Origin of the sequence: Floricoccus tropicus, from assembly GCF_001832905.1 — a bacterium.
Taxonomy (GTDB): Bacteria; Bacillota; Bacilli; order Lactobacillales; family Streptococcaceae; genus Floricoccus; species Floricoccus tropicus.
Genome location: NZ_MKIR01000001.1, coordinates 230,686 through 288,356 on the forward strand (window position 1 = coordinate 230,686; position 57,671 = coordinate 288,356).

General features: G+C 33.1%; 59 protein-coding genes and 1 tRNA gene (2 of these 60 only partly in view). 14 read left to right on the forward strand and 46 right to left on the reverse strand.

The genetic code is table 11. The features are described from left to right. Together BG261_RS01120 and udk are read right to left on the reverse strand one after the other, a co-directional pair. Positions 1 to 360: the 5' portion of a uracil-DNA glycosylase gene (locus BG261_RS01120; protein ID WP_070791349.1), read on the reverse strand. Its footprint begins 285 nt before the window's first position; only the first 360 of its 645 coding nucleotides appear in the window; it begins with the start codon at positions 358 to 360; the stop codon falls past the left edge of the window. Then, positions 360 to 1,013 (reverse strand): uridine kinase, encoded by a 654-nt coding sequence (gene udk, locus BG261_RS01125; protein ID WP_070791350.1) that lies wholly within the window; start codon positions 1,011 to 1,013, stop codon positions 360 to 362. Before udk ends, BG261_RS01120 begins: the two co-directional genes overlap by 1 nt. Before the next feature lie 156 nt (positions 1,014 to 1,169). Between udk and BG261_RS01130 the strand changes: the two genes are divergently transcribed. From BG261_RS01130 to BG261_RS01145, 4 genes are read left to right on the forward strand one after another with little or no spacing between them, the layout of a single operon-like run. Further along, positions 1,170 to 2,030, forward strand: a complete 861-nt coding sequence (locus BG261_RS01130) for an SAM hydrolase/SAM-dependent halogenase family protein (RefSeq protein WP_070791351.1) — start codon at positions 1,170 to 1,172, stop codon at positions 2,028 to 2,030. Between the two features lie 14 nt (positions 2,031 to 2,044). Continuing rightward, positions 2,045 to 2,590: an ECF-type riboflavin transporter substrate-binding protein gene (locus tag BG261_RS01135; protein WP_070787819.1), complete on the forward strand. Its 546-nt coding sequence runs from the start codon at positions 2,045 to 2,047 to the stop codon at positions 2,588 to 2,590. Positions 2,591 to 2,598: 8 nt separating this feature from the next. Further along, on the forward strand, positions 2,599 to 4,305 hold the full coding sequence (locus BG261_RS01140) for an ABC transporter ATP-binding protein (RefSeq protein ID WP_070791352.1): 1,707 nt from the start codon (positions 2,599 to 2,601) through the stop codon (positions 4,303 to 4,305). Beyond that, complete coding sequence (locus BG261_RS01145; protein WP_070791353.1) at positions 4,298 to 5,119, forward strand: energy-coupling factor transporter transmembrane component T family protein; 822 nt, start codon at positions 4,298 to 4,300, stop codon at positions 5,117 to 5,119. Before BG261_RS01140 ends, BG261_RS01145 begins: the two co-directional genes overlap by 8 nt. Positions 5,120 to 5,267: 148 nt before the next feature. Here the strand turns inward: BG261_RS01145 and BG261_RS01150 are convergent, their stop codons facing one another. Next, positions 5,268 to 6,836 (reverse strand): alpha-amylase family glycosyl hydrolase, encoded by a 1,569-nt coding sequence (locus BG261_RS01150; protein ID WP_070791354.1) that lies wholly within the window; start codon positions 6,834 to 6,836, stop codon positions 5,268 to 5,270. 126 nt (positions 6,837 to 6,962) lie between these two features. On the opposite strand from BG261_RS01150, the gene BG261_RS01155 reads away from it, so the two are divergent. From BG261_RS01155 to BG261_RS01165, 3 genes are read left to right on the forward strand one after another with little or no spacing between them, the layout of a single operon-like run. Further along, positions 6,963 to 7,958 (forward strand): Gfo/Idh/MocA family protein, encoded by a 996-nt coding sequence (locus tag BG261_RS01155; protein WP_070791355.1) that lies wholly within the window; start codon positions 6,963 to 6,965, stop codon positions 7,956 to 7,958. Then, the gene (locus BG261_RS01160; protein WP_324609667.1) at positions 7,951 to 9,063 is read left to right on the forward strand and encodes a DEAD/DEAH box helicase; all 1,113 of its coding nucleotides are present in this window, start codon (positions 7,951 to 7,953) and stop codon (positions 9,061 to 9,063) included. The genes BG261_RS01155 and BG261_RS01160 overlap by 8 nt, the downstream gene beginning before the upstream one ends. 2 nt (positions 9,064 to 9,065) lie before the next feature. Further along, the gene (locus tag BG261_RS01165) at positions 9,066 to 9,716 is read left to right on the forward strand and encodes a DUF1361 domain-containing protein (RefSeq protein WP_233278881.1); all 651 of its coding nucleotides are present in this window, start codon (positions 9,066 to 9,068) and stop codon (positions 9,714 to 9,716) included. 342 nt (positions 9,717 to 10,058) lie between these two features. Here BG261_RS01165 and BG261_RS01170 read toward each other — a convergent pair. The 4 genes from BG261_RS01170 to BG261_RS01185 all read right to left on the reverse strand — a co-directional run bounded on the left by BG261_RS01170 (position 10,059) and on the right by BG261_RS01185 (position 13,596). Continuing rightward, positions 10,059 to 10,130 (reverse strand) — tRNA-Arg (locus BG261_RS01170). 99 nt (positions 10,131 to 10,229) lie between these two features. After that, complete coding sequence (locus BG261_RS01175; protein WP_070791357.1) at positions 10,230 to 10,709, reverse strand: glutathione peroxidase; 480 nt, start codon at positions 10,707 to 10,709, stop codon at positions 10,230 to 10,232. Between the two features lie 55 nt (positions 10,710 to 10,764). Further along, positions 10,765 to 11,625: a nicotinamide riboside transporter PnuC gene (gene pnuC / locus BG261_RS01180; protein WP_233278882.1), complete on the reverse strand. Its 861-nt coding sequence runs from the start codon at positions 11,623 to 11,625 to the stop codon at positions 10,765 to 10,767. Positions 11,626 to 11,790: 165 nt separating this feature from the next. Next, positions 11,791 to 13,596: a M3 family oligoendopeptidase gene (locus BG261_RS01185; RefSeq protein WP_070791358.1), complete on the reverse strand. Its 1,806-nt coding sequence runs from the start codon at positions 13,594 to 13,596 to the stop codon at positions 11,791 to 11,793. Positions 13,597 to 13,802: 206 nt separating this feature from the next. On the opposite strand from BG261_RS01185, the gene BG261_RS01190 reads away from it, so the two are divergent. Then, a complete protein-coding gene (locus BG261_RS01190; protein WP_070791359.1) occupies positions 13,803 to 15,428 on the forward strand; it encodes an ATP-binding cassette domain-containing protein in 1,626 nt (541 codons plus the stop codon). A 15-nt stretch (positions 15,429 to 15,443) separates the two neighbouring features. Here BG261_RS01190 and ftsX read toward each other — a convergent pair whose 3' ends face one another. The 4 genes from ftsX to queG all read right to left on the reverse strand — a co-directional run bounded on the left by ftsX (position 15,444) and on the right by queG (position 19,457). Next, a complete protein-coding gene (gene ftsX / locus BG261_RS01195; protein WP_070791360.1) occupies positions 15,444 to 16,379 on the reverse strand; it encodes a permease-like cell division protein FtsX in 936 nt (311 codons plus the stop codon). Then, the gene (gene ftsE / locus BG261_RS01200; protein WP_070791361.1) at positions 16,372 to 17,067 is read right to left on the reverse strand and encodes a cell division ATP-binding protein FtsE; all 696 of its coding nucleotides are present in this window, start codon (positions 17,065 to 17,067) and stop codon (positions 16,372 to 16,374) included. The genes ftsX and ftsE overlap by 8 nt, the downstream gene beginning before the upstream one ends. Before the next feature lie 138 nt (positions 17,068 to 17,205). Further along, entirely contained in the window at positions 17,206 to 18,303 is a 1,098-nt protein-coding gene (prfB, locus tag BG261_RS01205) for a peptide chain release factor 2 (protein WP_070791362.1), read from the reverse strand. A 26-nt stretch (positions 18,304 to 18,329) separates the two neighbouring features. Then, positions 18,330 to 19,457: a tRNA epoxyqueuosine(34) reductase QueG gene (queG, locus tag BG261_RS01210; protein WP_070791363.1), complete on the reverse strand. Its 1,128-nt coding sequence runs from the start codon at positions 19,455 to 19,457 to the stop codon at positions 18,330 to 18,332. A gap of 148 nt (positions 19,458 to 19,605) precedes the next feature. Between queG and ntdP the strand changes: the two genes are divergently transcribed. Next, positions 19,606 to 20,139, forward strand: coding sequence for a nucleoside tri-diphosphate phosphatase (gene ntdP / locus BG261_RS01215; protein ID WP_070787805.1), 534 nt, complete (start codon positions 19,606 to 19,608; stop codon positions 20,137 to 20,139). Positions 20,140 to 20,239: 100 nt separating this feature from the next. On the opposite strand, the gene BG261_RS01220 is transcribed toward ntdP, so the two are convergent. Continuing rightward, positions 20,240 to 21,685 (reverse strand): NCS2 family permease, encoded by a 1,446-nt coding sequence (locus BG261_RS01220; RefSeq protein WP_070791364.1) that lies wholly within the window; start codon positions 21,683 to 21,685, stop codon positions 20,240 to 20,242. Positions 21,686 to 21,876: 191 nt separating this feature from the next. Here BG261_RS01220 and BG261_RS01225 point away from each other — a divergent pair, with 191 nt between their 5' ends. Beyond that, positions 21,877 to 22,686 carry a Cof-type HAD-IIB family hydrolase gene (locus BG261_RS01225; RefSeq protein WP_070791365.1) on the forward strand — a complete coding sequence of 270 codons (810 nt, stop codon included), beginning with the start codon at positions 21,877 to 21,879 and terminating at the stop codon, positions 22,684 to 22,686. Between the two features lie 34 nt (positions 22,687 to 22,720). Here the strand turns inward: BG261_RS01225 and BG261_RS01230 are convergent, their stop codons facing one another. The 3 genes from BG261_RS01230 to BG261_RS11395 all read right to left on the reverse strand — a co-directional run bounded on the left by BG261_RS01230 (position 22,721) and on the right by BG261_RS11395 (position 24,547). After that, positions 22,721 to 23,197, reverse strand: coding sequence for an NUDIX hydrolase (locus BG261_RS01230; RefSeq protein ID WP_070791366.1), 477 nt, complete (start codon positions 23,195 to 23,197; stop codon positions 22,721 to 22,723). Between the two features lie 75 nt (positions 23,198 to 23,272). Then, positions 23,273 to 23,941, reverse strand: coding sequence for a (d)CMP kinase (gene cmk / locus BG261_RS01235; RefSeq protein WP_070791367.1), 669 nt, complete (start codon positions 23,939 to 23,941; stop codon positions 23,273 to 23,275). A 12-nt stretch (positions 23,942 to 23,953) separates the two neighbouring features. Beyond that, positions 23,954 to 24,547 carry a LysM peptidoglycan-binding domain-containing protein gene (locus BG261_RS11395; RefSeq protein ID WP_070791368.1) on the reverse strand — a complete coding sequence of 198 codons (594 nt, stop codon included), beginning with the start codon at positions 24,545 to 24,547 and terminating at the stop codon, positions 23,954 to 23,956. Between the two features lie 59 nt (positions 24,548 to 24,606). Here BG261_RS11395 and BG261_RS11080 point away from each other — a divergent pair, with 59 nt between their 5' ends. Then, complete coding sequence (locus BG261_RS11080; protein WP_075201829.1) at positions 24,607 to 24,810, forward strand: ferredoxin; 204 nt, start codon at positions 24,607 to 24,609, stop codon at positions 24,808 to 24,810. Here BG261_RS11080 and BG261_RS01245 read toward each other — a convergent pair. The 13 genes from BG261_RS01245 to BG261_RS01310 all read right to left on the reverse strand — a co-directional run bounded on the left by BG261_RS01245 (position 24,797) and on the right by BG261_RS01310 (position 37,217). After that, positions 24,797 to 25,297 (reverse strand): EbsA family protein, encoded by a 501-nt coding sequence (locus BG261_RS01245; protein ID WP_070791369.1) that lies wholly within the window; start codon positions 25,295 to 25,297, stop codon positions 24,797 to 24,799. The genes BG261_RS11080 and BG261_RS01245 overlap by 14 nt on opposite strands. Positions 25,298 to 25,375: 78 nt before the next feature. After that, a complete protein-coding gene (gene pepT / locus BG261_RS01250; RefSeq protein ID WP_070791370.1) occupies positions 25,376 to 26,602 on the reverse strand; it encodes a peptidase T in 1,227 nt (408 codons plus the stop codon). Next, the gene (locus tag BG261_RS01255) at positions 26,599 to 27,243 is read right to left on the reverse strand and encodes a DNA alkylation repair protein (RefSeq protein ID WP_070791371.1); all 645 of its coding nucleotides are present in this window, start codon (positions 27,241 to 27,243) and stop codon (positions 26,599 to 26,601) included. Before BG261_RS01255 ends, pepT begins: the two co-directional genes overlap by 4 nt. A 104-nt stretch (positions 27,244 to 27,347) precedes the next feature. Beyond that, on the reverse strand, positions 27,348 to 28,130 hold the full coding sequence (locus BG261_RS01260; RefSeq protein ID WP_070791372.1) for a Nif3-like dinuclear metal center hexameric protein: 783 nt from the start codon (positions 28,128 to 28,130) through the stop codon (positions 27,348 to 27,350). Beyond that, the gene (locus BG261_RS01265) at positions 28,131 to 28,814 is read right to left on the reverse strand and encodes a tRNA (adenine(22)-N(1))-methyltransferase (RefSeq protein ID WP_070791373.1); all 684 of its coding nucleotides are present in this window, start codon (positions 28,812 to 28,814) and stop codon (positions 28,131 to 28,133) included. Next, a complete protein-coding gene (gene nth, locus BG261_RS01270) occupies positions 28,801 to 29,451 on the reverse strand; it encodes an endonuclease III (RefSeq protein WP_070791435.1) in 651 nt (216 codons plus the stop codon). The genes BG261_RS01265 and nth overlap by 14 nt, the downstream gene beginning before the upstream one ends. A gap of 29 nt (positions 29,452 to 29,480) precedes the next feature. Further along, positions 29,481 to 30,161 (reverse strand): DnaD domain-containing protein, encoded by a 681-nt coding sequence (locus BG261_RS01275; protein ID WP_070791374.1) that lies wholly within the window; start codon positions 30,159 to 30,161, stop codon positions 29,481 to 29,483. Between the two features lie 121 nt (positions 30,162 to 30,282). After that, entirely contained in the window at positions 30,283 to 30,795 is a 513-nt protein-coding gene (locus BG261_RS01280) for an adenine phosphoribosyltransferase (protein WP_070787794.1), read from the reverse strand. Next, positions 30,785 to 33,007 (reverse strand): single-stranded-DNA-specific exonuclease RecJ, encoded by a 2,223-nt coding sequence (recJ, locus tag BG261_RS01285; protein ID WP_070791375.1) that lies wholly within the window; start codon positions 33,005 to 33,007, stop codon positions 30,785 to 30,787. The genes BG261_RS01280 and recJ overlap by 11 nt, the downstream gene beginning before the upstream one ends. A gap of 23 nt (positions 33,008 to 33,030) precedes the next feature. Next, complete coding sequence (locus BG261_RS01290) at positions 33,031 to 33,792, reverse strand: SDR family NAD(P)-dependent oxidoreductase (protein ID WP_070791376.1); 762 nt, start codon at positions 33,790 to 33,792, stop codon at positions 33,031 to 33,033. Next, the gene (gene rnz, locus BG261_RS01295) at positions 33,789 to 34,721 is read right to left on the reverse strand and encodes a ribonuclease Z (RefSeq protein WP_070791377.1); all 933 of its coding nucleotides are present in this window, start codon (positions 34,719 to 34,721) and stop codon (positions 33,789 to 33,791) included. Before rnz ends, BG261_RS01290 begins: the two co-directional genes overlap by 4 nt. Positions 34,722 to 34,925: 204 nt before the next feature. Further along, positions 34,926 to 36,173, reverse strand: a complete 1,248-nt coding sequence (locus BG261_RS01305; RefSeq protein WP_083318225.1) for a DUF3114 domain-containing protein — start codon at positions 36,171 to 36,173, stop codon at positions 34,926 to 34,928. Between the two features lie 291 nt (positions 36,174 to 36,464). Beyond that, on the reverse strand, positions 36,465 to 37,217 hold the full coding sequence (locus tag BG261_RS01310; RefSeq protein ID WP_070791378.1) for a nucleotidyltransferase domain-containing protein: 753 nt from the start codon (positions 37,215 to 37,217) through the stop codon (positions 36,465 to 36,467). Between the two features lie 198 nt (positions 37,218 to 37,415). Between BG261_RS01310 and BG261_RS01315 the strand changes: the two genes are divergently transcribed. After that, a complete protein-coding gene (locus BG261_RS01315) occupies positions 37,416 to 38,636 on the forward strand; it encodes a CapA family protein (protein ID WP_070791379.1) in 1,221 nt (406 codons plus the stop codon). Between the two features lie 38 nt (positions 38,637 to 38,674). On the opposite strand, the gene pbp4 is transcribed toward BG261_RS01315, so the two are convergent. The 5 genes from pbp4 to BG261_RS01340 all read right to left on the reverse strand — a co-directional run bounded on the left by pbp4 (position 38,675) and on the right by BG261_RS01340 (position 43,103). Further along, a complete protein-coding gene (gene pbp4 / locus BG261_RS01320; RefSeq protein WP_070791380.1) occupies positions 38,675 to 40,687 on the reverse strand; it encodes a penicillin-binding protein PBP4(5) in 2,013 nt (670 codons plus the stop codon). Between the two features lie 125 nt (positions 40,688 to 40,812). Next, entirely contained in the window at positions 40,813 to 41,343 is a 531-nt protein-coding gene (locus BG261_RS01325; protein ID WP_070791381.1) for a helix-turn-helix domain-containing protein, read from the reverse strand. Between the two features lie 61 nt (positions 41,344 to 41,404). After that, positions 41,405 to 41,956: a helix-turn-helix domain-containing protein gene (locus tag BG261_RS01330; RefSeq protein WP_070791382.1), complete on the reverse strand. Its 552-nt coding sequence runs from the start codon at positions 41,954 to 41,956 to the stop codon at positions 41,405 to 41,407. Between the two features lie 24 nt (positions 41,957 to 41,980). Next, positions 41,981 to 42,517, reverse strand: a complete 537-nt coding sequence (locus tag BG261_RS01335; protein WP_070791383.1) for a helix-turn-helix domain-containing protein — start codon at positions 42,515 to 42,517, stop codon at positions 41,981 to 41,983. Between the two features lie 52 nt (positions 42,518 to 42,569). After that, complete coding sequence (locus BG261_RS01340; protein WP_070791384.1) at positions 42,570 to 43,103, reverse strand: helix-turn-helix domain-containing protein; 534 nt, start codon at positions 43,101 to 43,103, stop codon at positions 42,570 to 42,572. 175 nt (positions 43,104 to 43,278) lie between these two features. On the opposite strand from BG261_RS01340, the gene BG261_RS01345 reads away from it, so the two are divergent. After that, the gene (locus tag BG261_RS01345; RefSeq protein ID WP_070791385.1) at positions 43,279 to 43,626 is read left to right on the forward strand and encodes a DUF2500 domain-containing protein; all 348 of its coding nucleotides are present in this window, start codon (positions 43,279 to 43,281) and stop codon (positions 43,624 to 43,626) included. A 114-nt stretch (positions 43,627 to 43,740) separates the two neighbouring features. Here BG261_RS01345 and sufB read toward each other — a convergent pair whose 3' ends face one another. The 8 genes from sufB to BG261_RS01385 all read right to left on the reverse strand — a co-directional run bounded on the left by sufB (position 43,741) and on the right by BG261_RS01385 (position 52,025). Beyond that, positions 43,741 to 45,150, reverse strand: a complete 1,410-nt coding sequence (gene sufB, locus BG261_RS01350; RefSeq protein WP_173646036.1) for a Fe-S cluster assembly protein SufB — start codon at positions 45,148 to 45,150, stop codon at positions 43,741 to 43,743. 310 nt (positions 45,151 to 45,460) lie between these two features. Then, the gene (gene sufU, locus BG261_RS01355; RefSeq protein ID WP_070791387.1) at positions 45,461 to 45,925 is read right to left on the reverse strand and encodes a Fe-S cluster assembly sulfur transfer protein SufU; all 465 of its coding nucleotides are present in this window, start codon (positions 45,923 to 45,925) and stop codon (positions 45,461 to 45,463) included. Continuing rightward, positions 45,912 to 47,141, reverse strand: a complete 1,230-nt coding sequence (locus tag BG261_RS01360; protein ID WP_070791388.1) for a cysteine desulfurase — start codon at positions 47,139 to 47,141, stop codon at positions 45,912 to 45,914. Before BG261_RS01360 ends, sufU begins: the two co-directional genes overlap by 14 nt. After that, on the reverse strand, positions 47,138 to 48,445 hold the full coding sequence (gene sufD, locus BG261_RS01365; RefSeq protein ID WP_070791389.1) for a Fe-S cluster assembly protein SufD: 1,308 nt from the start codon (positions 48,443 to 48,445) through the stop codon (positions 47,138 to 47,140). The genes BG261_RS01360 and sufD overlap by 4 nt, the downstream gene beginning before the upstream one ends. Positions 48,446 to 48,458: 13 nt before the next feature. After that, positions 48,459 to 49,232, reverse strand: a complete 774-nt coding sequence (sufC, locus tag BG261_RS01370) for a Fe-S cluster assembly ATPase SufC (RefSeq protein WP_070791390.1) — start codon at positions 49,230 to 49,232, stop codon at positions 48,459 to 48,461. A gap of 148 nt (positions 49,233 to 49,380) precedes the next feature. Next, positions 49,381 to 50,505: a glycosyltransferase family 4 protein gene (locus BG261_RS01375; RefSeq protein ID WP_070791391.1), complete on the reverse strand. Its 1,125-nt coding sequence runs from the start codon at positions 50,503 to 50,505 to the stop codon at positions 49,381 to 49,383. Between the two features lie 91 nt (positions 50,506 to 50,596). After that, complete coding sequence (locus BG261_RS01380; protein ID WP_070791392.1) at positions 50,597 to 51,322, reverse strand: adaptor protein MecA; 726 nt, start codon at positions 51,320 to 51,322, stop codon at positions 50,597 to 50,599. 58 nt (positions 51,323 to 51,380) lie between these two features. After that, positions 51,381 to 52,025: an HAD family hydrolase gene (locus tag BG261_RS01385; RefSeq protein ID WP_070791393.1), complete on the reverse strand. Its 645-nt coding sequence runs from the start codon at positions 52,023 to 52,025 to the stop codon at positions 51,381 to 51,383. A gap of 85 nt (positions 52,026 to 52,110) precedes the next feature. On the opposite strand from BG261_RS01385, the gene BG261_RS01390 reads away from it, so the two are divergent. Continuing rightward, a complete protein-coding gene (locus BG261_RS01390; RefSeq protein WP_070791394.1) occupies positions 52,111 to 53,457 on the forward strand; it encodes an aspartate kinase in 1,347 nt (448 codons plus the stop codon). Positions 53,458 to 53,532: 75 nt separating this feature from the next. Here the strand turns inward: BG261_RS01390 and rpoE are convergent, their stop codons facing one another. From rpoE to BG261_RS01410, 5 genes are all read right to left on the reverse strand, one after another. Further along, complete coding sequence (rpoE, locus tag BG261_RS01395; RefSeq protein ID WP_070791395.1) at positions 53,533 to 54,111, reverse strand: DNA-directed RNA polymerase subunit delta; 579 nt, start codon at positions 54,109 to 54,111, stop codon at positions 53,533 to 53,535. Positions 54,112 to 54,223: 112 nt separating this feature from the next. Continuing rightward, positions 54,224 to 55,507: a trigger factor gene (gene tig / locus BG261_RS01400; protein WP_070791396.1), complete on the reverse strand. Its 1,284-nt coding sequence runs from the start codon at positions 55,505 to 55,507 to the stop codon at positions 54,224 to 54,226. A gap of 127 nt (positions 55,508 to 55,634) precedes the next feature. Next, positions 55,635 to 55,811: a DNA-directed RNA polymerase subunit beta gene (locus BG261_RS11085; protein ID WP_075201830.1), complete on the reverse strand. Its 177-nt coding sequence runs from the start codon at positions 55,809 to 55,811 to the stop codon at positions 55,635 to 55,637. 29 nt (positions 55,812 to 55,840) lie between these two features. Further along, positions 55,841 to 57,118, reverse strand: coding sequence for a UDP-N-acetylglucosamine 1-carboxyvinyltransferase (gene murA / locus BG261_RS01405; protein WP_070791397.1), 1,278 nt, complete (start codon positions 57,116 to 57,118; stop codon positions 55,841 to 55,843). A gap of 76 nt (positions 57,119 to 57,194) precedes the next feature. Next, positions 57,195 to 57,671: the 3' portion of an inositol monophosphatase family protein gene (locus BG261_RS01410; RefSeq protein WP_083318226.1), read on the reverse strand. The gene runs 297 nt beyond the window's last position; the window shows 477 of its 774 coding nt (coding positions 298-774); its start codon lies off the right edge, out of view — the gene reads right to left on this strand; it ends in the stop codon at positions 57,195 to 57,197.

Below are 57,671 nucleotides of genomic sequence, written 5' to 3' on the forward strand. Positions count from 1 at the left end.
CGTATTAAGCAAAAATATGCCCTGCTCCGCCCAATCAGTCAGATCACCATTGGTACGCTTGATTCCAAGGTCAGATTCAAGTTCTTTAAAGATGTTTCTGAGGCTAGCAGGTAATTTATCACCTTCACGTACTGAAAAAGCTAAACCTGTTGCTTGACCATTATGATACGGATCCTGACCAATTATTACAACTTTTATCTTATCTAGTGGTGTAATATCGTACGCTCTGAAAACATCATTTAATGCAGGATATACCTCGTCAGTTTCATAGACTAATTTCACCTTCTTTTGTAAATCATGATAATAGTCTTTTTTTCTTTCAATTTCAAAAAAAGGTTCCCAAGATGCATGATTTTTCATTATACATTCTCTTTCTCGTCAGAATGGTTATCAATATCTAGAATACTTGCAATCTTTGTATTAATAATATCTACACCAACTGTATTACTTACACCTTCAGGAATAATAACATCTGCATATCGTTTTGTCGGTTCGATGAATTGGTGATACATTGGTTTTACAGCTGAAAGATATTGACTGACTACACTGTCAAGAGTCCTACCACGTTCATCCATGTCGCGCTTGATACGTCGTAAAATTCTTACATCATCATCAGTATCAACAAATATTTTGATGTCCATCATATCACGAAGTCTCTTATCATCTAGAACTAAAATTCCTTCAACGATAATTACATCTTGAGGATCCTGTCTATAAGTCTTATCACTTCTTGTATGCTTTTCATAATCGTAAATTGGAATATCAACAGCTCTGCCTTCTGAGAGCTCTTTTAATTGTTCAATCAGAAAATCTGTATCGAATGCAAACGGATGGTCATAATTCGTTTTTAAACGCTCTGAGAAGTCTAAATGACTTTGATCTTTATAGTATGAATCGTGCTCAATCATGGCAATCTTTTCATTTTTGAAATTATCTAAAATTGCTCTAGATACACTTGTTTTTCCACTGGCACTACCTCCAGTAACACCAATAATTATAGGTTTTTTAGACATTGACAATATACTCCATAATATTTATTATTTATCTATTTTAACACACATTTAAAAAATTTATGGTTCAATTAAAAAAATTTATGTCTATCTGTTCTAATTTTTGCTAAACTTATGGGATATCAATGTTTATTTAGGATTTATATTTAAGGAGAAAAAATGAGTAACTTTTTGGTTTTACAAACGGATTTTGGTTTGGGTGATGGTGCGGTAAGCGCAATGCACGGTGTAGCACATACTGTTAGTGATGCTATTACAGTATCGGACTTGACACACGATATACCTCCATATGATATTTGGGTAGCAAGTTATCGACTATATCAAACTGTAAAATATTGGAAGCAAGGAACTGTTTTTGTAAGTGTTGTTGACCCAGGAGTTGGAAGCGACCGTCGCAGTATAGCTATCAAGACAGTAAGTGGTCATTATATTCTAACACCCGATAATGGATCAATCACTCACATCGCCCACTATGACGGCATAGCTGAAGTTCGAGCTATTGATGAGGTAAAAAGCCGCTTGCCACATTCTGAAGAAAGTCACACATTCCATGGACGTGATATATATGCATATAACGGTGCTCGATTAGCAAGTAATGAAATTAAGTTCGAAGATTTAGGTGATGTTATCGAGTTAGATGAAATTGAAAAGCTTAAAATCGTTGAAGCAACAAAAGATAACCACATATTACGTGGATCAATTGATGTGCTAGATGTCAGATTCGGTTCACTGTGGACTAACATCCCACTTGATTTCGCTAAAGATGAGAATATAGACCAAAACAATCAAGTTCAGGTTACAATTTATCATGAGGATAAAAAAGTTTATCAGAATACCATGGTATTTGCACGAAGCTTTGCGGATGTTAATATCGGTGAACCATTAGCTTATGTGAATTCACTTGTTAATATCGGAATTGCTATTAACCAAGACTCATTTAGCAAGCTATATCATATTGGAACTGGTACTGATTGGATTATTGAAATTCGTAAAGCAACAAAAATTATTTTCGAATATTAAGGAGAATATTAATTATGAAAAAACTTTCTGTAAAAAGCGTTGTAGCAACAGGTATTGGAGCTGCATTGTTCGTTATTGTTGGATTATTTATTCGCATACCACTTTTCCCAAATACTGATATTCAATTACAATACGCAGTACTTTCACTCTTCGCTGGATTATTTGGTCCAATTCCTGGATTTTTAATTGGTTTTATCGGACATACTTTGAAAGATTCAATAGCATATGGTGCTCCTTGGTGGACTTGGTCAATTGCTAGTGGACTTTTAGGTGTCGTGCTTGCTTATGCTGTTAACTCAACTGACCTTGAAAACGGAATTTTTGGTAAATCTCAAATTATTCGCTTTAATATCATTCAAATTATTGGTAATATAGTTATCTGGAGTGTACTTGCTCCAATCGGAGATATACTTATTTACAGTGAACCTAGCAACAAAGTTTTTACTCAAGGTATGATTGCTAGTGTTTCAAATATAATTACTGTTGGTATTGGTGGTACTGCATTACTTGTTTTATATGCCAAAACTCGTACTAAAGAAGGTAGTTTAACAAAAGATTAGGAAATCTTATGCAAGAAAAAATTATTGAAATTGAAAATTTTTCCTTTCGCTATAATAGCCAAAGTGAACCAACCCTTAAAAATATTAATTTAGATATTTTTGAAGGTGAAAAAATACTTATAATTGGACCAAGTGGATCTGGAAAATCTACATTAGGTCAAGCATTGAATGGAATCATTCCAAATTTACATAAAGGTGAATCAAAGGGCAAATTGTTAGTAAACAGCTTGCCTTTTGGTTCTTCTATATTTGATTTATCTAAATCAATCAGTACGGTCCTTCAAGATACTGATGACCAATTTATCGGATTAACAGTTGCTGAAGATATTGCCTTTGCTCTTGAAAATGATGAAGTTGGTCAAGAAGAAATGCAAAAGGCTGTTAAATTTTGGGCAAATACAGTAGAAATTGGAAATTATCTAAATAAAAAACCTCAAGAACTATCTGGTGGTCAAAAGCAGAGAGTTTCTCTTGCTGGAGTTTTGATTGATGAATCACCAATTTTACTTTTTGATGAACCTCTGGCAAACCTTGATCCCAAGTCTGGACGAGATACAATTGAACTCATCGACAAAATTCATAAGGAAACAAAAGCAACTTGTATCATCATTGAGCATCGCTTAGAAGACGTACTTCATGCTGATATTGATCGAATTGTTTTGATTAGTGACGGGCAAGTTCTTTACAATGATTCTGCTGAAAAATTATTATCATCTCATCTTCTTCAAGAAAATGGATTACGAGAACCTCTATATGTCTCAGCCCTTAAATATGCTGGTTTAGATGTTTCAAATGTAAAAGAAATCGCAAATATAAACAAACTTCAATTAACAGAAGATCAAAAGAAACAATTGCTAACATGGTCAAATGAAATTAAGAATACCAGTCAGTTAACCAAGAAAGATGAACTTTTAAGACTTACTGATTTTTCTGTTTCCTATGGTAATGATTCAATTCTAGAAAATATCAACTTAACAGTTGATTCTGGTCAACGTGTTTCTATCGTCGGACAAAATGGTGCTGGTAAATCTACCTTAGTCAAAGCCATCTGCAATTTTATTTCTTCTCAAGGAAAGATTTATTGGAAGGGACAAGATATTAGCGACGAGAACATAGCTGAAAGAGCAAGTAAGATTGGATTCGTTATGCAGAATCCTAATCATATGATTAGTCAATCGATGATTTTTGATGAAGTGGCACTTGGTTTACGTCTTAGAAATGTTGATGAAGATACTGTTAAATCTCGTGTTGAAGAAACTTTGAAAACTTGTGGACTTTACGAATTCAGGAATTGGCCTATTTCAGCTTTGAGTTATGGCCAGAAGAAACGTGTTACTATCGCTTCTATTCTTGTTCTTGAGCCTGAACTTATTATTTTAGATGAGCCTACTGCGGGTCAAGACTTCAAGCATTATTCGGAATTTATGGATTTTCTTGATCAATTGAATGCCAATGGCAATACAATAATTTCTATCACCCATGACATGCATCAAATGATGGAATATAGTGACCGAACTCTTGTCCTCGGAAACAAGACCTTATTAGCTGATAAGTTACCTGCTGATGTTTTAACAAATGAAGAATTAATTAAGGAAGCTCATTTGAAGAAAACAAGTCTCTTCTCCTTAGCTCAAAATGTTGGTATTAAGGATGAGGAAGCCTTTATTGCAAACTTTATTAAATACGAGCAAGAAAGGAGGGATATTAATGAATGATTCATCTCAAATTATCGGTTACAAACCTGGAAATACTTTTATCTATAAAATAAATACTACAGCAAAAATGTTGTTCTTCATTCTTGTAACGGTAGCTTGTATGATTTCTTATGACACAAAATTTTTAGTAGCCATAAGTATCTTCTCATTAGTACTTTTTAAAATATCAGATATCAAGTGGAAGCAAATATCTTTTGTTATGAAATTCATTGTTGTCTTCTCCCTCCTGAATCTCTTGGTGGTCTTTCTCTTTGATCCAAGTTACGGAGCAAGACTATATGGTTCAAAGACAGTTATCTTTGGTTTTCTTACATGGGAAGAACTATTTTATTTATTTAATCTAGCTCTTAAATATTTCTGTACAGTACCACTTGCACTACTATTTTTACTTACAACTAACCCTAGCCAATTTGCTAGTTCACTAAATAGTTTAGGTGTTAGCTACCGTATATCGTATGCTGTGAGTCTCGCACTTCGTTATATTCCTGATGTTCAAAATGATTTTAATAATATCAAGATTAGCCAACAAGCGCGTGGGATTGACCTTTCATCCAAAGGAAATTTAATTACAAGAATTAAGAAAAATGTGCAACTGATACTACCTCTGATTTTTTCAAGTCTTGAAAGAATTGAAAAAGTATCGACTGCCATGGAACTAAGACGTTTTGGCAGTCGTAAAAAAAGAACATGGTATTCTTACAAGCCATTTAAAAGAAATGATTATTTAGTTCTTGGATTAGCAGTTTTAATAGTATTAATCACAATCTCTCTTTTCTGGGTTAATAATGGGCGTTTCTACAATCCATTCGTTTAACTATAGTCACTTAAAAATAGATTAATACATCGTTGACTCATCTCGATGAACGCTAGTTCTATCATCAATTCGTCGCCTTGTCTTATTTCTATTTTAATCAACTATAATAATAATAAAAATCTCCCAAATAATTTGAGAGATTTTTTTGCTATTTAAGAATCAAACTAGTGTACTTGGGAATTGTAAGCTTACCATTTTCAAGTTTAGCTTCTCCCTTAAAGGCAGATAAAGTTTCTTTTATCTTATATTTTGAAAGTTCTTTTGGTAGATCTATTGTTAAATCTTCCTTATCACTAAAGTTATGAATAACAGCAACTTTTTCATCTTCGTATTCATAAGATAAGATTGCAATGTTTTTTTCATCTGATTCAAGGTTTGTGATTTCCCCACGCGCTATTTCTGGATAATTTGACTTAGCACGAAGAACTTTTTTATACCAACTTAGAACTGAGTCTGGATTTTTTTCTTGTACTTCCACTGAACCTCCATCAGTTTCAGCCTTCATTGTTGAATTTTCAAATGGTTTTGGTTGCCCCTTACCATCATTATTAAATACCATAGGTTGACGTTTATTTTCATCAGCACCGCTACCCGTCATACCAATTTCTTCACCATAATATATGAATGGATTTCCAGGCATCAAAAGATAAGTGTTAGCTGCCATCTTCTTTTGTTCAAGACTATTAAAGGTATGAGCAGAACGATCTCCATCATGATTACTTAAAAACGGAGCATCAATAGCATTTTTATTTTTTTCCTTGATTGCCATGTCCCAAGTTACAAGTTTATCAGCAAATTTTTGACCATTCCCTAACTGGACAGTTTCTGCAATAATTCCATATTTTTTTGCCTGAGCAAATGGGAAATTAAAGAGACTATCAATTCCACTTTCATAGTGACTTTCAATATTATAGGCATCATTCCAAACTTCACCAACTACATAGACATCTTTCTTTTGCTTTTGCACTGTCTCCATAAACCATTTGGTGAACTCATTATCTTTTTCAGTTTCACCAGTGTAATACTCGCCAACAGCATCCAGTCTAAATCCTGCTATCCCTTTTTTTAGCCAAAAGTCAGTGATTTTTTTAATCTCAGAACGGACATCTTCATTTTTTAGATTTAAATCAGGCATTCCTTCCCAAAATCGTGCCTCATAGTACCAACCTTCTCCTAAGGAAGCATATCCTTCCTTCTGTTCTCTCGAAAAATTATAGAAATCCTTGTATTTTTCATCTTCCTTTGATCCAGTTCCTAGTACAGCTCTTTTAGCAGCTTTAAACCATTCATTTTCACTTGATGTATGATTCAAAACCAAATCTATTATTACTCTGATATTATGATCTTTTGCTTCTTTGACTAGATTTTCAAAATCTTCCATATTCCCAAATGATGGATCAATTTGATAGTAATCAATTACATCATATTTATGATAGCTTGGTGACTTCATGATAGGAGTCAGCCATACTCCATCAACCTTTAAATCATCGGTAGAATCTTTTTTACCAGTATTAAGGTAATCAAGCTTTTCAGTAATTCCTTTTAAATCACCTTTACCATCCCCATCACTATCATAAAAACTTCCAGTAAATATTTCATAATAGTTCCCATATAAATCATTAGTAGATTTTATAGATTTTCCACTACTTCCCGAGCTACAGGCTGATAAACCCAATAAAGCTAAAGCAGCCATAGTAATATAAAATTGTTTTTTCATTTATTCTCCTTATTTCAATGCAACCGTTTTCATTATCTATATAATAACATGAAAATTCAATTTTTCAATATTAATTTTTAGGTATGTTATAATTAGTATAGTTTTATTAACATGGAGGTATTATGTATGCTAAAACTCGCAATAATAGGTACAGGCTGGATTTCTCGTGCTTTCATTGATGCAGCCCTATCTACAGAAAAATATGAACTCACTTCTGTCTATTCACGTAGACTGTCAAGCGCTGAAGACTTTACAAGAGATTTTGACAATGTAAAATTATTTGATAATCTGGATAATTTTTTCGAAGATGATTTTGATGTTGTCTATATAGCAAGTCCAAATTCGCTTCACTTCTCTCATGCTCAGCTTGCTCTTAAAAACAAGAAAAATGTCATTGTAGAAAAACCAGCATTTTCAAATCCGACTGAATTAGCTGAAATCATTAAAACTGCAGAAGAAAATAATGTTTTAATTTTTGAAGCTGCCAGAAATATTCATGAAAAATCATTTACTATAATCAAGAATTTCTTAGATGATAAAACAATTACTGGTGCCGACTTTACTTATGCTAAGTACTCTTCTAAAATGACGGCTTTGCTTGCAGGAGATGTTCCAAATACTTTTTCTACCAAGTTTTCTGGCGGAGCACTTGCTGATTTAGGTGTTTATGCTCTTTATGCAGCAGCCTACTTATTTGGTCAGTCAAATCTAGCTTTATATCAAGGAATTATTCTTGATAGTGGAGTTGATATAAATGGTATTGGTTGTCTAGAATATGATAATTTTAATTTGGCTCTAAAGACTGGGAAAAATCTTACAAGTAACCTTCCATCTGAAATCTACACAACTGATGGAACTTTGACATTAGATGGGATTAATGCTGTTTCTTCAGCTGTATTTGAAACTTTCGATGGTCAAGTTACTGAGTTAGACGTCTCTGCACTTGAAAATCCGATGGCTGAGGAAGCTTGGGATTTTGCTGAAATCTTGTTGGACCCAACAAGTGAGAAAAACACTAAAGAATATGAAGAACTTTTGCATCTTGCTCAAATCGTGGCTAACACTAGCTATGAGATGAGGAAAAATGCTGGAATTAAATTTGAGGCTGATAAAAATGATTGATAATAATACACTGCCAGAAGCATGGCAAAAACAACTTGAAGAACTTGGTTTTAATGAGTTCACTGCGGTTCAGGAAGAAAGTTTTGAACCTTTAAAAGATGGAATGAATGTTATTGCAACAAGTCCTACGGGAACTGGGAAAACTCTTGCCTATCTTCTACCTCTTTTACTTAACGTAAAAAAAGGAGGTGGGCAACAACTTTTAATTCTTGCTCCAAACAGTGAACTTGCTGGACAAATTCATGATGTTACAAAGACTTGGGCTGAACCACTTGGTTTAAAAGCTAGTCTTGTTATTGCAGGTGCTAGTCTTAAACGACAAATTGAACGTTTAAAAAAAGCTCCAGAAATCGTTATTGCAACTCCTGGTCGTGCTTTAGAACTTGTAAAAGATAAGAAAATCAAGATGACTGCCATTAACACAATTGTTCTTGATGAAGTTGACCAACTTGTTGAAGACGGTCAGTTTAATTTTGTTAAGCCTATCATTAATCGAACACCTAAAGATTATCAATTTGCCTTTTACTCAGCTACTGCTGATAGTCAGTTAGAAAAAATCCAACAAATTGCTGAAAATAAATTATCTAATCTTGTAGAAATTAATGTTACTGAAACTGATTCAAATGTTGAACATATCTTTGTTGAAGTTGAAAAACGTAAAAAAGTTGATTTTTTACGTCAGCTAGCTCACCTGCCTAACATGCGTGGTCTCGTCTTCTTTAACAAACTTGATGACTTAGGTAATGCGGAACAAAAATTACAATATCAAGGTATTGATGCGCAATCTCTTGCAAGTGATATTGGTGGACGTTTTAGAAAAGTTTTATTAGATAAGTTCAAAAATGGAGAAATCACCCTGCTACTTGCTACTGATTTACTCGCACGTGGAATCGATATTGAAAATCTAGATTATGTTATTAATTTTGATGTTCCAGTAACTGAAGAAAGCTATCTTCACAGAGCTGGTCGTACTGGTCGTATGGGCAAAGATGGTACTGTTCTATCAATCATCTCTTCTCCTATTGAAAAGAAAAATTTGAAAAAACTAGCCAATGACCCTCAAGAAAAGATCCTAAAAGCCCAACAATTCGTGGGTAAGAAGTAATTATGAATAATAAAGAAAAATGGACTTTTAGGATTGTAACCTTAGTTTACTGCCTCTACATGCACTATTATGGTGGACCATTTTACTTTATGATTCTAAATGTTTTTCTAGCTTATATTCCAATTGAAATAAGTTTCCATTTAAACATTAATAATGGTTGGAAATTCTGGCTACTTGCAGCTTTTTGGCTCCTATTTTATCCAAACGCTCCTTATCTCTTAACTGATTTTATTCATCTAGTACATCTTCCTATTTACGATGGCTATTCGATTGAAATTAGTAAGAATATGAACTATTGGTGGGATTACTCACTTATGGGTCTTGGAATCATTGGTTTCACAATAGTTGGAATGGATTCTATAAATACTATTAGTAGACAATTGCTATATAAATTCAAAGGATGGCAAGTTATTACATTTCAAATTATTGTTCAATTTCTTTCATCTCTTGCAATTTATGTAGGTCGCTTCGACCGTTTGCATAGTGTTTATATTTTTGCAGAACCAGTTAACACCATTAAGTTAATATTCTTTACCTGGTCACAAAATAAAATTCAGTTCATTCTAATAATGACTTTTCTACAAATAGGATTATTTTATTTCATAAATTTTGTAAGAAAAAATACAAAAAAGAACCTCTCAACTAATAATTGAGAGGTTTTTTTATATAGTTGATTAAAAATAGAAATACCTTCGTTTTACTACGCTGTCGATTACACTTAAATAAGCGAGCTTATAGTGTAAGTCGCAAGACAAGGCACTTCGCTTCGCTACGATGTCCATAGAACTTAAATTGCTAAAGCAATTAGTTCTAATGGCGACGAAAGATGATAGAACTAGAGTTCATCGAGATGAGTCACTACGCCTTGCTCCGATGTCGATTGTACTTATATAAGCAAGCTTATTAGTATAAATCGCAACGATGTATTAGACTATTTTTAAGTGACGATAAATGGAAAAAGACCCGAAGGTCTTCTATATAGGTTTGGCACCTAATGGCCCCTGACGGAATCGAACCATCAACTAATTCTTAGGAGGAACTTGTTATATCCATTTAACTAAGGAGCCACTTCTATTACGAATAATAATTATAACATAATTTATAGGATTTTCTATACCTTATGATAAGAATTTCTATGTATACATAGAAAAAGCAGGAATTTCTTCCTACTTCTCAAGTAATTTTACGATATCTTTTTCAATGTCTTTTGGTTCTGTTGTTGGTGCGTAGCGTTTTACTACATTACCTTCTGAATCAACTAAGAATTTTGTGAAATTCCATTTGATTTTTTTACCGGCTAGTCCACTTTTTTCATTTTTTAAATATGTATAAAGTGAATCTTCATTTTCCCCATTTACATCAATTTTTGCGAAAGTTTTAAAACTAGTATCATATTTTAACTGACAGAATTCTTGAATTTCTTCATTACTTCCAGGTGCTTGATGACCAAACTGGTTACATGGAAAATCTAAAATTTCTAACCCTTTGTCAGAATACTTTTTATAAAGGTCTTCTAGCCCCTGATATTGTGGAGTAAAACCACATCCGGTAGCTGTATTTACAATCAAAAGAACTTTTCCCTTATAATCAGCTAATGAAACATCTTCATTTTTAATATCTTTTACTTTTAAGTCATATATAGCCATCTGAATACCTCTTTTTTTCTAGCTATAGATATTCTACTCTTTAGAACTTTGAGAATCAACTAAATAGCCCTTTAACGACTTCATTGACTGGTTTGCCGTGAAGTCCTTTTGCGTCCATTGTCCAATTTACCCATCCAACTATACTGTTGAGTAAGTATACCCAGTACATGATGACGATTTCAAATGATTGTCCCCACCATAGATAGATTGAGAAGATATTTGTTAGTCCCCAGAAAATCCATTGTTCTGCATAACCACCACTCATCAAAACTTGTCCTGTAACGTTTGTTCCGTCGGTTACACTGTCACGGAAGGGGCGGTTAGCACCAATAGACTTGTAGGCGTATCCCATACCAAGCCATACAATTGCAGTAAGTACGATGTTTTCAATCCATCCTGAAAGAGTGAGTTTGTTAGTTAATATGTCTTCTTCGTCTTGTCGAGGTTGAAGAGCAGCAACTAGCCACATGTAAAGACCGATAGGCTGCATGATGGTAAAGAATGTTGTTGTTGCAACTTCCCCGTAGAAACCCGATTGTAAGCTCATATGCAAGTAAATTAAAGAATTAATTAGTCCAAAAATATAGTTACTCGCACGTTTTTCATTTACAAATATTACACAAATTATACCCGTTAAACCTGCAATCATCCCAATCATTGAGTCAGGATTTAGGATATAAGCAATAATTTGAATTGAACATAATGCAATTAAGTAAATCCATCCAAGTAAACTTCTTCCTAGGAATATATCAGCAAAAGTTAATTTTAATACTCCGATAAAGCCTAATTCTTTTGCCTTAGACCACAGTTCCTTTAAATTTGCAGGAAGAGCCTTCAAATTTGTTGAAATACTTTCCTTCTTATTGCGGAAAAAGTCTCCAAATCTTTTACCAATTGATTTTAAATAATCAAACACTCCATTTTCTCCTTAAATATTCTATTAAAAAAACATAGAAAATAATTTTCAAGGGTATTTCAACGATTGATAAAAATTCTCTATGTTTATGTGCTTATCATTTGAAGATAGAATGTTGGATGATATTTCTTTTCCAACTTCTCTTTCAAGTATTTTTATTAATTATTATTTAACATATTCTTCTGTTAATTCCATGAACTCATTGATATCAGCAAGAACCATGTCAATTCCTGCTTGCCAGAAATCCGGTTTAGTCAAATCAACTTGCAAATGTTTTTCTGCTAGTTCTTCTGATGTCATTGAAGCTGTATCACGAAGAAGTGAAATGTACTCATCTTCAAAATTCGAACCTTTTTTATTTGCGTAAGCATAGATTCCCATACTAAATAGGTATCCAAAAGTATATGGGAAGTTATAGAATGGTACATCATCAATAAAGAAATGTAATTTTGCAGCCCAGAAATGTGGATGGTATGTTGCTAGTCCGTCAAGATATGCTTCTTTTTGTGCTTCAACCATCATTGATGTAATTTCATCTGCTGAAACAAGCCCCTTTTGGCGAGCTTGATAAAAAGCATTTTCAAAGATGTAACGAGCATGAATATTCATGAACATAGCAATTGCATTTTGCATTTTTACATCAAGAAGATTAATTTTCTCTTCCTTAGTCTTCGCGCTCTTAAGTGTAGCATCTGCTACAATTAGTTCTGCAAATGTACTAGCAGTTTCAGCTACATTCATTGCATAGTCTTGGTTAAGACTTGGCATATTCCACATAACGCTACTATGGAATGCATGTCCCAACTCATGAGCAAGAGTTGCTACTTCATTAACAGAATTACTATATGTCATGAAAATACGAGACTCTTGCGTTTCTGGAAGTCCTGTACAATATCCACCAGGACGTTTACCAGGTCTGTCTTCTGCTTCAATCCAAGATTTATCAAATGCTTCTTGAGCAAATTTCGACATTTTTGGAGAGAATTTTTCAAAGTTTTCTATGATAAATTCTGCAGCTTGGTCAAATGTATAAGTTCTTTCTTCCATATCACCTAAAACGATAGGTGCATCTTGGTCTTGCCACTCCATCTTATCTTTGCCAAAAAGTTGAGCCTTACGAGTTAAATAATCAACGATTGGTTGCTTATTAGCTTGAATAGTTGACCACATAGCATCAACTGTTTCTTCTTTTAGACGATTATATTCTAATGGTTGTTTTAGGTAATCATCAACACCGTGGAGTTTTTGAGTTGATAAACGGAATCCATCTAGATGGTTCAATGTGTCAGCAAATATATCAACCTTGTCTGACCATGCTTTTTCCCATTTTTCAAATAAGTCTGCTCTCACGCTCGCATCAGCATCACCCATCATTTTATTGAATGCTTGACCTGCAGAAAGTGAAACTTCTTTACCTTCTTCATTAATATACGGAATTTCGATACTTGCAACAATTGTATCATAGTGGCTACTCCATGCATTTAAACCATCTAAATTAAGTGTACTAATAATATTTTCTTCAGCTTCTGATAGTAATTCTTTACCATCACGACGAATTTCAGAAAGTCTAAATGATAGATTTACAAGTTCTGTAGTAGACATTAACTCAGTCCATTTTTCATCATCTATCTCGCTTAATTTCTTAGAAAAAATTGTTTGAGCAAGCTGAACTGCTGGATATTTTTTACTAAAGTCTCCATATACAAGTTTTGCTTTATCATCATTGATATCACTAGATAAAAGAGCTCCAATAAAGCTACCACACTGACCAAATCCTTTGGAAATAACTTCTTGTAAATCTAAAATTTCAACAAATTTATCAATTGAATCTGATTCTGGATTCCAATCTGTAACTTTGTCCTGATATTCTTTAATTTGATTATCAAGTTCCACCATTCTATTTTGCAATTCTTGCGAATTACTTCCTCCAGGAAAAATTGAATCTAGGTCCCAGTTAATTGCGTATTTCATGAACATTCTCCTTTATTTTTAACTAAATATAAGTATATCATAAAATTTTTTGAATTATTAAAATTCAAGATGAATTGTTGAAAATTACACGATAATTCAGGAACATCTGAATCCCATTAAAAATATCGCAATTATCTGAATATTTATTGCCGTAAATATATTATTTTGTTATACTAATTAAAATATGAAAAAGAAATGAGATTATAATGTTTTCTCTTAAGAAAGTTTTTAGAAGTGGATATTTTTGGTTATCCATTCTTTCTATCACTGTTGTTGCTATCGCGGCTGCATTAGTTCCATTAGAAACAGCTAATATCTTGAACTATGCCCTTGCTAAGGATATAAATACACTTATCATATGGAGTATTGTTCTTTTAGCTACTATTGCTATTTTGCTAATATTTGAGTCATTTAGTCAATACTTCTCTGTTAAATATAGCAATAAATTTAAAGCAGATATGGTAAACCACTTAACAATTTCCATTAGCAAAAAAGACTGGTACTCTTTTCAAAAGAAAGGGACAGTTGACTACTTATCATATTATAACAATGATATTGAAGTATTAGAGGAGGACTATTTCCAATCTATTCTCAAAAGCTACCAAGGATTTATAGCATTGATTGCAAATATATCTGTCCTCTTTACATTAGATAAATTATTAATGGTGGTGGTTGTAATATCAAGTATAATCCCAATGCTAATACCTTTCATTTTTCAAAAACACCTTGCTAAGCTTAAGAGTGAAAATATGTTTCAAATCACCAACTTTAACAATAAATTAAGTGACTTTCTCGATGGTTTTCAATTGATGAAAGGTTTTAAGAAAGAGGATAAATTCTTAAATCGTCTAAATTTGGCAACAGAAAGTATGAACGAGAGCAAAGAAAAACATGAAAAGGCGGATGTTACTTCAAATCTTATTACTGGTATAGCTTTTTATATTTCTTTTATTGCAAGCTTAATTATTGGGGCCTATCGTATTGCAACAGGAACTACTAGCGTTGGTGCTGTAACTGGTATCTTGCAAATTTCTGATAATCTTATCTATCCAATCAATTTGATTTCTAGTCAGACTAAGACTCTTATGGCAACAAAGACAATTAGAAATGACTTTAAGAAACTATGTAGTTTTGATGAAAAAACAAATAATTATGAGGACTTGAATGATAAACAAAATGCCATTATTATCGAAAACTTAAGTTTCGGATATAATGACACTAAAATTCTAAATAATGTTAATTTTACTTTTGAAAAAGATAAAAAATACTTATTAATAGGTCCTAGTGGTCAAGGAAAATCAACATTACTTCATCTTATAAGTGGAGATATTGCTGATTTTTCTGGTAAAGTACTGGTAAATAAAGACATTAAAAATGGAATACGTCTGATTCCACAAAAATCTCTGTTAATTCGAGATAGTATTATAAATAATCTTACACTCTTCAGTGATAAACCACTTGGAAATGTGAAAAATACTCTTGAGAAATTTAAACTTAATAAATTTTCAAGCAATGAAAAACTTCAAGCTGAATTTCCAAATAATGTTAGCCCCTCAGGTGGTGAGGTACAAAGAATGAGTATAAGTCGAACTCTTCTCGAGCAACCTCAGCTACTTCTTCTTGACGAAGTTACTTCAGCCCTTGATAAAGAGAATCAAAAGTTTGTTGAAGTAGAATTGCTAAAGAATTTTAAAGGAACCGTTATTAGTGTATCTCACAACTATTCTGAAGAAAGTCTTAATTATTATGACTATGTAGTTGAAATTAATGATTCAAAAATATCAGTAATAAATAAAACTGACTTAGAAAAAAACAAGTCTCATAATAATTGAGACTTGTTTTTATTATTAAATTTTTAGATATCTTCTCATAGAAATTACTGAACCTAGTGATCCAATCACCATACCAATAGCAACAATTAAAATTGAAATTACTGGTAAAAATTCAGTTGGTTTAATTATACTTAAACCTTGTGTAATTAGAGAAGGTGTAAAGCTCTTATAAGCTACATTATATAGATAATTAACCAATAATACTGGGATAATTGATCCTATAAGTCCAACCCATGCTCCTTCAAGAAAGAATGGCCAACGGATATAACCTTTTTTTGCACCAACCAAACTCATAATTTGAATTTCACGACTTCGTGACATAATAGTAATTCTTATAGTGTTAGAGATCAAGAATACAGCTACAAATATTAATAGAGCTGAACCAGCTAATCCCCAAGTTTTAATCGTATTAGCAACTTTAAAGATTCTATCAGTATTTTTACCACCATACTCTGCTTTTTGAACTCCATCAATTTCAGAGAGTTTTTTAGCTAGTGGCTTAACATTTTCAGGTTTATCGGCCTCAACAATATAGACGTCATAAAGTGGGTTTGCATCACCCTTAAACAATTCCCAAGTATCCCCTAAACTGTCAATAAGCTTTTTAAGTTGGTCATCTTTACTTGAAAAAGTTACATTTGTAACATGATCTAAATTCTCAATTTGATCATAAATTACGTGGTAATTCTTATTGTCAATTATCTTAGTTTTATCCTTTGGATCAGTATATTGTTTGTCATTATCATGTTGATCAAGTTTAATATAAGTCATGATACGAACATTGTTCTCAATATCTGTTGCAAGTTTTGCAGTATTGAGTATTACCGATAAAAAGACACCTAACAAGGCTAAAGTAATTGTAACTGAACTAATTGCAGCAATAGTCATCCAGCCATTACGTCGTAAATTTTTAAATGAGTCTAGAATATGTCTAAAGAAATTTCTAATCATCGTATCCATACTCTCCTTCCACTTGATCTCGTACAATCCGTCCATTTTCAATGGCAATTACACGATGTCGCAGAGTATTAACGATTTGGCTGTTATGTGTTGCCATAAGAACAGTTGTTCCCTGTAAGTTAATACGTTCTAAAAGTTCCATTATTCCCCAAGAGTTTTCTGGATCTAGATTTCCTGTTGGTTCATCAGCTATTAAGACCTTAGGTGCATTAGCAATTGATCTTGCAATTGCAACACGTTGTTGCTCACCACCCGATAATTCATTAGGGAACGCTCTGACCTTGTGTTTCAATCCTACCAAATCTAAAACTTCCATTACACGTTTTTTAATTTCACGTGGTGGACGTCCTACAACTTGCATAGCATATGCAACATTTTCATAAACGTTTTTCTTAGGCAAAAGTTTGTAGTCCTGGAATACTACTCCAATTGAGCGTCGTAAGTAAGGTACTTCTTTATTTTTAATTTTTGTTAAATTGAATCCAGCAACATTAGCTGTTCCTTTATCAACTGAAATTTCCCTATAAAGAATTTTGATAAAAGTTGATTTACCGGCACCAGAAGGTCCTACAATATATGCAAATTCCCCAGGTTCAATACTTACAGAAATATTCCTTAAAGCCGTAGTTCCGTTACTGTATTTTTTTGTTACATTATTTAATTCAATAATATTTGTCATAGATGTTTTCTGAGTAAACAGATACTCCTTTCAATTCTATATTATTATACCATTTATATAAGTAAAGATTATGAATTTCTATTACTTTTCATTACAAATATATGAAAATAATCTTACGCTTAGATAATGTAGAATATATTACATACTCCATTTAAGGTATGCATCTATAAAACCGTCAATATCTCCGTCCATTACTGATTGAATAGCTCCGGTTTCATAGTTAGTTCGGTGATCCTTAACCATATTATATGGATGGAAAACATATGATCTGATTTGGCTTCCCCATCCAATCTCCTTTTGATCACCTTTAAGTTCGTCAACTTCAGCTTGCTTTTTCTGCATTTCTAAAGTATAAAGTTTTGATTTAAGCATACCCATGGCTTCTTCACGGTTTTTCAACTGACTTCTCTGAGTTTGACTTGCTACAACGGTACCTGTTGGAATGTGCGTAATACGAACAGCAGATTCTGTTTTATTAATATGTTGTCCACCTGCACCACTAGCTCGATAGGTATCGATTTTCAAATCATCAGAATCAATTTCAACCTCGATTGAATCATCAAGTTCTGGTAGGACTTCAACTGAACAAAATGATGTATGACGTCGTTTAGCTGAGTCAAATGGTGAGATACGAACTAATCTATGTACACCCATTTCACTTCTCAAGAATCCATAAGCATTGTGACCGATGAATTTTATGGTTACACTTTTAATTCCTGCTTCATCTCCATCTTGATAATCAACAATCTCAACCTTAAAGTTATGTGCGTTTCCCCATCGTTCATACATACGCATCAGCATACTTCCCCAGTCTTGTGACTCTGTACCACCAGCACCTGGGTGAATCTCTAAAATTGCGTTCATGTGATCATATGGTTGGTTAAGTAGCATCTCTAGTTCATAAGACTGCATCTTAGTATTTAATGATTTAAGTCCCTCTTCTAGTTCTTCTTGCATTGAAGCATCTGGTTCTTCGATAACCATTTCGTACATTACTTCAAGTTCATCAAATGAATTTTGTAAATCCATAAAGGTGTCATATTTTGCCTTCAACTCGTTACTTTCATTGATAACCTTTTGAGCTGCTATATTGTCATCCCAAAAACCTGGGGCAGCCATGTCATTTTCTAACATAGCAATCTCTTCTTCCAGTCTTTCTAAATCTAGATTTTTCTGGAAGCTTGCAATTTTTTCACGATTCTCATCTAATTGCTTTTTTATTTCAAATAATTCCATTGTTAATTACTACTCCTTAGATTTCCTTATCTACTATACCACAAATAAAGAAGGTTTTCACGCTCTTGCTTAGCCTGCTCATCATCCGTATCTCTGTCTTCAACTAAATTAATCATATCTTGATTAGGTTCTTTTACCAAACGTCCTAGTGCCCAAAAAGCTGAACCCAAAAGAACTTGATTTTGAGTACTATCAACTATTTCCAATAATTTGGGTATGGCTGATTTATCATTTGCATTTGCTAGTGCATAAATAGCATTGCGTTGAAGGACATTTCGCCCTCTCCAACTACCTGCAAGATGTCCGTATTTTTCCTTAAACTGTCGATTAGTAAGATCCAAAAAAGGGATGAGCTCAGGTTGAACTAACTCTGGATCTCCTTCCATCTCGGGATGAAAATGACTATCTATTCCTTTATTATAAGGACACACCATCTGACAAATATCACAACCATATATAATAGTTTTCATTTTTTGACGGTATTCTTCCTGAAGAATTCCTTTATTTTGAGTTTGAAATGATAAGCATTTTTTTGCATTCATTTTGCCATCACCAATAAGTGCATCAGTTGGACAAAAATCGATACATCTATTACAATCGCCACACCCGTATTCAACAGGTTTATCTGCTTCAATTTCAAGGCTTGTAATTATTTCACCCAGATATACATATGAACCAAATTCCTTAGTAACTAAAAGACCATTTTTCCCAATAAAACCAAGTCCAGCACGCGCAGCAACTACTACGTCAATAAGTGGTCCTGTATCAACAAAAGCTTCATAATCAAGACCATTAATTATTTCATTTATTCCTTCAATAAGTGCATCTAGTTTTTTCTGCATGATATGATGATAATCAATACCCCAACTTGCACGTGCAAAAGAACCTCTGCGAAATTCTGTTTTATCTGGTCTTCCTTGAAGTTTATTGGGATATGCTAAGGCAACTGAAATTATTGTTTTAGCAGATGGTAAAGTAAGCTTGGGATCAAGTCTCTCATCTATATTTTTATGTTCAAAGCCAGAATTATGTCCCTTCTCTTTTTGATCTACTAAACTTTTTCTCATATACTCGAAATCATCAGCTTTAGTAAAGCCGATTTTTTGTATATTCAATTCTTCTGCTAATTTTATAATTTGACTCTTAATATCCATGATTTTGCCTGACTGTTTGTGATTACCTCATTTTATTATAAATACTTGCTTCAAACAAGTATTTTTCACAACAAAATACAGACAATTCTGTTACTTTATGCTATAATGTAAAGCGAGATCTTTGAATTTTAGAAAGTTGGTATTAACTATGAAAGCTCTACGTGAGGGCGACTTTATTACGATTCAAAGCTATAAACATGACGGAAGCTTGCATCGTACCTGGCGTGATACGATGGTGCTAAAAACAAATGAGAATTCTATAATTGGAGTTAACGATCATACTCTTGTTACAGAATCAGATGAGCGTAGATGGGTTACTCGTGAACCTGCTATTGTTTACTTTCACAAAAAATACTGGTTCAACATCATAGCCATGATTCGAGATAATGGTGTATCTTACTATTGCAACCTTGCCAGTCCATATACTATTGACGACGAGGCCTTGAAATATATTGATTATGATTTGGATGTAAAAGTATTTCCTGATGGTGAAAAACGCTTACTTGATGCTGAAGAATATGAGCGTCATAAGGAACAAATGAATTATTCACCCCAAATTGATTACATTCTTAAAGAAAATGTTAAGATTTTAGTCGATTGGATAAAAAATGAGCGTGGTCCCTTCTCTGAGGAATACATCAAAATTTGGTACGATCGATATCATCAGTTGAAACAAAATTAGATTTATATCTATTTTGTTTTTTTATTACTCAAAACATAAAAAGATGTAAAAAAACTCCGAATCAACGGAGTTTTTCTATTTATTCATTTTCAATCTAAAATTAAAGCATTGCAAGGATTGCAAAGTTTGCAATAAATAGAATATCGACAATCCAGATTACAATATGAATTTCTGAGAATTTACCACGGATGATTTTAACAAGGGTAAACATGATGAATCCTGCCGCAATACCATAAGAGATACTATAGGCAAATCCCATAAACACACTTGTAAAGAAAGCTGGAATTGCCTCATCAAGATTAGACCATTCAATATCAGCAAAACTTGAAAGCATCATCATACCAACAATGATAAGTACAGGCGCTGTTGCTTGAGTTGGCACTAAGGCAAGAACAGGCGAGAATAAACTAGAAATCATGAACATAGCTGCTACAACTACTGATGTAAGTCCTGTGCGTCCACCAGCACCAATACCTGCTGCTGATTCAACATAAGTTGTTGTGTTTGATGTACCAAATACTGCACCGATTGAAGTTGCAACTGCATCAGCAATAAGTGCTCTATCCATCTTAGAAGATACTCCATCACCTTCTTCAAGTGCTTTTTCATCTTCTTCTGAGAAAATTCCAGTTTTGCGTCCAGTACCAATGAAAGTACCTAAGGTATCAAATGTATCTGAAAGGCTAAATGCTAGAATTGTCATACAAACCTGTGGAATTTTTGAACTATCCGCAAAAAGTGAACCCATTCCCTCTTTACCAAATGCTGCGCCAAAAGTTGTACCTAGCTCTTTAAATGCTACAGCAATATTGTTTTCTTGTAATAAAGTTGAAAAGTCAACTTTTACAATCCCAGTAGCAAGAGCAATCAGAGTTGTTAATAGAATTGAAAGTAAGATTCCTCCACGAATGTTTTTAAGAACAAAAAACATTGTAATTACAATACCTACAAGAGCAAGTAATACTCCAGGGTTATTAAATTTTACAAGTTCAGGTACTGCACTACTGTTGGCAATAATACTTGATTGTCCAACTGGAGCTTTGTCATCTAAAACGACATATGCTCCTGGATCGCTTAGAAATTGTAGGAGTCCTGCATTTTTTATACCAACATAGGCAATGAAAATACCAATACCACCACCAATAGCATGTTGTAAGCTTAGGGGAATAGCTTTCATGATTGCTTTACGAATACGAGTAACTGTAATAATAATATTAATAATTCCACAAATAAATACCATAGCCAATGCTTGTTGCCATGTGTATCCAAGGGCAAATACAACCGTAAATGTAAAGAAGGCATTTAGTCCCATACCTGGTGCTTGAGCATAAGGTACATTAGCATAAAGTCCCATAATAAGTGTTCCAATAACACTAGCAATAATTGTTGCTAAAAATACTGCCTGAGTAGGCATTCCTGTTTGTCCCAAAATACTTGGGTTAACAAATAAGATATAAGACATGGCAAAGAATGTAGTCAATCCTGCCATTACTTCAGTACCAACAGTGGTACCATTTTCTTTTAGTTTGAAAAATTTTTCTAACATGACTCTCCTTAAAAAATAACATTTTATAATCTACATTCATTATTTTACGTTAAATTTTAAAAAGTTCAAGCAATTTCTTAAAATTAGTATATATTATTTTGTTTAATGTTCGCGTTTTGCTAAAATATTCCAAGTAAAACTTAAATATGATACAATAGCAACATATTAACAAATATAGATGGGTATAAAGAATGAATAAAAAACTAATTGCGATTGATCTTGATGGTACAACGTTAAGGTCAGACAATACAATCAGCAACTATACAAAAGAAACTTTTAAAAAATTGCAAGATGATGGGCATTCAATTGTCATAACAACAGGTAGACCATATAGAATGTCGATTGATATTTATAAAGAACTTGGTTTAGCATCTCCTATGATTAACTTCAATGGTGCTATGGTAACAAAACCAAGTGATAAAAATTGGGATTTTAAAGATGAAAAGCAAGTTGATAAAGACATTGTTAGAGATTTATTAAAAAATCAAAACAGCTTTAAACTGGATTTTCTGGCAGCAGAATATCGTCGAAAATTCTTTATCAATAATTTCAATGCAGTTTCCCCTCAACTGTTTGGTGTAAAAGAATTCAAACCATATAACAAACTTGAAGAAACTAAATTAACTGCAAATCCAAATGCACTTCTTCTTCAAACAACATCACCAAATAAACATACAATTGCCAAAAATATCAATGAATATTATAAAGATCAAGTTAGTGTTGCTGCATGGGGTGGTCCAAACCAAATTTTAGAAATCGTTCCTAAAAATGTTAGTAAAGCAAGTGGGTTACAACATTTACTTGATGTTATGAATATAGATAAAAATGATTTACTTGCTTTTGGTGATGAACAAAATGATGTAGAAATGCTTAAATTTGCTCCTGAAAGTTACGCTATGAAGAATGCCAATCCAATACTGTTAGAACATGCTAAAAATCAAACAAAATGGACAAATGATGAGGATGGTGTGGCAAAAACATTAGAAGATTTACTTCTATAAACAAAAAAAGTTGGAAATCCAACTTTTTTTATTTTCAAGAATCATTATTTATTAGATGTACAATATCATTAGGAAATAAATTAGTTAGTGTATTAAGTATTTCAGGTTTTAAACTAATCTTGTTAGAATATAGATCAGAAATTTTAACCCATACAAATTCTATACCATCAATAACAAACATATCTTGATAATATTTAAATTCCTTATTATCAATGATTATATTATAAATAAAGGATATTTCTTGATATCTTTTAGAATCAATCACTGCAAAATTTTCAATAACAAATAGTAGTCTATCTATCTTTAAATTAAGATTGATTTCTTCCTTAATTTCTCTTCGTAAGGCCTTTTCAAATGTTTCTCCAACTTTAACTCTGCCACCTATTGGCGCTAAAGAAGCATCGTTAATTTTTCTCTGTAAAAGTATCCTTTTACCGTCATTAATTAAAGCAGCTGTACGCCAGCTTATTATTGAACTATCCAATTCAAATGAAATATCATCTCTAAGCATATCAACCCCTAAACTATACTTTACTTTATAGATAAAGCCTTTAAAATCTAGTTAATTTTAAAGGCTTCGTCAACTTTATTTAATTAATTCATTTGCTTTATCTTCAATGAAGTTTACAACTTCATCAATTGACATACCAGTGGTGTCAAGATATATAGCATCTTCTGCTTGAACAAGTGGAGATGTTTTTCTTGTGCTATCTTTATGATCACGCTCAGCAATCTCAACTTTTAATATTTCAAGATTTGATTCAATGTTCATTTCCTGATTTTGTTTATGACGTCGCTCAGCACGCTCATCAACGCTTGCAACTAGGAAAATCTTTAATTCAGCATCAGGAAGAACAACTGTACCTATATCACGACCATCCATTACGATTCCGCCATGACTTGCTATAAACCTTTGAGCATCCACTAAATATTCACGTATTTTAGGCATCGCTGATATGCGTGAAACATTAGAAGTAACATCCTTCTGGCGAATAGCTCCTGACACATCAACTTCACCGAGGTAAACAAGTTGTTTTCCATCTGAGTCAATCCCAAAAGATATTGGATTTTCTTGTACAAGTTCAATGATATCTTCTTCTTGCTCTAGACTATTATTTAGTGCTAAATAAGTTACTGCACGATACATGGCACCTGTATCTAAATAAATTAAGCCCATATCTTGTGCAATTATCTTTGCTACTGTACTCTTTCCACTTGAAGCAGGACCATCAATCGCAATTCTAATGTCAGTCATTAAGTTATCTCCTTACTTAAGTTTTACAACTTGACCTGGGTATGCAAACCAAGTATCGACAGTCATACCATTAGCAGCAGCAATTTGACTTGCAGGGATACCTGTTCTCGCAGAAATTTGGTTTACACCTTCACCAGCCTCAACTGCAGTAGAATCAGCCGTATTTTCTTGATTAGTATCTTGTTGTTGGTCTTCTTTTGCTTTATCTTCGGCTTCTTTTTTCGCCTTATCTTCAGCTTCTTTTTTTGCTTTGTCCTCAGCTTCTTTTTTCGCCTTATCTTCAGCTTCTTTTTTCGACTTATCTTCTACTTCCTTTTTTTTCTTACTAGAAGAGTCATCATTTTTCTTATCTGATTCTTTTTTTGTTGTTTCTTTTGTTGCTGACTCTTTTTTATTATTTACTTTTTTAGTTGAAGAATCTCCAGAGCTATAAAAGGAATCAGAAATTTTTGCATTGTCAGTAAGTCGATTACTCCATAAAAGAGTACCTATAATGATACCTAATACAATGAACAATCCAAAGACTAATGCTGTAAGAAATTTTGTGCTAGCTGGTTTATTTTCATTATTATTACTATTTTTTTTTGGTTCTTGATTTTCTGCCACTTTTTTACCTCTTCTACCTTTAATTTGACTTTTTTTGTTATTACTATTACTATTTTCTTATGAAAATTAAAATTATTCCCGAAAAATGCATTGCATGCGGACTTTGCCATAGTTATGCACCAAATGTATTTGATTATTATGACGATGGAATCGTAAAATTCTATGATACAACTTTAGATAACCTTGATGTTTCAAATAATTATGAAAATCAAGTCAATCAATCAATCAAAGATTGTCCTACACATGCGATTATAAGGCTTTAGGGCCTTTTTTTCTATCTTTTTCATCCTTATAGATGTCAAAGTAGTCATTAACATTACCAATAAGTTCAACTTCACCCATAAAATATTCATTAGATACTAAGGCGTCTAAAAAATATTTTTTTGTCCATTTCTTCATATAAAAGATTTTTCCATTTGGCCAGTTCTTTGAAAATATTTTTAAAGTATGCTTTGAAATATCAATTCTACTTATACCACTAATTGGATGTTTTCTAGGTAAGCCGGGTATACTTGAATATACAAGCAACTCATCCTTATCATCACTTATCACAAAATATCTATGAATACCAATTCCAAATAGGACAATGAATACAAAGAAAAATGAAAGTGATGATTTTGAAATTTTTGTATTTTCAAGCAAGAGAGCCATACTTATAAATATTGGAATAAATGCAAGACTCCAATATATTACGAAAAAACTCAGCTCAGGTTGCCAATGGTATCTTAATTTTCCAAATACCTTTATCATTAATAAACAAAATCCCCCAGTCTGTCATTTTCAATATTATCATACCACAATTTATTATTAATAGTTATTGATAATAGATTATTCAGCATTTAATTTTGCAATTTCAATGATAGTATCAACTGCTTTTTCCATTGTTTGTAAACTTACAAATTCAAAACGACCATGCATGTTTTCACCACCAGCAAAAATATTTGGCGTAGGAGTTCCTAAAAACGAGATTTTGCTTCCATCAGTACCACCACGAACAGCTTCAATTACTGGTGTAATATCTAGATTCTTCATTGCTTTTTCAGCAAGTTCAATAATTGACATATCTTTTTCAATAACTTCAGCCATATTGTAGTATTGATCGTTAATTTCAGCCGTAACACGTGGAGTTTCAAAAGCCTTGTTCATTTCATCAGCAATTTGAACCATCTTAGCTTTCATATCTTCAAAAGTTTTACGATCATGATCACGAATAATATATACTGAATCAGCTTCTTCTGGCACACCTGATAAATCAAGTAAGTGATAGAAACCATCTCTACCCTCAGTCAATTCTGGACGAGCATTTTCTGGCAGTGCATTATGGAAATCAATTGCAAGTTGCAAAGCATTAACCATTTGATCTTTAGCAGTTCCAGGGTGAACATTTTTCCCTTGGAAATGAAGTTTAGCAGATGCCGCATTAAAAGTTTCATATTGAAGTTCACCTAAAGGACCACCATCCATAGTATAAGCGAAATCAACATCAAAATCTTCTACATCAAATTTATCAGCTCCAATACCAATTTCTTCATCTGGACCAAATCCAACACGAATTTCACCATGTTTAATTTCAGGATGTTTTACTAGGTAATCAATTGCTGTCATTATTTCCGCAATACCACTCTTATCATCAGAACCTAATAGAGTAGTACCATCAGTAGTTATCAAAGTTTGACCGTGATAGTTATTCAAATTAGGGAAATCTTTTGGATCTAATGTAAATTCAGTATCACCAAGCTTAAGCACACCACCATCATAGTTTTCTACGATTTGAGGATTAACATTTTCTGCATTGAAATCTGCAGTATCCATGTGAGCAAGAAAACCGATTTTACGAACATCTTTATCAGTATTGGCTGGAAGGCTACCAATTACATATCCATTGCTTTCAAGATAATGAACATCTTGTAATCCAACTGCTTCCATTTCCTTAGCAAGTTCATGCGCAAAAGCAACCTGGCTTTGAGTACTAGGCGTAGTTGTGCTATTTTCGTCTGAACGAGTATTAACTTTAACGTATTTAACAAAACGGTTTAATAATTCTTCGTATTTCATATGTATTTACTTCCTTCTCTTATACTTAGTGGGCTTAGCCCTGCTCGGTTTTCTTTGATAAAATTGGTAACCCATTCAGGATTTGTCTTACTATAGTCCCTCAGGCTCCAACCTATTGCCTTATTAATGAAAAATTCAGTCTGATTAAGGTTGTTTTTTATTATTTGACCTAATAAATCTGGCTTAGTTTTTTCTTTTCTAGTTAATTGATGGTCTATCGCTAATCGTCGAAGCCAAAAGTTACTATCTTTACTCCACTCTAGCATCAATTTATCCTGTTCTGGATTTCTGAGTACAATATCTCCGATTATCCTGTCAAAAATATCAATTGAATCCCACCATGACTTTTGAAGTGCTAACTCTTTTAATTTTGGAATGTCCTGGACTTGCAAATACTTTTTATTAGACTTTAAGTAATCTAGTGCTAGGTATTGAAATTCACGCTCTGACTTATTCCATGCTTTTTCGATAAATTCCCAATCTATATCAGGACCTTTGATTGACTTAAGAAAATCTTTTGAGATGTCCCGCCTTTTAGGACTTTTTATTCCTAAAAAAGGAAAATTGTTTTTCATGTAAGCTGACATTTTTTGTGCATTTTCTGAGTTTGCACTCTCATAAAATTCATCAAATATTTTCATTTTTCACCACCAATATTTTCGTGAATTTATCTACTATTTCATTTTCATATTCTATCAAAAATTTACTAATTTTAATAGTTAGACCTTAGAATTATTTATCTAATTTAAAGTGTAATAAATGGATTGGTATTAGCTTTACTTTCTATAATCTCTACCCCACTAGTTAACTGTCTTAATTTTCCTGCCACTAATGGAATAAAATCTTTTTCTATATAATGACCTGGGTCTAAGACAATCACTCCTGAACTTATCATATCATGAGCTGAATGGTAGTAAACATCTCCAGTAATAAATAAATCAGCTTTTTTATCAAGAGCATCTTTGAAGAAACTACCACCCGTTCCACCACAAATTGCAACACGTGAGATTTCTCTATTCAAGTCTTTTTCATAAGAAACTAAACGAATATCATCTAAATCAAATGCTTTTTTCGTTTTATCAATGAATTCACCTAAAGTCTGCTTTTCAATATTTCCAATACGACCAATTCCATTATTGTCAGATGTTTGTGATAAAAACTCTGTATCGTTAATATCTAGAAGCTGACAGAAATAATCATTTATACCACCATCTACAATATCAATATTCGTATGACTAATATAGACTGAAATTCCTGCTTGAATCAAATCAAGAATTAATTTTTGTTGAGTATCTTCTTCAACTAAGGTTGACACTGGTCTAAAAATTAGAGCATGTTTTGCCAAAATACAATCTACATTGTTTTCAATTGCTTCAGCAACTGTATCTTCTCTTATGTCCAAAGTAACTAATATTTTTTTGAATTCTTTATCTAAAGTCCCTACTTGTAAACCGACTGCATCATCTTTCATAGAAAGTTCTTTAGGACAATAACTTTCGTATGCTTTAAAAAATTGATTACCGTTCATTTATAAATTCTCCTCTATAAATTGAATATTAGCTTCGATTTCTTTTACTCTATGAGAATCTTGACTGTTTTCTCTTAAGTTTTTCAAGATTTTATTTTGTTTCTCAAGTTCTCGCATCCATTTTTTCTTAAATACCTGTGACTTTTCTTGATTTAAAAATGGTCCAAATTCTATTTGGGTTTCATTAAGATTACTTTCCCCATGCTTTGAAAAAATAACTTCATAAATTTTTCCATTTTCTTCAAGAATTACTTCATCCACAATTGAAAAACCATTTTCCTGTAACCAAATACGTAAATTTCTTTCACTATTATTAGGCTGGAGTACAAGATTATCAATACTATGTAGTTTTTCTTTTCCAGCATCTAAAATTTGAGATATTAGGCTCCCACCCATTCCAGCAATTGTTATAGTATCAATGTTATCTTCTTCGGTGAAAGCTTCAAGACCATTTGCAAGTCTCACATCTATTTTGTCTGACAGACCTTGACTTTTTACATTGGCAGCTGCACTTTGGTATGGTCCATCAACTACTTCACCAGCAATTGCATAAGAAATCTTTCCATTTTTTAGCAGATTAATTGGTAAATATGCATGGTCACTTCCTACGTCAAGTAAACGAGAATTTTGTGGTACAAAGTCACCTACTATTTTAAGTCTATTGGATAATTTATCGTTGTTCATTTAAATTTTTCTTTCCGTATGCGCAATATGAATATACTGGACAAATATCACATTTAGGGCTTCTCGCCGTGCAATGATAACGCCCAAAAAATATTAATCTATGATGTGAGTCAACCCATTGATCTTCAGGCAACCACTTCATAAGTTTCTCTTCTACTTCTGTCACACTCGCTGATTGCTTAACAATTGGCCAGCGCTTAGAGATGCGTTCCACATGGGTATCAACTGCAATACCTGGTATACCAAAGGCATCTCCCAAAACAACATTTGCTGTTTTTCTTCCGACACCAGGTAGGGTCTGCAATTCTTTTTTATCTAGTGGAATTTCTCCGTCATATCTTTCAATTAACTGTTGAGCTGTTTTAACAATATTTTTTGCCTTAGTACGATACAAACCAATGGTTCTTATTAAATTTTCAACATCTTCTACATCTGCATTTGCAAGGGATTTTGCATCTGGGTATTTAGCAAACAAGCCAGGTGTAGCCTTATTTACTCCCTTGTCTGTTGCTTGAGCTGATAGTATTGTTGCAATTAAAAGTTGAAAGGGAGTATCAGCAACAAGCTCTCCATGTGCATCTGGAAACATTTCAGCAATGATATCCATTACTTCTAAGAATTGCTTTTTAGTTAACATTTTTGCCATGAATTTCTACCACCTTTCTCTTAATTTTTCTTCCACTGACCTGTTGGAATATGGAAACTTGGTCCACTAGGATTTGAATTTCTAGTATCTGCCAAATTCCTTTCTTCTCTTTTTCGGCTAATATCGCTTTCCGACTTAATTCCTTCACCACGCCAGTTACGTAGGATAGCTCTAATATAATTGAGGCTAACCTTGCGATTAAGTACAGCTTCACGAAGGGCTAATTTAATCAGAGGAATTTCAAAGTCATCTTCCTCAATCCAATTTCGTATTTCTTCAGCCTGAAAGGGGGTAATCGTGCCCATTTCCTGTTCAAAACTCTGCATAAGATCTCTGAACTGATCTTCCGACACAGTTTTTTCATCAAGCACAAGTGGTATATTGTTTTCTTTTGCTTTTTGAATTTCATCTAGCTTGGAAAAAGCATAATTTGCATCAAAGATTGTGTCAACAGAACCTGCGACTTCAAGAATTGTAACCTTTAGACTTCCTGAAGATTGTAAATTTTTAATAGCTGTATTTATTTCAACCAAATCACGATTAAGTGCTGCGGCGATTGTACTTGGTGCGACATCAGAATTTTCATAGAAGAAAAGCCAAACGACAAAATCAAGCTCACTTGTAAATAATATATGAAAATTGCTTAATAATTCATGTGGAAGGACAACATGTCCTGCCTTATATTCTTCAAAATATGACATTTTATCTCCATTTAATAACTCTATAAAATGGGCATATAAACCCAATTATCTATAACATTCATTATACCAAAATTCAAAGCAAAAAATCGCCCAAATAGACGATTTTTAAACTTATTTATTATTAATAATGCATAAGAACTTTATAGTCATAATCTCCAATTGCTTCACGACCTTTAAGTTCGTCAAGTTCGATTAGAAAGGCACAACCTGCTACTACTCCACCAAGTGCTTCAATCATTTCGATTGTAGCCTTAACAGTACCACCTGTTGCAAGTAAATCATCAACTATAAGTACACGTTGTCCTGGTTTGATGGCATCTTTGTGCATTGTAAGTGTATCTAGACCATACTCTTTTTCGTAATCAGCTGAAATTACTTCACGAGGAAGTTTTCCTGGTTTACGAACTGGTGCAAAACCAATACCTAATTCAAAGGCAACTGGACATCCAACAATAAATCCACGCGCTTCAGGTCCTACAATCATGTCGATTTCTTTATCAGTTGCATACTGAACAATCTCACGAATTGCATAGCTATATGCATTTCCATCAGCCATCAGAGGTGAAATATCACGGAAAGTAACACCTTCTTGTGGATAATTAGGGATACTAGCAACATAGTCTTTAAGATTCATTTTTTTCTTCCTTTAATCTATTATAAATTTCTTTGACAGGAGCAAGTGCAAAGAACTCCTGTATTTCTATCTTCTCTTTTAAATCCTGATAAATCTTACTCTCAGAGATTTCACGCTTTGGCGCTTCCTTATTGACAGTCATTACACCATCTTCAATATTTACAAATTCTAATTCAGCAAATACTTGAACCATTTTTACAAGTAGTTCATTTGGTATTCTCAAATATTGAGCAAGCGAAGGCAACTTATAACGTACATCAAACTCTGGGTACTGATAAATTGTTTTATAGAGTCTTGCATATTGTTCTCTTGAACCAGGACCAGTCAAATAATATTCTACTTTAATCTGATTTTCAAAATAAATAGCTGAAAAATTATGAGTCTGGATTAAATTCTTCAAGTTATCCAAAGAGTTTGGAATTTCTTTAAGGTACAATACCGAACCTATTATATCATTATTATCAATATTTTCCTCAAATATATATGCATTTGATGGAATTTCCGCTTTTTTAGATCTAATATCTATTAATTGTACGCCTTCTGCTCTTGCATCACAGACCATTAATTGGACATTTGTTGCACCATTCCATCTATTGATTGAAAGATTTACTGCTAGTTGACTTTCTACCTGTTGAAATTCCAATGCTTCTGCACCATGTCCAAAATACAAAGCATCAACTTTTTTGTCACCTTGTTCAATTCTCAGTTTTAAATGAGCATTATTTTGTCCAAGTGTGCGAACATTAGTCACTTGATAATTTTCAACTAAAAAGCGTGGTCTTGCATTATCCATTCCAAAAGGAGCAAGACGATCAAGATTTTTCACTAGATCTAAGTCAATCTCACTCAAATCAAGCTTTCCATCAAGTATTAATTGACCTTTTTTAGTCATATCGATATCATTTTCAGCAATGAAATTGACCATCGCTTCTTTTATGGCAGGTAAGTTTTCAAGCTTAAAGGTCATTCCTGCTGCTTGAGCATGTCCTCCAAAAGCTACAAATAAATCACGATGGGGATTTAAGGCATCAAAAATATTATAGGCTTCAATAGATCTAGCACTACCTTTTAAAACCCCATTATCATTATTTAGCATAATGACCGGCTTATTAGTTTTTTCCAGAAGTCGTCCTGCAACAATTCCAAGAACTCCTGGGTGCCAATCTTCCTTATATAGAATTTGAACTGGACTTTCATCAAGCATGGCTTGAGCTTCTTCCGTTATCTTTTCAACGATAGCCTTTCGTTCATTATTCTTTTCATCAATCATGCTGGCAATTTCTTGTGCCAACTCATCATCCCAACCAATTAATAGCTCGACAGCTGGATTTGGATCATCAAGACGCCCAAGAGCATTTAATCTTGGTGCAATTTGAAAGCCAACTGTTTCTTCGTTAATATCTTGAAAATCAACACCAGCTAATTTCATCAGTTCAAGCAGACCAACTCGCTCTGTATTAGCTAAAATTTGTAGACCATATTTTACTAAAATCCTATTTTCACCGGTCAAACTAACCATATCAGCAATGGTTCCAATAGCTACGAGATCCAACATCTCAGTTGGAACATATTCAAGTAAAGCGCAGGCTAACTTGAAGGCAACACCGACCCCAGCTAGATGCTTAAATGGATAATTAGCGTCAGGGTGTTCTGGGTGGACGATGGCATATGCATCGGGTAAAATATCTGGCATACTATGATGGTCAGTTACAATCACATCAACTCCGCAAGACTGGGCATACTCAATGGCATCTCTACCTGCCACGCCATTATCAACAGTAATAATTAAATTAATATCTTCATTGTCTATATAGTATTGATAGACGTCTTTATTTGGTCCATAGCCGTCTGTAAAACGATTGGGTAGGTACACACTAGCTTCTGCTCCCAACTCATCTAAAGCTGTCTTTAAAACACTTGATGAAGTCATACCGTCTGCATCGTAATCCCCATAGATAAGGATATTTTCTCCCTGTTGAATGGCATAAAGAATACGATTAACAGCACGTTCCATATCATGAAGTAAAAACGGATCATGAAGATCTTCAAGATTTGGATTTAAAAATTCTTCCACTTCCTCTTGATTATGAAAGCCACGATTCCATAAAATGCTTCCAGTTAAATCATCAAGTTTATTATCTTTTATTATTCTTTCGAACTCTGGATCATAAGATTTCTCATTAATAATCCATTCATTGCTTGCTTGTATCATCGAAGACACCTCATTTGTCAAAACTACTTAAGATTGAATAATCCACCAGCTAACATGTCACCAATGCGTGGAAAAAGTTGATAACTTTTAGCAGCAAATGTCATAGCTAGAGGTAAATTTACTTCTCTCTTCTTTTTACCGATTACATTTACAATCTTTTGTGCGACCTTATCAGGACTTAGAACAATGAAATCAACCTTTTTCAAATACTCCCCTGACGGGTCAGCTTTTGCAAAAAAATCAGTTTTTATTGGTCCTGGATTGACTGTTGTTACAAAGATATTTGAATCTTTCAGTTCTAGGCGAAGTGCATCTGAAAAACCTACAACTGCATATTTTGTTGCTGAATAAATTGAAGATTGAGCAGTTGCCATCTTCCCAGCCATTGAAGCGATATTAATAATTTGGCCAGACTTTTGTTCAATCATACCAGGTAAAAATTGTTTTGTAATATTCATTAGTCCTAAAACATTAACGTCAAACATTGCAACAATTTCTTCATATGAAAAATTGATAAAATTCTTAAATTCGCCAAAACCTGCGTTGTTTATTAATAGGTCAAGAGCTCCAAAACGTTTTGAAATATTTTGACAGATTGTCTTTACCTGTTCATTATCAGTAATATCACACTCATATAGATGAATAGCACTATTATCTTTATATTTTTCTACCAATGGTTCAATATTTCTTGATAACAAAATAATATTTTCAGCTTTTATCTTATCAACTAAGTGATTTGCTAAGCCACCACTTGCACCAGTTATTAATACGTTTTTTAGCTTCATTTTATTTCAACCTCTTCAAAATCACGTACTACATGACTATTTGGAAATATCTTTTTAGCTTCTTCCTCTAATCTCCAAGCCTCTGGTCCAACATAACGAGCGCTGATATGTGTTAAAAGTAACATTTTAACTTGAGCAGCAATAGCAATTTCAGCTGCTTGTTTAGTAGTTGAATGAGCATGATTTCGAGCTATTTTAGCTTCCTTCGCTTCATAAGTTGCTTCATGAACTAACACATCGCTTCCAATCGCCAAACGAATAGTATTATCAGTTCGACGTGTATCTCCAAGAATTGTTACTACTTTACCTGGCTTGTCTGAGCCAATAAAATCACTTGCAACTATTACTCGTCCATCATCAAGTGTTACATCTTGTCCATTCTTTATTTTTCCAAATAATGGTCCAAAAGGTACACCTGCATCTCTTAAAGCTTGTGCATTTAACTCACCAACTTTATCTTTTTCCACAACTCGATATCCGTATGATATAATTCCATGATCAAGTACATCCATGTATACCTGAAATGTAGCATCTTCAAATATCATACCTGTATCTTCTACAGTCAGTTCATGGAAATTAATACGATAAGGTAAGCGAGTTGCTGATAGCTTTAGACTTGTCAAAACATAATCTTTAATCCCTACTGGACCATATAAATCTAATTCTACTTGCTCATCACCACTTAGAAATCCTCGACTTGACAAAAATCCAGGTAGTCCATAAATATGATCACCATGCATGTGAGTGATAAAAATTTTATTGATTTTCCGAGGTTTAATCGTAGTATTAAGAATTTGATGTTGCGTAGCCTCACCACAATCAAACATCCAAATTTCATTTCTTTCATCCAAAAGTTTAAGCACAATACTTGTGACATTTCTTTGCTTCGAAGGCATCCCTGCACCAGTACCTAAAAATTGTAATTCCATATTTTCCTCAAATTTTCTATCTGCCCTAGCGGAGTCGAACCGCTATCTCAAGAACCGGAATCTTACGTGATATCCATTACACTAAAGGCAGATTATTTTTTTGTCGTACTCTTAATTCTACTAAAAAGACCATTTAAAAGCAAGATTCTAAAACTATAAAAAATGCCTTACTAATCTTAGCAAGGCTCCAGTTTATTCTATAATTTACAGCTCTTTCGTATTTCTCTTAATTTTGTCAAATTCTGCAAATCCTGGATTTGATTTTTGAAAACTACCACAGTACTTGATAAATTCGTCATAAGTCTCTTTTTTTTGATCAGCTGGTATATTTATCCAAGCCATATAATCGACTTCTTCATTTTTAACTATATCTAAGTATCGCCCACTTGCTTCTTCATCACGTTCAAAATCATTTTCACTTTTCCAATAACGTGTAGCCTTACGTCTTAATTCATGATCTTTTGGATGACTTATATCCAATGTACGATGGCTTGACCTAAAAATTGATGGTACATCTCGATAACCACCCCAGGGAATACCATAATTATAAGATTCAGTATTTGCTACTTCTTCTAGTTCCTCTGGCAAATAGTGGTCTGGATTTGAATCAATCTTCCCATCTGTACCATATTTGAAGGTATCCCACTGGCTAACAAATTTTCCTGTATCCATGTCAACTATAAATTCTGACATTCGTGCATTGTTTAATTTTCTTTTCTTTGAAGTATTTATTTTCGGCACTTGTACCTTCATATTATGTGGATATTCAAATAACTCCATATATCTATTATGATAATTTGCACCTGTTGTATAGTCAAAAGGTAATTTGAATTTTCTACCATAGGCAAGTAACTTTTGATAGTCATTTTCACCAGAAAAATTATTTCGAACGAATTCGATATTTTGCTTATCAATATACGATCTAAATAAATGAATCTCTCTTCCTAATTCATTTACATTTAGGCCCTCATTTGTTGGAAAAGATAAAAGCACATCATACCTAAACATTGTGAAAAATTCTGAATGTGGTGGTATTTCTGGAAAAATTGTATGACTCCCATTTAAATGTTGAAAACCAAATTCATCAATATTTGTCCCTAAATGATGTAAAACTAGGGTTATTTTTTGAATAGAAGGCATTTTTGAAGCTCCATATAAAATAATATATGGTCTAGATCCTACTTGTTTGGTTAATGCATATATATCACGAATCATAACTTCAGCTTCTGATGGGCTAAGCCCTACTAACTTCTTATTAAGATATTTAATATATGCTGATATTGCTGAATTATCCCACCCATATTTTTTCAATAGTTTCTGTGTTTGAACGTTGATATCATTAACAAAAGATTCATAGTCAAAAAAACTTTGACCTCTAATTCCACGAATTCTAGTCTTACGGCTAGCAAACCATATTCTTATATTTTCTTTTAATCTTTCAAACCATTTCATGGCATTTCTCCGATTTTTTTCTTAAATTTAGTATATTTTAATTAGCTAATTTAGTCAAAGAGATAACCCTCTCATATGATTTGTTCAAGAAAAAAACGAGGCGTTAACCTCGCTTTTTCTGTAGGAGTTTTTTAGGAGTTTTCACGAGCCAAGCTCGTCTATGAAAAAATTATACTATGGAGTATATAATTGTTTGTTAATTCTTTAAATCGATTTATAGAAATATTTTTTTCTATAGTATATATAATATAGAATATTTTTCTTTAAATCATCAGACCAAAGTATGAAATTTTAATTCAAGACTAATTCTAAAAAAACTTTATTCAATTCTTCCCATGAATTTTTTTCATCAAATAACATTTGAGCTTTGACCTCTAAAGTTAAAAGATTTTTCGCAATATAATCATTTAATTTATCTATTCTTGGAATATAGTCAAGCTCATCTAAATTAGCTTTCTTTTCCAACAACTCTTGAACATAAGGTAACATACTATCATCAAGTTCTGCTGCTACTAGCTCATTAAATCTCATTGGCGGAAAAGTATTTCTATTGACTATCCATTTACTAGCTAAAAGAGGGCGTAGAGTATAAAAATATTTCTTTATTTTTACATCTTCACCTTGAAGAAACTGATTGTAAGTAGATGATGCCATGTGCCAATAATGATATAGATTCTTTTTACCAGAAAAATAATTAACAAGTATTTTCTTGAGTATTTCAATTTTTTCATTCTGATAATATACTATTGGAGAAGTACACCACTCTAATAGTGTGGAATTTGACTTATATAGTAGACGAAGTGCCTTTTGTAAATCCCATCCATTAATGTCCAATGTCTCGTCAAGTTGCCATTCAATCACATCTCTTGTTTCGTCCAAACGCAAATAATATTCTGGTTTTCTTATGTATATAAAACGCACATCATAATCACTGTCTGGAGATTCAAATCCCCATGCACGACTACCTGATTCAACTGCTAAAATGATTTCAACCTGCTCATTTTCTTCTATTTCTTTTAATTTTTCACGAATTATAGCTTCCATTTTTTTCTCCTGATAATTTTCTGTATTAATTATATCATATAAGACTTTCTAATTTTAGAAAGTTATCAAGTATATACATCTATAACTACTGAGCTATAGGCTTAGTATGATTTTTATATTTTTATGTGATTAATATTCCATTGTATTAAGTAAACCCTTTTAGTATAATAAAGTAAACATAAAAAAGGGGAGCTTTATATGAATGAAAATGGAAAAATTAACTGGAAAAGACTTACAATTTTAGTTTTACTTGGGATATTGTTACCAATCTGTTTTGTATATGCACAGGGTAGACTATTTAATAAAAACAAAGTTACACCAGAAAATAAGGAAAAAATTGAAAATAAAAAAACGAGCAAGGAAAAAGGTAGTAGTAAAAAAACTGCTAAAATTACTGCAAGTGGTGACATGCTCTACCACGATATTGTTTATGGAAGCGCTTGGGATGGTCAACGTTATGATTTTGACAATGATTATGAGCTAGTTAAACCACTTGTGTCTTCTGCTGATCTTGCTTTAGGAGATTTTGAAGGAACAATCAATCCAAACAGGGAATTAGCAGGATATCCAATATTTAATGCACCAGAAGAGGTCCTTGGAAGTATTAAATCAGCTGGTTTTGATGTCTTAGATTTAGGACATAATCATATTTTAGATACTGGAATTGATGGACTCGTTTACACTGCTAATGCTATTAAAAAAGCTGGTATGGACTATATAGGTGTTGATGTGAATAATCGAGGAATTCTTGTTAAAGAAGTTAACGGAATTAAGATTGCTTTACTGTCATATGCTTATGGATTTAATGGGCTTGAAGAGGGTATAAGCAAGGAAGATTATGATAAGTACCTTAAAGATATGAATCCTGATAAGATGAAAAAAGAAATAGAAGAGGCTGAAAAAATTGCAGATATTACTGTAATTATGCCTCAAATGGGAGAAGAATACCGACTAACTCCAACAGACGACCAAATTAAAACATACCATGACATGATAGATTGGGGTGCTGATATTATTTTTGGTGGTCATCCTCACGTTGCAGAACCTACAGAAATAGTTGAAAAAGATGGAGAAAGAAAATTTATAATCTATTCAATGGGAAATCTTCTCTCAAATCAACGTTACGAAACATTGGAAGATTACTGGACTGAACGTGGCGTCATTATGGATGTAGATATTGAAAAAGAAAATGACAAAACAGTCATTAAGAATGTTAAGGCTCATCCAACTTGGGTATCAAGAACTCCTATCGAAGGACGAACTTTCCAAGGGTTCCCAGCCTATGATTATCAAGTATTACTTGCTGAGAACTATATTAAAGGTGGTAAATTAGCAGATACTGTTCCAGAGGAAACACGACAAAGAATTGAAACAGCCTATAATGAGATGATGACATTATTAAACCTTCAATGGAATTAAAAAAGAATTATAGCTAATTACTTTAGCTATAATTCTTTTTATTTAATATTTTCATGAAGATAATTTAAAAGATTATCTGCTGTGCTTATTGCTGTTATACCATTATTACTGCCTTCAAAAAGAGTTACTACAAGATATTTTTGATTTTGTGCATCATAAGCTAGAAGAAAACTATTTTCTTTTCCCTTCTCATCTTGCTTCATTTTAATCTCAGCTGTACCTGTCTTTGCTGCAATTGGAAAACCAAGATCATTTAAGCGATATCCGAAAGCAGTTGGATCAGTTACAACATCCTGTAAATCTTGATTAATGATAGAAATTGATTTAGCACTTGCCACATCCTTTTTTGTTTTCACTTGTGTATCAAGTAATAGTTTTGGATAAACTAAGGTTCCCTCGTTTGGAAAAATAGAATACATTGTAGCTTGTTCAATTGGACTTATTAATAACTGTCCTTGACCGTAAGCAGTATCAGCAAGAAGAATATCTGAATCAAATTTTTTCTCATTTGAAATTTGAGCTGGTTTCATTGCAATCGGTAAGTCGAGCTCTTCACCAAATATAAATTTGTTAAGTCCTGCCCTAAATTTATCTTCTCCCATCTTCAAACCGGCTTGAGCAAAGTAAATATTATCTGAATACATATATGCTTGTTTAAGATTTACAGGATCATGTTCCTGCACCCTTGTTACTTGATATGATCCCCACGAATCATCTTTCTGCCACTTAAGTCCACTAATACTTATATCTTCATTTGGATCGATAGTTCCATTATCAAGTCCCACTACACCAGTTATTGTTTTAAAAGTAGAGCCAGGTGCGTATCTTGTAGCAAAACGACTAATAAAAGGTAAATTTTCATCATCAGCATATGTTTTATATTCTTCACTTGAAATACCTGTAGCAAATTTATTTGGATCAAAGCTTGGTGAACTAACAAGTGCTAATAAATCACCGGTTTTTGGTTCAGAGACAACAGATGAACCCGGATTATTATCTAATGTTTTATATGCAACATCTTGTACTCTAGAATCAATCGTTAATTTTATATCTTGACCATTTTCTTTATTGCTCTCAATTAAAGTTTCTTTTTCTTCATCATTCTCATCTAAAATCTGAATTTTCCCACCATCTTTTCCACGAAGCTCTCTGTCATAAGTCATTTCAAGACCAGTACGGCCAATAACACCTTCTGAACTTAATGAAGGATTCTTATCTATATCTTCCTTAGTAATCTGTCCAACATAACCTATCAGCTGCGCTGCAGCTTCTTTTAAAGGATAGTAACGCCCGTTTACTTTAGTTATCGTAGCTCCTTTAGGCAGTTCAGATGGCTCCACAGAATATGTTTTCAAAGGCACAAAATATTGAGGTTGAACCCAGGACTGACTAATTGCACTCTCAATATTTTTTACAGGAATATCATATTTACTAGAAATTTCTGCAATCCTTTTGTTCTTCTCTTCACCGTCTCCTAAAGCTTCCGGGACAACTCCTAATTGATATAAAGTGCTATTTACTGCTAAAGGTTGATTATTGCGATCATAAATCGTTCCACGTTCTGCTTCTTTTACAGAAACCGAAACCTTATCTTTACCTGACATTTTGGGGAATATAAGAGAAGGTGTCCAATTTATTTTAGCATTTTTACCATCCATAAATGTTACTTGACCTGAATATTTAAGGTCTTTAAGTTGACCTAATGAGGTGTTCATATTTAAAGTATAAGTAAATTTATCTTTATTTTTTCCATCGAATTTCAAATTAGATAACTTAACATTACTTGCTGTGATTCCACCATAAACATTTTTATATTTTTCAATAACCTCATCAGTAGAAAAATCAATTTTTTTCAAACTATCCTTATCCAGAATTACTGATAGATCTTCAAAATCTTGTTCATTTAAAATACTAACAAATTTATTAATAACGTCTTCTCTTGCATTTTGTGCCTTAACTTCACGCTGATGTTGATAAAATAAATAACCACCAACAGCCAGTACAACAATAGCAATACCCGAAGCTATTGCTAAACTCTTTTTATTTTTCATTTGAATCTCCTCTTATGATAACAATAAGGTAATTATAACACCTTTAGTACATATCATATAGCATTATTAAATTAATAAAGGAAACAAACTCACTGTAATATGAGGAAATTTATTTGATTATGTCTTTAGTTCTTAAGTCTAAACAATGTTTCTGAATCATTGAGTATTTTAATTTTATAGGAGTTAACAATATCTTTTTCTAACTTCTTTATTACCTTCTCATCTTTAGTTGAGGAGTTCTTTTTTAGTACTCTGAAAAGAACTGAACCTTCATACTCAAACACAGGAAAAATAAAATCATTACGAACATATTTGTCCTCAAAATCAATTGACGTTTTAATTTTTTGAATAAGCTCTTTAAAGTCACCCTCTAAAATAAACTCATCTTCCTGCTCCCTAACTTTCTGGCGTAATTCACTAATATTAGTCGCATGATAAAGTTTACCACTGTCTCGAATAGCTAGCAAGTTATCTAAAACTTGACCAGCAGTTGCTCCAATTCCTTTTCCTATAGCAATCAAGGTCTTGGCTGTATAAGTCTCTGGATCACGTTTTGATGCCTTGGAAAGAGTCTGCTCAGAAATATTTGCCCTTTTAGCTACTTCATATCGATTGGTATTATTATCTTTCAAATAAATATCCAAAACATTTTTCAAAGCCTCTCTCCTCTCTCAAAAGCATTTCATTTTCTTGTTTTTATTAATTTTCATTTAAAAATTAATAATCTAGTTGTCTAAGTCTAAAAAATAGTTGATTTTTATTTAGAATTTTAATCATATAAAGATATAGAATTTTCTCCTGTAGAATCATTGATTGTATCATACCTTCGGTAGGAGAAAATACTTTTAATATCATGCCAAGTTCTTGGCTATTTGTTAGGAACGTCTTTCTTCTTGGATAAACATTATTGTAATATGAGTCATACTTTTTTTCAAAGTTTTCTATCTTACTTGGTGAGTTGAACAAATCTGAAAAATCACCTTCTAGAATAAACTCGTCCTCTTGTTCTTTAACCTTCTGTTTGAGTTCATCAATTGATTTTACATGATAAAAAATATCAGTATCGCGAATCTCTAACATACGATCAAGAGCTATTCCAGGTGCAACTGCCATTTCTTTAGCAATAGCAACAATAGTATCAGCTGAATAACTTTCTGGATCAGTTTTTCCTATTTCAGCCAGTGATTTTTTACTAACATTCAGTCTTTCCATTAGCTGACTTCTGTCTTTTCCATTTTCCTTTAAGTAAATATCAAGTACATTTTTCATGATTTCTTATACCTGTTTCAAAATTTAATAGTCCAGAATCTTATTTCTGAATAAAGTTTGATGATCATTCAAAATCTTCATTTTATAATTATCAAGTATTTTTTGTTCTAATTTTTGCATCTCTTTATCGTCTTTACTTGTAAGTTTTTTTAAGAACTGATATAAAAATGAATTTCCAGTACCATAACCAGGGTATATAGGATTTCCTCTAACAGCTCTATCTTCAAAATCCATAATGTTTTTTGTTTTATTAACAAATTGTGTGAAGTTACCATCTAAAACAAATTCATCTTCCTGTTCATCAATTTTTTTAATAAATTCATCCATAGTTGTAGCATGATAAAGCATATCACTATCCTGAATTACAAGCATTCGATCAAGTATTTGTCCAGGAGTTACACCAACTTCTTGAGATATTGCCACCAAAATATCTGCTGAATAGTTCTCTGGATCTTTTCTAGTTAATTTCTTTAATTCCCTTTCAGAAATATTGCTTTTTTTAGCTAACTGAACACGATTGATTCCATTTTCTTTTAAGTAAATATCAAGTACATTTTTCATAGTTTATTATACCCTTTTTATCTCACATTTTTTATTTGCCAAAAAATATTGTTTAATAGTCAAGTTGCCTTAATCTAAATAAGCTTTCTTTTTTATTAAGAATTTTTATATTATAAAGTTTAGATATCTTTTGTTGAAGATTTTTTGACTCTTTTTCTCTACTCATATTATTTTTAAATCTATGAAGTACAAATGCAGCAAAATCTCCCCATCCGTTTGAACCATAATTAAAACCTAAAGTTTCTCTTTCTGATAAGGTACTTGCTTTAATCTTCTTAACAAAATCATAGAAATCACCTTCCAAAACAAATTCATCTTCTTGTTCATCTACTTTTTGTTTAAGTTCCTCAAAGTTTGTAGCATGATAAAGCATATCACTATCCCGAATTACAAGCATTCGATCAAGTATTTGTCCAGGAGTTGCACCAACTTCTTCAGATATTGCTACTACAATATCTGCTGAGTAATCTTCTGGATCTCTTTTTGATGTCTTGGCTAAAGCTTTTTCAGAAATATTAGTTTTTCCTACTAGCTGAGTGCGATTAGTACCATTTTCCTTCAAATAAATATCTAATACGTTTTTCATGATTTTCCTCATCCTTCATTAATATTACTAAACTATGGTTTAGTATTTTACTCAATTACAGTTTAGTACTTAATTATTTTTTTGTCAATTAATATATTAAAAATATTTTTCTAGGTTTTAATGATATAATTAGATTAAATAAAAATTCTATTTTTTAAGAAAGGACAATAAGGCTATGGTTAATCAAGGAGTTTCTAGTGGGAATGAAACAACTATTATTGTAGTTCTATTCTTTTTTGCAATTGTTTCTTTTATGTTTATCCGAAGTTTTATGAGATGGAGTAAGAATAACAATTTACCACAAGTCAATACTAGAGCGCGTGTAGTAGCTAAACGAACCGATGTTAATAACTTCAATAAGCCTCTTACAACAACAAACTATTTTGTGATTTTTGAAGTTGATAGTAATGAGCGGATTGAATTTAATATTCTAGGAAGTGATTATGGTATGGTTGCTGAAGGTGATGTTGGAACGCTTGAATATCAAGGTACTATATTTTTAGATTTTAAGAGAGAAAATTGAATATAAAATAAAAAACGAGCATGAAAACTCGTTTTTTGCTACCATTTTACTACCTTTACAAAAAATAAAAAAACCAAACCCATAAAGGCTTGGTATATAAAGACTTATTAACAATTACCCAACAGAACCTTCCATTTCATACGAAATCAAGCGGTTTAACTCAACTGCGTATTCCATAGGTAGTTCTTTTGTGAATGGTTCTACGAATCCCATAACGATCATTTCTGTTGCTTCACTTTCTGACAAGCCACGGCTCATTAGGTAGTAAAGTTGTTCTTCTGAGATTTTTGATACTTTTGCTTCGTGTTCCAATGCTACTTGGCTGTTGTGGATTTCATTAAATGGTACTGTATCTGATTTAGAGATATCGTCCATAATGATTGTGTCACATTCAATATGAGAATTTGATTTCTTACTATCTTTGTTGAAAGTAACTTGTCCACGGTAGTTAACTTCCCCACCACCTCTAGAAATTGATTTTGAAACAATTGAACTAGATGTATGAGGAGCATTGTGAATCATTTTAGCACCTGTATCTTGAATTTGACCAGTGTTAGCAAAGGCAATAGAAAGCATTGTCCCACGCGCACCAGGTCCGTCAAGGAATACTGCTGGGTACTTCATAGTTTTCTTGGCACCAAGGTTACCATCGATCCACTCTACTGTCGCGTTATCAAGAGCTCTAGCACGTTTAGTTACTAGGTTGAACACGTTGTCAGACCAGTTTTGGATAGTAGAGTAACGTACATAAGCACCTTCTAGGGCAAAAATTTCTACTACTGCGGCGTGTAAACTGTTTGATGAGTAGGTTGGAGCTGTACATCCTTCAACGTAGTGAACGCTTGCGCCTTCATCAACTACAATTAAAGTACGTTCAAACTGACCAGTATTTTCATTGTTAATACGGAAGTATGTTTGAAGAGGAATATCTACTTTCACACCTTTAGGTACATAAATAAATGTTCCACCTGACCAAACGGCAGAGTTTAGAGCCGCAAGTTTATTATCAGTTGGAGGTACTAATTTAGCGAAATATTTTTTGAAAATTTCAGGGTACTCTTTTAAGGCAGAGTCAGTATCAGTAAATACAATTCCAAGCTTAGTGAATTCGTCTTTCATGTTATGATAAACTACTTCACTCTCATATTGTGCGCTTGCACCCGCAAGATAAGCACGTTCAGCTTCTGGAATACCAATTTTTTCAAAAGTTTCTTTGATTTTTTCTGGTACATCATCCCAGTCACGGGCAGGTTTATCAGATGCTTTTTGATAGTAAATAATATCATCAAAATCTACATCATCAAGACTTGGCCCCCAAGTTGGTAAATCCATTTTTCTAAATGCTTGATATGATTTAAGACGGAAATCAAGCATCCATTCTGGTTCATTCTTTTCAGCTGAGATTTGACGAACTATTTCTTCAGTAAGTCCCTTCCCTGTTGAGTATACAGGTGTTACATCATCATGAAATCCGAATTTATATTCTTCGAGTTCAATTGGTTTTGGTGTTACTTTATCACTCACAAGATTCTCCTTTTCTAGAATAATTTAAAGCATATATTCCTTAAATTATTTCTTATTACTAGGTTGTAGTTACTTTGACAAATTATCAAGCAACTTTGGTGCTTACAACACCTTTTATTCAAGGTTTCAGCAACTAATACTGAGATTTCCATTGTTCCCAAGTATTAAGCAGTCGCTTCAACACCTTATCTACGGGCTACAATCACTAAACTTTCTTATACTACTTCACATCTGGCCCGCAAAAACTTTGCGAGTTAATGTACAAAATGTTCAGATGTATAGAAAGTTTGAACAGTGATTTTCGCACCTTTTATTTATGTTCTTCCAGGTTAACAGCTATTCCTTCATTTCCTGATTCTAAGGCTTTTTTTAGGGCGTTCCATGAAAGAGTTGCACATTTAATTCTTTGTGGGAATTTTGCTACTCCTGCTAGGAACTTTGCTTCTCCTAATTTTTCTTGGTCAGGGTCTTCAACACCTTGAACCATCTCAGAGAAAATTTCTGCTAATTGGTATGCTTCTTTTTTTGTTTTTCCAATAACTGCATCTGTCATCATACTTGCACTTGATGTTGAAATACTACATCCAGAGCCATCAAAAGCGATATCTGAAATTGTATCACCATCAAAAGCAACTGAAAGTTTGATAACATCCCCACAAGTAGGGTTATTCATGTCGATTTGAGTAGCTATATCAAGACTTCCACGATGATGCGGATGATTTGAATGATCTAAAATCACCGCACGATACAAGTTATCAAGTCTAGAGAGTGCCATTGAAAAACTCCTTTGTCTTAATTAATGCATCAACTAATTTATCACAATCTTCCTTCGTATTGTAGAAATAGAAGCTTGCTCGAGCAGTAGCAGGAACATCTAAATACTCAATTAATGGTTGAGCACAATGGTGTCCTGCACGTACTGCTACTCCTTCCATATCCATTGCAGTTGCAACATCATGTGGATGAAGATTGTCTAGATTAAATGAAATTACTCCACTTCTTTTAGAAACATCGTCTGGGCCATAAATAACTAGTCCTTCAATCTCCTTAAGTTTAGGCATCACATAATTAACAAGTTCTGTTTCATAAGCATGAATTTCATCCATACCTAGTTCTTCCAGATAGTCAACTGCTGCACCTAAACCAATTGCTCCTGCAATGTTTGGAGTACCTGCTTCAAATTTCCAAGGAAGTTCTTTCCAGGTTGCTGATTGCTCGTATACGAAATCAATCATTTCTCCACCGAATTCAATTGGATTCATATCGTTAAGGTATTTCTCCTTACCATAAAGAACTCCAATTCCAGTAGGACCAACCATTTTATGACCTGAAAGAGTGAAGAAATCACAATTTAAGTCTTGAACATCTATTTTCATATGTGGTGTCGATTGAGCACCATCAACCACCATTATTGCTCCATGTTCATGGGCAATTTCTGCAATCTCTTTAACTCGATTTACAACACCTAATACATTTGATGCATGTGTAATTGATACAAATCTTGTTTTATCTGTAATTGCTTGCTTAAGTCCTTGCATATCAAGTTCTTGGTTTTCATTAAGATAGACAAATTTCAAGACTGCTCCTGTTTTTGCAGCTGCTTGTTGCCAAGGAATAATATTAGAATGGTGTTCCATGATTGAAATAACAATCTCTTCGCCCTCTTTTAATATTTGTTCAGCATACTTTGCAACCCAGTTTAAACCTGTAGTTGTACCACGAGTAAACAAGACTTCTTTTGTCGAACTTGCATTTATAAATTTTCTGAGCTTTTCACGTGATCCCTCATAATCGTGAGTTGCACGTTCTGCTAATGTATGCACCCCACGGTGAACATTAGCATTGTCATGCTCATAGTAATATCTAATTGTATCAAGAACTGCTGTAGGCTTTTGCGTAGTAGCAGCATTATCAAGATAGACTAGATGCTCATCATTAACGATTTGATCCAAAATGGGAAAATCCTTGCGAATTTTTTTGGCATCAATCATTTAGTGTCCAACTTTCTATCGATTACGTCAAACATTTCATCACGAACTGATTTCACCGGAACTTCAACGATAACGTTTCCTAGGAATCCACGGACAACTAGGCGTTCAGCTGTTTCAATATCCAGTCCACGACTCATTAGATAGTATAAATCTTCAGGATCGACTTGACCAATAGATGCAGCGTGTCCTGCTGTTACGTCATTTTCATCAATTAAAAGGATTGGATTTGCATCACTACGAGCTTTATCTGAAAGCATTAGAACGCGACTTTCTTGTTGTGCATCTGCACCTTTTGCTCCACGGATAATGTGACCAATACCGTTAAATGTAAGAGTACCAGCTTCAAGAATTACACCATGTTGAAGGATGTGACCAACTGAATTTTTACCGAAGTTAGTTACTCGAGTATCAACACCTTGTATTTGCTTACCTGATGAAAGACCTACTGCTTTAATTTCCGCATGGCTACCGTCACCAACTAAATCGCTATCAAAGTCAGCGATAACGTTACCTTGGTTCATAACTGCAATTGCCCAGTCAATAGAAGCATCTTTCAACAGATGTCCACGACGACTGATATAAGTTGAAACATTTTTTCCAAGTTGATCAATTGCTGAAAACTTAACTTGTGCTCCATCCTTTGCAATAACTTCAACGATAATATTTGCAGGAATCTTATCATCATTCTCTAAAGATTGGAAACGTTCAAGATAAGAAAACTGACTGTTTGCTTCAGCCACTATTAAAACATGGTGATAATATATTTTGTTGATTCCAGCTTGATAGAAAAGTGATTCAATTGGCTCTTCAATAATTACATTCTTCGGTACATATAAGAATGCTCCACCATTTAAAAATGCAGTATGAGCTGCTGCTAACTTATCTTCGTCAGACTTAACAGCTGTCATGAAATACTTTTCAACTAGCTCGGGATATTTTTGCATTGCTGTAAAAATATCGGTAAAAATCACACCTTGTTCAGCTAAGTGTTCAGGTAAATATTCACTGTTTGTTCCATCATCAAACTGAACTAAACGAGGATTAGTAACTTCCTCATTTTCTATTAATCCAATTGATTTTGCATCTTTATCACTTGGAAAAATTGAAACTGGACCAGCAGATGTAGGCCCCTCTGTTGGAAGTAATGGCCAACGTTCATAACGAACACGTTCAATTTTTGGTAATTCTAATTCATCAGCTTTTTCAAGTGCATCTAGACGTTTTTCAAGCATCCAAGCTGGTTCATTTTTCTCAGCAGAGAATTTCTTAACTGATTCAAGATAATTTAGTAATTTTTTCTCCATTATCTTAGCCTCCTTAAGCTTCTTCTTCTTTATATTCAATACCTAATTCTTTAGAAATTCCAGCATAACCTTCAGCTTCAAGACGACGAGCTAAATCAGCATCACCAGTCATTACAACACGGCCATCCATCATGATATGAACAACATCTGGAGTGATATAGTTAAGTAGACGTTGGTAGTGAGTAATGATTAAAGCACCAAAGTTTTCACCACGCATAGCATTGATTCCTTTTGATACAACTTTAAGGGCATCAATATCAAGACCTGAGTCAATTTCATCAAGAATTGCAAATGTAGGTTCTAACATTAATAATTGAAGAATTTCATTACGTTTCTTTTCTCCACCAGAGAAGCCTTCATTTAAGTAACGTTCAGCCATATCTTCATGCATATTAAGTAAAGACATTTTTTCATCTAATTTTGTAATAAAGTCCATAACTGAAATCTTATCATCTTCATCACGACGTGCATTCATTGCTGCACGCATAAATTCTGCATTTGTAATACCAGGAATTTCTGATGGGTATTGCATAGCGAGGAATAATCCAAGGCGAGCACGTTCGTCAACTTCCATTTCAAGAATATTCTCACCATCAAGCAAGATTTCCCCTTGAGTTACTTCATAATTAGGGTTCCCCATAATTGCTGCTGAAAGTGTTGATTTACCTGTTCCGTTTGGTCCCATGATTGCATGGATTTCATCTGTATTGATTGTTAAATCTACACCTTTAAGGATTTCTTTATCCTCAATACTAACGTGTAAATCTTTAATTTCTAAAACTGACATAAACTTTCCTCTCCTTTGTTTATTAAACAAATTTCTTATTAAAATGATTTATGAAACCACTACCACCATTATAAATAAAAAAAGACAGACTTTCAAAAAATCTGTCTAAACTATCTTACATTTTGCGTTCTTTAGCTGTATTTTCTATTTATTTTTTTGAATTTCCAATTTTTGCAAACATTTTCAGTAATGGCTGACGATCTTTGCCCCAAATACCAACAGTTTCTAAAAAAAGTTCCAATCCAAAAATACTAGCAATTATGAGCATTGTTCCTCCAACTCTACCAGAAAAATTTAATATAATTGATATCAGTGAAAAAATTAATGCAATTCCATAAATAACCAAAACAGCTGCTCTATGACTAAGACCTAAGCTTAACAATCTGTGGTGTAGATGCATCTTATCAGCAACTGAAACTTTTTGATTGTTCAATTTTCTTCTGATTATTGCAACTAAAGTATCTGTTACAGGAACTCCTAAAATAAGCATTGGGGTTAACACAGCAACTGCCGTTGCATTTTTCAATCCCTGCAAACTGAGAACTGAAATCATAAAGCCTAAATATAGTGCTCCTGTATCGCCTAAGTATATTTTTGCCGGGAAAAAATTATATGGTAGAAATCCAATTATTGCTGCACATAAAACGAAAATTGTAATTGGTAAAAAAACATTAACAGTACCAAGGAACAAATAAGAAACTATTCCCATTGTAAATAGACTAATTAATGAAACTCCACTAGCTAGACCATCTAGTCCATCTATTATATTAACTGCATTTGTAATGGAGATTATCCAGATTACAGTCAAAACAAGAGATAGCCATGGGGGGAAGTTAAGAATTGGACCACCAAATGGAATCTTGAAATTATCAAATCGGAATTTAGAAAATCCCCAAATAGTGACTGCTGCAATTATCATACCAAACATTTTCCATTTAGGAGATAACTCTTTAATATCATCAATTAATCCCGTTATTATAATGATAATACTTGATAAAACTAAAGGTAGGACATAATCAAAATAATTTAAAAAACCTTTTGATGTCTTCGTATCACCAACTATGTATGTTAAAAATACTAATGCAGAGAGAGTGAATGAAAAGAAGATGGCAAGACCACCTGCGCTAGGCATATCAACTTTGTTAATTCTGCGCGCATTTGGTTTATCCACAGCTCCAATTTTTTTGACCAGTCTAATTACAACTGGCGTTATAATGAAACTGAAAGTAGCCGTTATTAGCAATACTATCAGATATTTTATTACAAATGGCATATTTATCTCGAATCTAAATTTATCTCGTTTATTATAATCTAATATCTATTATAACAAAAAACTGGCAAGTTTCCTTACCAATTATGAATTTTTACATTTGACGTAATATATCAAGTGCATCATACTCAATCAATGATTGACCATACTCTGTAAGTGTTTCCCTCGTTACTCGCTCATCTTGTCCAAATTCTAACATTTGAGAATGTATGCTTTTAACAAGTTTTGGTCCCATCAATTTTTGATTTTGAAGAATAGTCATATAATATTTATCTAAATATTTATAAAGTTCACTTTCCTCTACACTCTGATTAATATTTTTAGCCATATTTACAGCATCATCAATATTTCTAAATTTTAATGTGAAGTAAGTATATTCTGGAAGTTCTTTTTCTTCATCTTCTTCCATGGGAATATCATCTAAATCACTTTCATTAATTCCACCAAATAACATCTCAGCTGCTTTATTCAAATCTACATTTTCAGGTAAGTCACCATTCTCTGCTCTTGATTTAATCATGTTTTCTAGTGCCTTAGTAAATTCCTCTGGATCAGAAGGTAAATCTAAATCTTCCATATTTACTTTTTCACCACGAACCATTAAATCAATTCCTTTTGAATTTGGTCTAACTTGAAAGCTAACAACATCACTTTCAATAAACTTATCTGAAATATCTAATTCGCTTGAAATATCATAAAATAATTCTTCAACTGCATCTTGGTTTGTTAAAAATTCTGATAAATTGATACCACGATCTCGTAGATCATCAAAAGTCATTTTTATTTTTATTGTATTTTCATTTATGTTTTCTAATTCCATAATGACCTCGCTTGCTTTTTTTGATTAGGGGTATTATACATATTATAACATATTTTATCTATACTAGTCTTGATATGGCTTCTGATAAACCACTTACTTTCAGAGTGGCTTTTGACTGATTCATACCAAATCTTGTATCTTCTATTGCCCATACATCAGATCCTGAATTAACTCCTGCTTCAATACCTTTTTCACTATCTTCGATGATTAAAGCCTCTTGTGGATCTACGTCTAATTTATTGATAGCTGAAATGTAAATTTCAGGATTTGGTTTAGTCTCTTTAAAATCTTCACCACTTAAAATTACAGTGAAATATTTTCTAAGATTATTTTCTTCAAGCATTAAATCTATATCATGATTTGTTGAGCTTGAAGCTAAAGCTAATTTATAACCAATTTTTTTCAAGGTATTTAGCACTTCATCTACATTATCAAATAATAATTCCTTGTATGGTAAAGGATTATTTTTCTTGTGCTCTATGTAATCTTTTTGAAGTTTTTCAATATCCCATTTATCATATTCATCTCCAAGTATCTTTGGCCAAATTCCTTTCATATTGCCCCCAATAAAAAAGCTAGGTTTAAGATGGTCAATACTGATACCTTGAGAATTCATAAAATCTTGTCGGCGATTATAATAAAATTGTTCTGTATCTACTAGGACTCCGTCCATATCAAAAATAATTGCTTTATATTTATTCATAATTAAATATTATAGCATAAAATTCACTTGAAAATATTCTGAATTTTGTTATAATTTTCCTAATACATTTTTATTTGGAGGAATTATGAAGGTAGTTAAATTTGGAGGTTCTTCGGTTGCCAGTGCCCCACAAATTGATAAGGTTTTTAATATTATCAAAAGTGATCCTAATCGTAAGTTTGTCGTGGTGAGTGCACCGGGAAAAAGATTTGCAGAGGATACTAAAGTAACTGATGCTCTTATAGCTTATTACAATGCTGTAAAAAATAAGGGGGATGTTGAAACAAGCCAAAACTGGCTTATTGACCGCTACTCTGAAATAACTACTGATTTAAATTTATCAGATAAAATAATTGAAGAAATAAAAAACAACATCTTATCTCTTGCTGAATTAGATGTAGATAATGATGTTTTTGCTTATGATTCTTTTCTTGCTGCAGGGGAAAATAATAATGCTATACTCATAGCTGAATATTTTGATAATCAAGGTTTGAAAGCCCAATATATTAATCCTAAGAAAGCTGGTATTTTTGTTACCGAAGAGCCTGGTGATGCTCGTTTGCTTGATGAGAGCAATAAAAAGATTAATGAATTAAACGACCTTGATGGTGTCCTTGTAATTCCAGGTTTTTTTGGAATTACTGAAAAAGGAAAAATTTGTACTTTCTCTCGTGGAGGAAGTGATATAACAGGTAGTATTATTGCAGCAGGTACTAATGCTGATATTTATGAGAACTTCACTGATGTTGATGGTATTTTTGTTGCTCATCCTGGAATAATTGAAAATCCTGAGTCTATTTCAGAAGTAACCTACAAAGAAATGCGAGAGCTTTCATATGCAGGTTTTTCAGTCTTACATGATGAAGCACTTGTCCCTGCAAGACTAGCAGGTGTACCTATTGTAATTAAAAATACCAATAATCCAAATCATCCAGGTACAAAAATCACTACCGAAAGAAAAGATAACTCTAGACCCGTAATTGGAATTGCAGCTGAAAGTAATTTTGCAAGTATTAATATATCAAAATATTTAATGAATAGAGAAGTTGGTTTTGGACGTAAAGTCTTACAGAGTCTCGAAGATAACAATATTCGTTTCGAGCATATGCCAACTGGTATTGATGATTTGTCAGTAATTATTCGTTCACGTTTTTTGACTGCTGAACTTGAGGAAAAAGTACTAACTGAACTACAAGAAGCTTTGAATCCAGATGAACTTCATCTGGAAAAGGATTTGTCTGTAATCGTTATCGTTGGTGAAGGAATGAAGGAACATATTGGTGTTACCTCAACAGCAACTCGTGCATTATCAGATGCAGGAATTAACTTGGAAATGCTCAGCCAAGGTTCAAGTGAGGTTTCAGTAATGTTTGTAGTAAAAGGTGATCAAGAAAAAGAAGCAATAACCGCTTTATATGATGCATTTTTCTAATCATTGAACTTTTAAAAACTACATCTCTATATAAAAAGAACTAGATCCCAAATTGGGATTTAGTTCTTTTTTTGTTTATTTAACTTCTTCGTCATTTTCGAAATCGTCTTCATCATCTTCATCATCTTCATCATCTTCATCAATGTCGACTTCTTCGTTATCATCATCAATAACAACTTCTGCTAACTCAGAATCATAAGCTTCCACTTCACTCTTTTCGTCATCTGGGTTTTCATCATCATAGTTGTCATCATCAGTATATTCATCATCTTCAGGATCATCATCGGAATAATCAATGGCGTCATCAAGATCAGCAAATGCATTAACTTTCTTGCGTTTTTTCTTGGGACGATCTTCATCATCAACTTCATCAAGAGCAATGATTTCTTCATTAATTTCATCAATTGCATACCAAGCTCTTAGTGCCCATACATTTCCACCGAGTGGAATAAAGCTTCCATCAGTATTCAAATCAGTATAGAATGTTGAAAGATTAGCTCTAATATCCGCATCACTTCTTTCAAGATAATCTTGAATAGCGTTGACAAGAACAGAGAATTCCATTTCTTTTCCATTTTGTTCAAGCATAGCATGAGCAACTTCAATCATAGAAAGTTCATCTTTGTTTTGTCCTTCAAATACTTCAATTTTCAAATTTATTTCCCCTACAATTTTTAATTATCGTACTTATGAAAATATATAAATCAATAGTTTTATAATTCGTATATCATTCAAAAGAGGCTAGGAATTCCTAGCCTATTGGCAATTATTTAACTACTGCTGTTTCAGTAATTGAATCAACTGCTTTTTTCATAGCGATATCATGTTTAAGCATATCTTTTGAAAGTAGGCTTTCAACTTGTTCTTTAGGCATGTTGTATTGTTCAGCTAAATCTGAGATTTCTTTGTCAATTTCTTCATCAGTTGTTTCAAAACCTTCTGCAGCAGCGATTGCTTCAATTACTAATCCAGTACGAACGCGTGCATCAGCATCACTTTCATATTGAGCATGTAAATCTTCTTCAGTAGTACCAGTAATTTGATAGTACATTTCAGGAGATACACCTTGTTGTTGCATGTTACCTAAGAATTCATTCATAGCACGGTGTACTTCTTCATGAATCATTTCTTCAGGTAATTCAACGATTTCTGCATTTTCTACTGCTTTTTCAATTGCTGCATTTTCTACTGCTTCATCGTATTGAGCTTCTTTAGCTTTAGCTAATTCTGATTTATATTTTGCTTTCAATTCATCAAGGCTAGCAACTTCTTCATCAATATCTTTAGCTAGTTCATCATCAAGCTCAGGAACTTCTTTAGCTTTTACTTCATGAATAGTTGTAACAAACAATGCAGGTTTTCCAGCTAAATCTTCAGCTTGATATTCTTCTGGGAATGTTACATTAACATCAACAGTTTCACCAGCTTTATGACCAACTAATTGTTCTTCAAAGCCAGGAATAAATTGACCGCTTCCAAGTTCAAGTGAGAAGTTATCAGCTTTACCACCGTCAAATTCAACACCATCAACTGAACCAACAAAATCGATTACAACAGTATCTCCGTCTTCAGCAGCGTCTTCTTTAAGAACTAGCTCAGCAAGATTATTACGTTCACGTTCAATTCTAGCGTTTACTTCTTCGTCAGAAACTTCTTTATCTACGTCAACACTTACTTCAAGGTTTTTGTAATCACCAAGTTTCACTTCTGGTTTTACAACAACATCAGCAGTGATAACCCATTCTTCACCTTTATCCATTGATTTAATATCAATTTTTGGTTGAGCAACAGGTTCGATAGCTACTTCAGAAATAGCTGCTTCATAAGCTTCAGGTAAGATTGCATTCAAAGCTTCTTCGTAAAGAACTTCTTCTCCATACATTTTATCAAATACTGAACGGCTTACTTTACCTTTACGGAATCCAGGTACATTAAGGTTCTTTTTAACACGGTTAAATGCTTTATCTAATCCTTTGTTAATTGTTTCTTGATCAATTGAAAATGTTACAACACCATTATTAGTGCCAGTTTTTTCAAAACTTGCAGTCATTATATAGTTCTCCTTATTATTTATAAATTTCGTGTTTAGACACAAAATTCTTAGCTTACAGCATATAAACAGTATTATACCATTAAACATTGATTTCTTCAATGTTTAATGGTTAAAACAGCACTTATTATTTGAGTTTTCCGATGACTTCTGACCATAAAGATGGTTTTAAAACATCTTTTGCATGTCCATCACCTAAAACACCATAGCCAATCATTAATCCAGCAACTAATGCAAAGATTGATAAAATTACTACAAGTATAATAAGATTTATTCTTGTTCCAAAATATTTAATTACACGCACTGTATTTACCTCTCAGTATCAGCTAGATTTTAGTATCCAGACTCTCTTTCAATATCAGCACCTAACTGGGCTAATTTTCCATGAAAATTATAGTATCCACGGTCTAAATGCTTAAGTTCACCAACAGTTGTTTCACCATCTGCAACCATTCCAAGCAATATCAAAGCCGCTGATGCACGTAAATCTGTTGACTTAACTTCAGCACCTTGAAGTTTTTTTCCACCTTCAATAAGAGCTGTGTTTCTTGTGATATCAACATCCAGACCCATTCTTCTCATTTCCTCTAAATGTTGGAAACGATTTTCAAAAACAGTCTCAACCATTGTACTTTCACCTTCGGCGACCGCCTGAAGGGCAGTCATTTGTGCCTGCATATCTGTAGGAAATCCTGGGTGTGGAATTGTTTTAACCTTGGAAGGTTTTAGATGTTTAGGACCAATGATTCTAATTCCATCTGGCTCTTCAATAACTTCAACACCCATTTCTATCATTTTTGCCAATAGTGGTCGATTGTGTTCACGAATTGCATCCTTAACAAGAACATTGCCTTGTGTCATGGCCGCGGCAATCATAAAAGTTCCCGCTTCAATTCTGTCTTGAACGACTGAATGATTAGCACCGTGCATCTTTTCCACACCTTTGATAATCAAAGTGTCAGTTCCAGCACCTTGAACCTGTGCTCCCATTTTATTTAAAAGATTTGCAAGATCAACAATTTCAGGTTCACGCGCAGCATTTTCAATTGTTGTAGTTCCATCAGCTAGAGTTGCCGCCATCATTAAGTTCTGAGTTGCTCCAACACTTGGGAAATCTAAATAAATATTCGCTCCGTGTAATCGATCTGCTTTTGCTTCAATGTATCCAGCATTTTGATTTATTTCAGCACCCATAGCTTCAAATCCACGTAGATGAAGATCAATTGGACGACTACCAATTGAACATCCTCCAGGCATTGAGACTCTAGATTGACCATTTCTTGCCAATATTGGACCCATTACCACAATAGATGCCCTCATTTTACTTACATACTCATAAGGTGCTTCAATTTCCACTTTTTGAGCAGCTTTACTTTTTACAACTTTGTTCACTTCATCAAACTCTACATCAACATTTAAATGACGAATAACCTCATTCATAGTGAATACATCAGAGAGGATTGGTACATTTGATAACTCAGTTTCTCCCTCGCTAGCCAAGATCAAGGCTGCAAGTAAAGGTAGGACAGCGTTTTTTGCCCCTTCAATTTCTACAGTTCCGTTAAGGTGGGTATTACCACCACGGATTTTTATTTTATCTACATTAGACATCAGACAAAGACTCCACTCTACTAATTTTCCATATATGATTATAACATAATTAACTTAAGGGTCACTTGTTTTTGCTCTAATTAATAAATTCTCTTACCAAAGGTAAATTAGATTTTTCTACAGTAAATACTTTTTCACGACCATCATATTTCGGATTTCCTCCGGATATTGCCTCTGTTACGTAATCAAAAGCTGATAAAATAATGGTACCCGCAGCATAGTCCCAAGGTGATAAATTAGAAAAATACCCACTTATCTTCCCTTCAATTAATTTAGTATATTCTATTCCTGCACTACCCAATATTCTGACTCCAAGTGTGTTCTCTGAGTAATCAAGTAATCCATGATCATTAGTTCTGTACATGTATGAGTTCACACCAATAACAGAATGCATTAAATTTATCTTTGGTTTTTGTAGCTCATCGTTATTCCTAAAAACTTTTTTTCCGTCACCCCAATAAAGATTTTCTTTCATAACATCAAGTATAATACCGAACTTTCCTACACCATTTTCAAAATAAGCAATCATCACCGCAAAATTATCTTTTTGAGA

Excerpts from the sequence above, each read along its gene's own strand:
- murA (WP_070791397.1), bottom strand. The coding sequence starts at position 57,118 with ATGTCTAATGTAGATAAAATAAAAATCCGTGGTGGTAATACCCACCTT.
- BG261_RS01225 (WP_070791365.1), top strand. The coding sequence starts at position 21,877 with ATGAATAAAAAACTAATTGCGATTGATCTTGATGGTACAACGTTAAGG.
- BG261_RS01335 (WP_070791383.1), bottom strand. The coding sequence starts at position 42,517 with ATGAAAAATGTACTTGATATTTACTTAAAAGAAAATGGAATCAATCGT.
- BG261_RS01265 (WP_070791373.1), bottom strand. The coding sequence starts at position 28,814 with ATGAACAACGATAAATTATCCAATAGACTTAAAATAGTAGGTGACTTT.
- BG261_RS01260 (WP_070791372.1), bottom strand. The coding sequence starts at position 28,130 with ATGAACGGTAATCAATTTTTTAAAGCATACGAAAGTTATTGTCCTAAA.
- sufD (WP_070791389.1), bottom strand. The coding sequence starts at position 48,445 with ATGGAGAAAAAATTACTAAATTATCTTGAATCAGTTAAGAAATTCTCT.
- BG261_RS01165 (WP_233278881.1), top strand. The coding sequence starts at position 9,066 with ATGAATAATAAAGAAAAATGGACTTTTAGGATTGTAACCTTAGTTTAC.
- BG261_RS01185 (WP_070791358.1), bottom strand. The coding sequence starts at position 13,596 with ATGAAATACGCAATTAACTGGGACCTAGATTCAATTTTTCCTGGAGGA.
- sufU (WP_070791387.1), bottom strand. The coding sequence starts at position 45,925 with ATGGCACTCTCTAGACTTGATAACTTGTATCGTGCGGTGATTTTAGAT.
- recJ (WP_070791375.1), bottom strand. The coding sequence starts at position 33,007 with ATGATACAAGCAAGCAATGAATGGATTATTAATGAGAAATCTTATGAT.
- ftsX (WP_070791360.1), bottom strand. The coding sequence starts at position 16,379 with ATGATTAGAAATTTCTTTAGACATATTCTAGACTCATTTAAAAATTTA.
- BG261_RS01330 (WP_070791382.1), bottom strand. The coding sequence starts at position 41,956 with ATGAAAAATGTACTTGATATTTACTTAAAGGAAAATGGAAAAGACAGA.
- BG261_RS01305 (WP_083318225.1), bottom strand. The coding sequence starts at position 36,173 with ATGAAATGGTTTGAAAGATTAAAAGAAAATATAAGAATATGGTTTGCT.
- BG261_RS01360 (WP_070791388.1), bottom strand. The coding sequence starts at position 47,141 with ATGATTGATGCCAAAAAAATTCGCAAGGATTTTCCCATTTTGGATCAA.
- ftsE (WP_070791361.1), bottom strand. The coding sequence starts at position 17,067 with ATGACAAATATTATTGAATTAAATAATGTAACAAAAAAATACAGTAAC.
- pbp4 (WP_070791380.1), bottom strand. The coding sequence starts at position 40,687 with ATGAAAAATAAAAAGAGTTTAGCAATAGCTTCGGGTATTGCTATTGTT.
- BG261_RS01220 (WP_070791364.1), bottom strand. The coding sequence starts at position 21,685 with ATGTTAGAAAAATTTTTCAAACTAAAAGAAAATGGTACCACTGTTGGT.
- rnz (WP_070791377.1), bottom strand. The coding sequence starts at position 34,721 with ATGGAATTACAATTTTTAGGTACTGGTGCAGGGATGCCTTCGAAGCAA.
- BG261_RS01385 (WP_070791393.1), bottom strand. The coding sequence starts at position 52,025 with ATGAATAAATATAAAGCAATTATTTTTGATATGGACGGAGTCCTAGTA.
- BG261_RS01155 (WP_070791355.1), top strand. The coding sequence starts at position 6,963 with ATGCTAAAACTCGCAATAATAGGTACAGGCTGGATTTCTCGTGCTTTC.
- pepT (WP_070791370.1), bottom strand. The coding sequence starts at position 26,602 with ATGAAATACGAAGAATTATTAAACCGTTTTGTTAAATACGTTAAAGTT.
- sufC (WP_070791390.1), bottom strand. The coding sequence starts at position 49,232 with ATGTCAGTTTTAGAAATTAAAGATTTACACGTTAGTATTGAGGATAAA.
- BG261_RS01310 (WP_070791378.1), bottom strand. The coding sequence starts at position 37,217 with ATGGAAGCTATAATTCGTGAAAAATTAAAAGAAATAGAAGAAAATGAG.
- BG261_RS01135 (WP_070787819.1), top strand. The coding sequence starts at position 2,045 with ATGAAAAAACTTTCTGTAAAAAGCGTTGTAGCAACAGGTATTGGAGCT.
- BG261_RS01315 (WP_070791379.1), top strand. The coding sequence starts at position 37,416 with ATGAATGAAAATGGAAAAATTAACTGGAAAAGACTTACAATTTTAGTT.
- udk (WP_070791350.1), bottom strand. The coding sequence starts at position 1,013 with ATGTCTAAAAAACCTATAATTATTGGTGTTACTGGAGGTAGTGCCAGT.
- BG261_RS01375 (WP_070791391.1), bottom strand. The coding sequence starts at position 50,505 with ATGCCATTTGTAATAAAATATCTGATAGTATTGCTAATAACGGCTACT.
- BG261_RS01130 (WP_070791351.1), top strand. The coding sequence starts at position 1,170 with ATGAGTAACTTTTTGGTTTTACAAACGGATTTTGGTTTGGGTGATGGT.
- BG261_RS01280 (WP_070787794.1), bottom strand. The coding sequence starts at position 30,795 with ATGAATCTTAAAGACTATGTTGCTAGTATCCCTAATTATCCACAAGAA.
- queG (WP_070791363.1), bottom strand. The coding sequence starts at position 19,457 with ATGGATATTAAGAGTCAAATTATAAAATTAGCAGAAGAATTGAATATA.
- BG261_RS11080 (WP_075201829.1), top strand. The coding sequence starts at position 24,607 with ATGAAAATTAAAATTATTCCCGAAAAATGCATTGCATGCGGACTTTGC.
- BG261_RS01275 (WP_070791374.1), bottom strand. The coding sequence starts at position 30,161 with ATGTCATATTTTGAAGAATATAAGGCAGGACATGTTGTCCTTCCACAT.
- BG261_RS01175 (WP_070791357.1), bottom strand. The coding sequence starts at position 10,709 with ATGGCTATATATGACTTAAAAGTAAAAGATATTAAAAATGAAGATGTT.
- prfB (WP_070791362.1), bottom strand. The coding sequence starts at position 18,303 with ATGGAATTATTTGAAATAAAAAAGCAATTAGATGAGAATCGTGAAAAA.
- BG261_RS01290 (WP_070791376.1), bottom strand. The coding sequence starts at position 33,792 with ATGAAGCTAAAAAACGTATTAATAACTGGTGCAAGTGGTGGCTTAGCA.
- BG261_RS01190 (WP_070791359.1), top strand. The coding sequence starts at position 13,803 with ATGTTTTCTCTTAAGAAAGTTTTTAGAAGTGGATATTTTTGGTTATCC.
- ntdP (WP_070787805.1), top strand. The coding sequence starts at position 19,606 with ATGAAAGCTCTACGTGAGGGCGACTTTATTACGATTCAAAGCTATAAA.
- BG261_RS01390 (WP_070791394.1), top strand. The coding sequence starts at position 52,111 with ATGAAGGTAGTTAAATTTGGAGGTTCTTCGGTTGCCAGTGCCCCACAA.
- BG261_RS01255 (WP_070791371.1), bottom strand. The coding sequence starts at position 27,243 with ATGAAAATATTTGATGAATTTTATGAGAGTGCAAACTCAGAAAATGCA.
- BG261_RS01140 (WP_070791352.1), top strand. The coding sequence starts at position 2,599 with ATGCAAGAAAAAATTATTGAAATTGAAAATTTTTCCTTTCGCTATAAT.
- tig (WP_070791396.1), bottom strand. The coding sequence starts at position 55,507 with ATGACTGCAAGTTTTGAAAAAACTGGCACTAATAATGGTGTTGTAACA.
- BG261_RS01160 (WP_324609667.1), top strand. The coding sequence starts at position 7,951 with ATGATTGATAATAATACACTGCCAGAAGCATGGCAAAAACAACTTGAA.
- BG261_RS01345 (WP_070791385.1), top strand. The coding sequence starts at position 43,279 with ATGGTTAATCAAGGAGTTTCTAGTGGGAATGAAACAACTATTATTGTA.
- BG261_RS01230 (WP_070791366.1), bottom strand. The coding sequence starts at position 23,197 with ATGCTTAGAGATGATATTTCATTTGAATTGGATAGTTCAATAATAAGC.
- BG261_RS01380 (WP_070791392.1), bottom strand. The coding sequence starts at position 51,322 with ATGGAATTAGAAAACATAAATGAAAATACAATAAAAATAAAAATGACT.
- nth (WP_070791435.1), bottom strand. The coding sequence starts at position 29,451 with ATGTTAACTAAAAAGCAATTCTTAGAAGTAATGGATATCATTGCTGAA.
- BG261_RS01150 (WP_070791354.1), bottom strand. The coding sequence starts at position 6,836 with ATGAAAAAACAATTTTATATTACTATGGCTGCTTTAGCTTTATTGGGT.
- BG261_RS01245 (WP_070791369.1), bottom strand. The coding sequence starts at position 25,297 with ATGATAAAGGTATTTGGAAAATTAAGATACCATTGGCAACCTGAGCTG.
- BG261_RS01145 (WP_070791353.1), top strand. The coding sequence starts at position 4,298 with ATGAATGATTCATCTCAAATTATCGGTTACAAACCTGGAAATACTTTT.
- BG261_RS01340 (WP_070791384.1), bottom strand. The coding sequence starts at position 43,103 with ATGAAAAACGTATTAGATATTTATTTGAAGGAAAATGGTACTAATCGC.
- cmk (WP_070791367.1), bottom strand. The coding sequence starts at position 23,941 with ATGACTGACATTAGAATTGCGATTGATGGTCCTGCTTCAAGTGGAAAG.